Source organism: Corynebacterium sp. LK28 (assembly GCF_014335105.1).
In the GTDB taxonomy this organism is placed as follows: domain Bacteria; phylum Actinomycetota; class Actinomycetes; order Mycobacteriales; family Mycobacteriaceae; genus Corynebacterium; species Corynebacterium macclintockiae.
The window spans coordinates 57,672-115,342 of record NZ_PDGZ01000009.1 but is presented as its reverse complement, the minus strand read 5'-3'; the positions used below and the strand labels follow the sequence as shown (position 1 = coordinate 115,342).

At 59.9% G+C, this 57,671-nt stretch carries 46 protein-coding genes and 2 tRNA genes (2 of these 48 cut by a window edge); 28 read left to right on the top strand and 20 right to left on the bottom strand.

The window, feature by feature from the left end; translation table 11 throughout:
• Positions 1–1,320, bottom strand: the 5' portion of a protein-coding gene (locus CRD15_RS03915; protein ID WP_187401959.1) for a CCA tRNA nucleotidyltransferase. 384 nt of this gene lie to the left of the window's left edge; only the first 1,320 of its 1,704 coding nucleotides appear in the window; the start codon lies at positions 1,318–1,320; the stop codon falls past the left edge of the window.
• A gap of 740 nt (positions 1,321–2,060) precedes the next feature.
• Between CRD15_RS03915 and CRD15_RS03910 the strand changes: the two genes are divergently transcribed.
• The 7 genes from CRD15_RS03910 to CRD15_RS03880 all read left to right on the top strand — a co-directional run bounded on the left by CRD15_RS03910 (position 2,061) and on the right by CRD15_RS03880 (position 13,458).
• Positions 2,061–2,984 carry an NUDIX hydrolase gene (locus tag CRD15_RS03910; RefSeq protein WP_187401958.1) on the top strand — a complete coding sequence of 308 codons (924 nt, stop codon included), beginning with the start codon at positions 2,061–2,063 and terminating at the stop codon, positions 2,982–2,984.
• A gap of 136 nt (positions 2,985–3,120) precedes the next feature.
• Entirely contained in the window at positions 3,121–5,886 is a 2,766-nt protein-coding gene (locus CRD15_RS03905) for a hypothetical protein (RefSeq protein ID WP_187401957.1), read from the top strand.
• Between the two features lie 50 nt (positions 5,887–5,936).
• Positions 5,937–9,833, top strand: a complete 3,897-nt coding sequence (locus tag CRD15_RS03900; RefSeq protein WP_370546798.1) for a murein biosynthesis integral membrane protein MurJ — start codon at positions 5,937–5,939, stop codon at positions 9,831–9,833.
• Between the two features lie 203 nt (positions 9,834–10,036).
• A complete protein-coding gene (locus tag CRD15_RS03895) occupies positions 10,037–10,627 on the top strand; it encodes an RNA polymerase sigma factor (RefSeq protein WP_034966769.1) in 591 nt (196 codons plus the stop codon).
• Between the two features lie 38 nt (positions 10,628–10,665).
• Positions 10,666–11,679, top strand: a complete 1,014-nt coding sequence (trxB, locus tag CRD15_RS03890; protein WP_034975052.1) for a thioredoxin-disulfide reductase — start codon at positions 10,666–10,668, stop codon at positions 11,677–11,679.
• 129 nt (positions 11,680–11,808) lie between these two features.
• Positions 11,809–12,132: a thioredoxin gene (gene trxA, locus CRD15_RS03885; RefSeq protein ID WP_034981362.1), complete on the top strand. Its 324-nt coding sequence runs from the start codon at positions 11,809–11,811 to the stop codon at positions 12,130–12,132.
• 138 nt (positions 12,133–12,270) lie between these two features.
• A complete protein-coding gene (locus tag CRD15_RS03880) occupies positions 12,271–13,458 on the top strand; it encodes an N-acetylmuramoyl-L-alanine amidase (protein WP_034972684.1) in 1,188 nt (395 codons plus the stop codon).
• Here CRD15_RS03880 and CRD15_RS03875 read toward each other — a convergent pair.
• The 9 genes from CRD15_RS03875 to rpmH form a co-directional block, all read right to left on the bottom strand.
• Positions 13,432–14,322, bottom strand: a complete 891-nt coding sequence (locus CRD15_RS03875) for a hypothetical protein (protein WP_051891385.1) — start codon at positions 14,320–14,322, stop codon at positions 13,432–13,434. The two genes, CRD15_RS03880 and CRD15_RS03875, sit on opposite strands and share 27 nt — an antisense overlap.
• Positions 14,323–14,623: 301 nt before the next feature.
• Positions 14,624–15,205 carry a nitroreductase family protein gene (locus CRD15_RS03870; protein WP_034981364.1) on the bottom strand — a complete coding sequence of 194 codons (582 nt, stop codon included), beginning with the start codon at positions 15,203–15,205 and terminating at the stop codon, positions 14,624–14,626.
• Between the two features lie 15 nt (positions 15,206–15,220).
• Positions 15,221–16,444, bottom strand: a complete 1,224-nt coding sequence (locus tag CRD15_RS03865) for a ParB/RepB/Spo0J family partition protein (protein ID WP_187402034.1) — start codon at positions 16,442–16,444, stop codon at positions 15,221–15,223.
• Positions 16,445–16,530: 86 nt separating this feature from the next.
• The gene (locus CRD15_RS03860) at positions 16,531–17,472 is read right to left on the bottom strand and encodes a ParA family protein (protein ID WP_043011782.1); all 942 of its coding nucleotides are present in this window, start codon (positions 17,470–17,472) and stop codon (positions 16,531–16,533) included.
• A gap of 128 nt (positions 17,473–17,600) precedes the next feature.
• Positions 17,601–18,269, bottom strand: coding sequence for a 16S rRNA (guanine(527)-N(7))-methyltransferase RsmG (rsmG, locus tag CRD15_RS03855; RefSeq protein WP_034993777.1), 669 nt, complete (start codon positions 18,267–18,269; stop codon positions 17,601–17,603).
• A gap of 322 nt (positions 18,270–18,591) precedes the next feature.
• A complete protein-coding gene (gene yidC, locus CRD15_RS03850; RefSeq protein WP_187401956.1) occupies positions 18,592–19,566 on the bottom strand; it encodes a membrane protein insertase YidC in 975 nt (324 codons plus the stop codon).
• 29 nt (positions 19,567–19,595) lie between these two features.
• Positions 19,596–19,853 carry a membrane protein insertion efficiency factor YidD gene (gene yidD, locus CRD15_RS03845; RefSeq protein WP_222866421.1) on the bottom strand — a complete coding sequence of 86 codons (258 nt, stop codon included), beginning with the start codon at positions 19,851–19,853 and terminating at the stop codon, positions 19,596–19,598.
• A gap of 31 nt (positions 19,854–19,884) precedes the next feature.
• The gene (rnpA, locus tag CRD15_RS03840) at positions 19,885–20,274 is read right to left on the bottom strand and encodes a ribonuclease P protein component (RefSeq protein WP_034993773.1); all 390 of its coding nucleotides are present in this window, start codon (positions 20,272–20,274) and stop codon (positions 19,885–19,887) included.
• An 80-nt stretch (positions 20,275–20,354) separates the two neighbouring features.
• Positions 20,355–20,498, bottom strand: coding sequence for a 50S ribosomal protein L34 (gene rpmH, locus CRD15_RS03835; RefSeq protein ID WP_005292556.1), 144 nt, complete (start codon positions 20,496–20,498; stop codon positions 20,355–20,357).
• A 760-nt stretch (positions 20,499–21,258) separates the two neighbouring features.
• Here rpmH and dnaA point away from each other — a divergent pair.
• The 6 genes from dnaA to CRD15_RS03805 all read left to right on the top strand — a co-directional run bounded on the left by dnaA (position 21,259) and on the right by CRD15_RS03805 (position 29,782).
• Positions 21,259–22,980: a chromosomal replication initiator protein DnaA gene (dnaA, locus tag CRD15_RS03830; protein WP_034993770.1), complete on the top strand. Its 1,722-nt coding sequence runs from the start codon at positions 21,259–21,261 to the stop codon at positions 22,978–22,980.
• Positions 22,981–23,594: 614 nt separating this feature from the next.
• Positions 23,595–24,779, top strand: a complete 1,185-nt coding sequence (gene dnaN, locus CRD15_RS03825; RefSeq protein WP_034966757.1) for a DNA polymerase III subunit beta — start codon at positions 23,595–23,597, stop codon at positions 24,777–24,779.
• A gap of 34 nt (positions 24,780–24,813) precedes the next feature.
• Positions 24,814–26,118, top strand: a complete 1,305-nt coding sequence (recF, locus tag CRD15_RS03820; protein WP_187401954.1) for a DNA replication/repair protein RecF — start codon at positions 24,814–24,816, stop codon at positions 26,116–26,118.
• The gene (locus CRD15_RS03815) at positions 26,108–26,635 is read left to right on the top strand and encodes a DUF721 domain-containing protein (RefSeq protein WP_034993764.1); all 528 of its coding nucleotides are present in this window, start codon (positions 26,108–26,110) and stop codon (positions 26,633–26,635) included. Before recF ends, CRD15_RS03815 begins: the two co-directional genes overlap by 11 nt.
• Positions 26,636–26,749: 114 nt before the next feature.
• A complete protein-coding gene (gene gyrB, locus CRD15_RS03810) occupies positions 26,750–28,774 on the top strand; it encodes a DNA topoisomerase (ATP-hydrolyzing) subunit B (RefSeq protein WP_043011794.1) in 2,025 nt (674 codons plus the stop codon).
• Between the two features lie 9 nt (positions 28,775–28,783).
• Entirely contained in the window at positions 28,784–29,782 is a 999-nt protein-coding gene (locus CRD15_RS03805) for an alpha/beta fold hydrolase (protein WP_269954926.1), read from the top strand.
• A gap of 107 nt (positions 29,783–29,889) precedes the next feature.
• Here the strand turns inward: CRD15_RS03805 and CRD15_RS03800 are convergent, their stop codons facing one another.
• The gene (locus tag CRD15_RS03800; protein WP_187401953.1) at positions 29,890–30,558 is read right to left on the bottom strand and encodes a cell surface protein; all 669 of its coding nucleotides are present in this window, start codon (positions 30,556–30,558) and stop codon (positions 29,890–29,892) included.
• 413 nt (positions 30,559–30,971) lie between these two features.
• On the opposite strand from CRD15_RS03800, the gene gyrA reads away from it, so the two are divergent.
• The 4 genes from gyrA (at position 30,972) to CRD15_RS03780 (ending at position 34,595) form a co-directional block, all read left to right on the top strand.
• A complete protein-coding gene (gyrA, locus tag CRD15_RS03795) occupies positions 30,972–33,485 on the top strand; it encodes a DNA gyrase subunit A (protein ID WP_187401952.1) in 2,514 nt (837 codons plus the stop codon).
• Between the two features lie 146 nt (positions 33,486–33,631).
• Complete coding sequence (locus CRD15_RS03790) at positions 33,632–34,276, top strand: DUF3566 domain-containing protein (RefSeq protein ID WP_034981389.1); 645 nt, start codon at positions 33,632–33,634, stop codon at positions 34,274–34,276.
• 104 nt (positions 34,277–34,380) lie between these two features.
• Positions 34,381–34,457, top strand: a tRNA-Ile gene (locus tag CRD15_RS03785).
• A 65-nt stretch (positions 34,458–34,522) separates the two neighbouring features.
• Positions 34,523–34,595, top strand: a tRNA-Ala gene (locus CRD15_RS03780).
• Between the two features lie 564 nt (positions 34,596–35,159).
• On the opposite strand, the gene CRD15_RS03775 is transcribed toward CRD15_RS03780, so the two are convergent.
• Positions 35,160–37,061 (bottom strand): hypothetical protein, encoded by a 1,902-nt coding sequence (locus tag CRD15_RS03775; RefSeq protein WP_034981392.1) that lies wholly within the window; start codon positions 37,059–37,061, stop codon positions 35,160–35,162.
• Between the two features lie 351 nt (positions 37,062–37,412).
• Between CRD15_RS03775 and CRD15_RS03770 the strand changes: the two genes are divergently transcribed.
• A complete protein-coding gene (locus CRD15_RS03770) occupies positions 37,413–39,143 on the top strand; it encodes an RNA-binding domain-containing protein (RefSeq protein WP_034977998.1) in 1,731 nt (576 codons plus the stop codon).
• A 251-nt stretch (positions 39,144–39,394) separates the two neighbouring features.
• Here CRD15_RS03770 and CRD15_RS10210 read toward each other — a convergent pair whose 3' ends face one another.
• Together CRD15_RS10210 and CRD15_RS03760 are read right to left on the bottom strand one after the other, a co-directional pair.
• A complete protein-coding gene (locus CRD15_RS10210; RefSeq protein WP_034981397.1) occupies positions 39,395–39,643 on the bottom strand; it encodes a hypothetical protein in 249 nt (82 codons plus the stop codon).
• Between the two features lie 148 nt (positions 39,644–39,791).
• Entirely contained in the window at positions 39,792–41,504 is a 1,713-nt protein-coding gene (locus CRD15_RS03760; protein WP_187401951.1) for a cytochrome c biogenesis protein CcdA, read from the bottom strand.
• A gap of 256 nt (positions 41,505–41,760) precedes the next feature.
• On the opposite strand from CRD15_RS03760, the gene CRD15_RS10100 reads away from it, so the two are divergent.
• The 6 genes from CRD15_RS10100 to CRD15_RS03730 all read left to right on the top strand — a co-directional run bounded on the left by CRD15_RS10100 (position 41,761) and on the right by CRD15_RS03730 (position 46,443).
• On the top strand, positions 41,761–42,180 hold the full coding sequence (locus CRD15_RS10100) for a hypothetical protein (protein ID WP_237743935.1): 420 nt from the start codon (positions 41,761–41,763) through the stop codon (positions 42,178–42,180).
• 46 nt (positions 42,181–42,226) lie between these two features.
• The gene (locus CRD15_RS03750; protein WP_034966575.1) at positions 42,227–42,823 is read left to right on the top strand and encodes a sigma-70 family RNA polymerase sigma factor; all 597 of its coding nucleotides are present in this window, start codon (positions 42,227–42,229) and stop codon (positions 42,821–42,823) included.
• The gene (locus CRD15_RS03745) at positions 42,820–43,629 is read left to right on the top strand and encodes an anti-sigma factor (protein WP_187401950.1); all 810 of its coding nucleotides are present in this window, start codon (positions 42,820–42,822) and stop codon (positions 43,627–43,629) included. The genes CRD15_RS03750 and CRD15_RS03745 overlap by 4 nt, the downstream gene beginning before the upstream one ends.
• Before the next feature lie 46 nt (positions 43,630–43,675).
• Positions 43,676–44,209, top strand: coding sequence for an MmpS family transport accessory protein (locus CRD15_RS03740; RefSeq protein WP_187401949.1), 534 nt, complete (start codon positions 43,676–43,678; stop codon positions 44,207–44,209).
• Positions 44,210–44,254: 45 nt separating this feature from the next.
• Positions 44,255–44,509, top strand: a complete 255-nt coding sequence (locus tag CRD15_RS03735; RefSeq protein ID WP_034966572.1) for a hypothetical protein — start codon at positions 44,255–44,257, stop codon at positions 44,507–44,509.
• Positions 44,510–44,598: 89 nt separating this feature from the next.
• Positions 44,599–46,443, top strand: coding sequence for an alpha/beta-hydrolase family protein (locus tag CRD15_RS03730; protein ID WP_255463727.1), 1,845 nt, complete (start codon positions 44,599–44,601; stop codon positions 46,441–46,443).
• Positions 46,444–46,488: 45 nt separating this feature from the next.
• Here the strand turns inward: CRD15_RS03730 and CRD15_RS03725 are convergent, their stop codons facing one another.
• Complete coding sequence (locus CRD15_RS03725) at positions 46,489–47,172, bottom strand: TetR/AcrR family transcriptional regulator (RefSeq protein ID WP_370546770.1); 684 nt, start codon at positions 47,170–47,172, stop codon at positions 46,489–46,491.
• 254 nt (positions 47,173–47,426) lie between these two features.
• Between CRD15_RS03725 and CRD15_RS03720 the strand changes: the two genes are divergently transcribed.
• Positions 47,427–48,818 (top strand): ATP-binding protein, encoded by a 1,392-nt coding sequence (locus CRD15_RS03720; protein WP_043011810.1) that lies wholly within the window; start codon positions 47,427–47,429, stop codon positions 48,816–48,818.
• Between the two features lie 101 nt (positions 48,819–48,919).
• On the opposite strand, the gene CRD15_RS03715 is transcribed toward CRD15_RS03720, so the two are convergent.
• Together CRD15_RS03715 and CRD15_RS03710 are read right to left on the bottom strand one after the other, a co-directional pair.
• Positions 48,920–50,464 carry an anthranilate synthase component I family protein gene (locus tag CRD15_RS03715; RefSeq protein ID WP_255463726.1) on the bottom strand — a complete coding sequence of 515 codons (1,545 nt, stop codon included), beginning with the start codon at positions 50,462–50,464 and terminating at the stop codon, positions 48,920–48,922.
• 49 nt (positions 50,465–50,513) lie between these two features.
• Positions 50,514–51,905, bottom strand: coding sequence for a hypothetical protein (locus CRD15_RS03710; protein WP_187401946.1), 1,392 nt, complete (start codon positions 51,903–51,905; stop codon positions 50,514–50,516).
• Positions 51,906–52,069: 164 nt separating this feature from the next.
• Between CRD15_RS03710 and CRD15_RS03705 the strand changes: the two genes are divergently transcribed.
• Both CRD15_RS03705 and CRD15_RS03700 read left to right on the top strand, forming a co-directional pair.
• The gene (locus CRD15_RS03705) at positions 52,070–52,594 is read left to right on the top strand and encodes a peptidylprolyl isomerase (protein WP_034966561.1); all 525 of its coding nucleotides are present in this window, start codon (positions 52,070–52,072) and stop codon (positions 52,592–52,594) included.
• Positions 52,591–53,301: a rhomboid family intramembrane serine protease gene (locus tag CRD15_RS03700; protein ID WP_187401945.1), complete on the top strand. Its 711-nt coding sequence runs from the start codon at positions 52,591–52,593 to the stop codon at positions 53,299–53,301. The genes CRD15_RS03705 and CRD15_RS03700 overlap by 4 nt, the downstream gene beginning before the upstream one ends.
• Before the next feature lie 8 nt (positions 53,302–53,309).
• Here CRD15_RS03700 and crgA read toward each other — a convergent pair whose 3' ends face one another.
• The gene (crgA, locus tag CRD15_RS03695) at positions 53,310–53,582 is read right to left on the bottom strand and encodes a cell division protein CrgA (RefSeq protein ID WP_034973599.1); all 273 of its coding nucleotides are present in this window, start codon (positions 53,580–53,582) and stop codon (positions 53,310–53,312) included.
• A gap of 183 nt (positions 53,583–53,765) precedes the next feature.
• Here crgA and CRD15_RS03690 point away from each other — a divergent pair, with 183 nt between their 5' ends.
• Entirely contained in the window at positions 53,766–54,467 is a 702-nt protein-coding gene (locus CRD15_RS03690; protein ID WP_187401944.1) for an aminodeoxychorismate/anthranilate synthase component II, read from the top strand.
• Positions 54,468–54,525: 58 nt separating this feature from the next.
• Here CRD15_RS03690 and pknB read toward each other — a convergent pair whose 3' ends face one another.
• Positions 54,526–56,724 (bottom strand): Stk1 family PASTA domain-containing Ser/Thr kinase, encoded by a 2,199-nt coding sequence (pknB, locus tag CRD15_RS03685; RefSeq protein WP_187401943.1) that lies wholly within the window; start codon positions 56,722–56,724, stop codon positions 54,526–54,528.
• A 189-nt stretch (positions 56,725–56,913) separates the two neighbouring features.
• Positions 56,914–57,671: the 3' portion of a serine/threonine-protein kinase gene (locus CRD15_RS03680; protein WP_187401942.1), read on the bottom strand. 901 nt of this gene lie beyond the right edge of the window; the window shows 758 of its 1,659 coding nt (coding positions 902–1,659); its start codon lies beyond the right edge, outside the window; it ends in the stop codon at positions 56,914–56,916.

Sequence of the window (57,671 nt, the reverse complement as noted above, 5' to 3'; positions counted from 1 at the left end):
GTCCTTCTCGCCGGCGCCGCGCGGAGCATCCTGCCTCGGGCCTCTGCCCTGAGTGTCCGCGTAGCCGTGGAAGCGCATGTGCAAGAACACCAGCTGGCCAATGTCTTGGACGTGCTGCTTGGAGTACTTGAGCTTCCGCAGGCGGCGGCGGGTAATGCGCGCGCCGACGACCTCGTGCTGGTGGAAGGTCACCGCGCCGGATTCGGTAAAAGCCCTGGTGTCGGGCTTTCCGATGTCGTGCAGCAGCGCGGCCATGCGCAGTTCCAGCGAGGGCTCCAGGCCGCGTTCGGCCTCCAGGTTCACGGCGTTGCGCAGCACCATCAGCGAGTGCCAGTACACGTCCTTGTGCTGTCGGTGCTCGTCCTGCGTGAGTTTCAGCGCCGGCAGCTCCGGCAGCACGTGGTCGGCCAGCCCGGTCTCGACCATCAGGTCCAGCCCCACCCACGGCGCCGCGCCGAGCATCAGCTTGTTCAGCTCAACGGCCACGCGCTCGACGGTGATGCGGCTGATCTGCTCGCTCATCGCCGCCATTGCTTCCTTGACTCTTTTTGTGACGCCGAACTCCAGCTGCGAAACGAACCGGCAAGCGCGGAGCATGCGCAGCGGATCGTCGTTGAAGCTGATCTGCGGGCTGTCCGGGGTATCGAGCACTCCGGCCTGCAGGTCTTCGAGGCCGTTAAGGGGGTCGCGGAGCTGGTGGTTTCCGTCAGGGGACAGTTCCAGCGCGATGGCGTTGGCGCGGAAGTCGCGGCGGATGAGGTCCCCGTCGAGGCTGTCGCCGAAGGAGACCTCGGGGTTGCGGGACTGGCCGTCATATTGGTCGGCGCGGAAGGTGGTGATCTCCAGGATCTGACCCTTGACCAGGGCAGATACGGTACCGTATTCAATGCCCGTGTCCCACACTGTTTCTGCCAGGGGCGTGACGATGTCGACGATGGCCTGCGGCCGGGCGTCGGTAGTGAAGTCCAGGTCGTGGGAGAGGCGCCCGAGCAGGGCGTCGCGCACAGACCCGCCGACGAGGTAGAGGCTGTGCCCAGCGTCGTGGAAGGCCTGCGTGAGCGGCAGAAGGTCGCGGTCGAGCGCGCGCAGGGAGGTGAAGGCCTCCTGCAGCATGCCGTCGATGGTGCGCGGCTGTTCCGGGGCTTGGGCCTGCTGTGCTTGGGTGGCAGGCGCGGCCTGCTTAGCCTGCACGGCTTGCGCCTTGAGCTTCTGTGCGGCCTGCGCCTCGGGCTGCGCGGCCTGCGCCTTGAGCTTCTGTGCCTTGGGCTTCTGTGCCTTGGCGGATTCCTGGTTTGCGGGGGAGTGGGCGGCGTTTGTCACGCTGCCAGATTCTACTAGCCCGGGGTTTCGAGCCAACCAGCCCCATCTGTCCCGCTCCTACTCACCCAGATTCTCACCCGCCCCACTTGCCCCGCTCCTACTCACCCAGATTCTCACCCGCCCCACCATTAACATCCATCTCTTGAGTATTGGATGAGCAGTGCAACAAGAACGATAGATGTCGGAAAAGTTGCAGTTTGTAATTCTGAGCCTCCCAACGACTGCGCCAAAAACTCTCTGACCTGCACGTTTACATACTTGCAAATTGTGTTCATTAACGTTTTGCAGTTTTTCCGACATTTAGCCCTGCCGAGTCCCCCCAAGCCTGCTCGACCCCTCCCTCAACCCCACCCTAGAACCTGCCCCAGACCCTGCCCAAACCCCTCTCCCCGCCCGAAATGTCGTTAGATCGGGAATGTGGCCCCGCAACAACTCCCGATCCAACCGCAAATGTCGCTAGATCGGGAATCTGCAGAGCGAATCCTAAAGGACCGCAATTCCACAACGCTCTGACCAGGCATTTTGCAAAATCGACATTAATTGTCAACAACCAATTCCCGTTCTAACGACATTTGGGACAGCTGGGAGGGGTGCAGAGGGGAAGAGGTTGCTATATCGAGGCTCTCTTCCGCACTCACAGCTCCATCGGCACCTAACGTCCCGGCCGAAACGTCGGCCGCACACTGGTTAGTTACAAATTCAGTTCCACATTGTGCAAGGAACCGGCTATCGTTATCAGAATGAATGGAAACGACAGCACCGGAAACGGCACGCCCCGCCGCCGGCGCCGCCGTCCCAGAAGAAGGCACCGCTCTGGCCACAATCAGCAGCAAAAAAATAGCCAGAACAACAGCCAAAATGGTAGCCAGAGCAGCGATAACCAGGGTAATAGTCAGGGCAAAAGCCAGTCCCGCCGCGGCAAGGGCGGAAATGAAAGCAGCAACGGAAACCACAACAACAAAAACCACAACAGTGGAAACCGTGGCAAGGGAGCCAAGGGAGCCAACGGCGGCAAGAGCTCCGACTCTGGCAACCGCCAAAACCCCCGCAACCAAAACTCCCGAAACCAAAACCCTCGCAACCAGCGCAGCCGCAACCAGCGGAATCGGAACCGCAACCGCCAGAACCCGCGCCGCAACTCCTTCGACGAGCACTCGAACCTCCCGACCTCCGTGGAGACTTCCGCGGGCGGCCTTGTGCTATCTGGCCTGGCGGAGGCCGTGCAACCCAACGGCGACGTGGACTTTTCCTCGATTTACGTGGCGCTGATCGGCCGCCTGGACCGCCGCGGCAGGCTGCTGTGGTCCATGCCGAAGGGTCACATCGAACCGGATGAATCCCAGCATGCCACCGCCGAGCGTGAGGTGTGGGAGGAAACGGGCGTGGCCGGCGAAGTCATCGCAGACCTCGGCACCATTGACTATTGGTTTGTCTCGGAGGGCATCCGCATCCACAAAACCGTCCACCACCACCTGCTTCGCTATGTCGATGGCGATCTGAACGACGAAGATCCAGAGGTCACCGAGGTCCGCTGGCTGCCCGTCAACCGCTTAATCGAGCATCTTGCCTACGCCGACGAGCGCCGCCTTGCCCGCCAGGCGTTCGACAGTCTCGCGGATCTGGCTCGCGCGGAGGCCGATGCAGGCCGAGCCACGCCACGCTAGGGATCGCTAACCGATCGTCAGGTCGGGCTGCTAAAACTAGTAGGGCTGTCAAGCTGCCAGCACGGCCAGCAGTTCTAGTACTGCTAGAACTAGTAGAACTTAGGTAAGCATGTAGTTGTGCATAAAGGTGAGCGCCATGTCTAGATTCCCCCGCGCCTTCGCGGCGTTTGGTGTGTCTACTGCGCTCTGCGCTCTTTCTGCCCTTCCAGTCGCTCCGGTTGTTGCTGCTCCTCTTTCGGACGCCAACTCAACCCCCGCCGCCCAAGCGGAGAAGTCGCGGCCAATCACAACGCCTGACCCCTCCGGACCCGATGCGCACGAGGATTCCACCTGGGCGAACCCTCTGGCCCGCTCGACGGATCCGAAGCAGGATGTCCGCCTGGAGATCACCGACATCGCGCCCGCCGAAGCGCCCGCCGAAGCCCACGGCGCACAGGTTCAAGACCCCGCAGCGTCCCAGACCTATACCCTCCGCATCCGCAACGATCGCCCGCGCGCGCTGAGCAACCTCTCTCTCACTCTGTACTATCGCACCGCCGCAACGTCGGCCGAGGTGCGTGTCGCGCAGATCGCTAACCAGGGGGAGTACGCCCTCCGCAGCGAGCCTTTGCAGCTCGACGGCATCCTCGGCCCAGGCGAATCGCGCGAGGTGCAGGTCACGCTCCCGCTCGGTGCGGACTCTCATGACGCCCCTTCGGCTCAATCCCTAACCATTCCCGCCAATGCCTTTAAAGAACCCGGCGCTTATCCCCTGTTGTTTAGCCTGAGCGGCCAGGATACGAACCCGGAGGATGCGGGGCAGTCCGGCGTGCAGTACCTGGCGGTAACGCGAACTACGTTGACCGTGGGGGCGTCCGAAAGAAAAGAAGAACAACCCAGCACCCCAGTAACGGTGCTTTATCCGCTGGCTGGGCAGACCTATATGGCTCCTGGGCAGACGGGCGATGCGCCCAAGCGGCGACCCGCCTTCCTGACGAAGGACCAGCTGGCGAAAGAAGTTGCCGACGGCGGCAGGCTGCGCGGACTGCTGGACGCGTACCGCGAGGCCAAATCGAAGAAGCTGAAGCAGGCAACGTGCATTGCGATCGACCCAGAGCTGCTGGATACCGTCAATAGGCTGGCCGAGGGCTACTTCGTGGGGGACAAGGCCCCCGACCCGGTCGAGGAACCCAAACGGCTGCGCGACTCGTGGGACGAGATCCTCGGTGGCAAGGAACCCGACGCGCAGCACAAGCCGGGCAACGCGGACGCCAAGCGATGGGTCGATGACCTGCGGGAAGTCGTGCAGAACAACTGCTCGGTGGCGCTGCCGTACGCGGGTGCGGATATCAACGCGCTGGCGCAAGTCGACTCTGATTGGCTGCGGGTGCGCGCGCTGGGGATGGGACCCAGCGTGATCCAACGGATCCTCGGCGTGGTGCCGATGCAGAACGTCGTGGTGCCCGATTCCGGCTATGTTTCCCCGGAGGCGCAGAAGGTTCTGGCGGCGGGGATCACCAAATCTCCGGACAAGGTGCAGCCGGTGGAAGCCGACGCATCGCAGCGCTTCGAGCAGACTGTGCAGGGCGAACCGGCGATTCCGCAGGCTGGACATGTGACGGCTCTGGTGGCGGACAACACCGTGACCGTAGAACGCCCGGCCGCTTCCCCGACCGACGCGCAGCACGGCGCGACCCCCAACCCCAGCCCCAGCCCGAGCGATGAAGAGTGGAACCAGCGCCTGGTGAACCTGCCGACCTCACCCGGCGCACAGGGCACCACCGCGACAGCACTGCAGTATTCCGCGGACCTCGGCACCGTGCTCAAGGCTACCGGTGAGGACCCGGAAGTGTCCGCATATTCCAACCCTGAGCTGCGCTTTAACCTCGAAGAGGATAGTTCGGCAGCGCGTATGGCCACCGCGCAGGCAGTGCTGAACCTAGAGCTCGATTCCGGCCGACCCACCCTGGCCGTCCCGCCCGCGGCGTGGTCTGTCAACAAGTCCCAGGCCGCCAGCTTCCTGCAGACCATCAGCCAGCGCCTGGATGACAGCTCTGCCCGGCCCGCCCCACTGTCCGAGGCTGTGCAGCCCCGCGGGATCGACCTCCCCGACGCGGCTGCCGGCACCACCCAGTTGCCATATTCAGACCCTGGGGCGTATTCCACCCCGTACCTCGGCGCACTGACCGACACTGCGCGTGACCTGCGGCAACTCACCTTGTTCATGCACAACGATGCCACCATCGCGCTGACCCGCGAGGGCTTCACTAGCCCTTTGTTCGCCGACCTCCTGCGTGGCGTATCGTCCTATCGCAAGCGCGACCACGGCCATTCCAGCATCCTTCGTGAGGAACTCCGCAACAGGGTCTCCCGGGTGGAGCAGGTCACCACGCAACTGCGCCGCTCTATCAGTCTGTTGCCGCCCGGCAATGTCTTCACGCGCACCTCCGATTCTTCGCCGTTGTTGGTCGTCGCCCGCAACGGTCTCCCCCTGCCGGTGACTGCGGTTGTTGGTTATTCTTCTGACGCCGACACCGACGTCACCGTCCACACGGACTCCGCGGACTCGTCGACGATCCCGGCGAAGGGCTCCATCACCTGGTCTTTGACTACAGACATCGCGGATACGTCTAAGCAGGTCAACCTGTCTTTGTGGTTGGCCACCGCCAACCACGATGGTGCGGGGGATCTGCAGGACGGAACTCGCATCTCCGACCCCGTGGAGCTGCGCGTGCAGTCCGTACCGGGACTGTCGGCGCGAGGGTTGGCGATCATCGCGGCGGTCCTGCTGGGCATCGGCGCGGCGGGCAAGATGTTGTGGGATCGCCGCGGTGGGCGTAGCTCGCAGAGCGCCAAGGCTAAGCCCCTGAAGGCCGAGCCCCTGAAGGCCGTTCCACGGCCAGTGGACGAGGATCAAAACTAGACACGCCCGGTTCTCCGTTAGGCAATGCACGCCTGGTGAACAAAGATGGAGTGGTGACTTCTGAGCAAGAGAGGGAAGACCTACCGGCTAGCCCTTCGGTCGGGCAGCGCGGACGTTTCCGCGCCACCCAACCGCCCGCGCTAGCGCCGAAGAAAGACCGCGCCACGGCTGGAATGCCGACGGACGGGGACGGGGCGTCCCAAAGCTCTCCGGAGGTACCCCCGACCTCCCGCGACGGTGTGCACGGCGCTGCAGCGCCCGGCACGGCCAACGCGACAGCAGCCAGCACAGCGGTGGCCAACAGTGCGAGCGCCGACACGAGCGGCGCCGGCAACTCCAACAACAACAGCGCCAACGAGAGCAACGACGGCAAGCAGAGCGACGAGCAGATCGTGCGCGCCGGCGGCTCCATGGCGATTGCCACCCTGATCAGCCGCATCACGGGCTTCCTGCGCACGGTGTTCATCGCCTCCGCGCTGGGTGGCGCGGTGGCCAGTGCGTTCAACACTGCCAATACACTGCCGAACCTGGTGACGGAGCTGGTGCTCGGCGCCGTGCTGACCTCCCTGGTGGTGCCCGTGCTGGTGCGCGCCGAGAAGGAAGACGCGGACCGGGGCGAGGCCTTCATACGAAGACTTTTGACGCTCACGTTCTCGCTGACCGTCGTCATCACCCTGGTCTCCGTGGCGTGTGCCCCGCTGCTGGTGCGCATGAGCCTGGATTCCGAGGGTCACGTGAACATCGGCATGTCCACGGCCTTCGCCTACCTGGTGCTGCCGCAGATCATGTTCTACGCGATGTTTGCGGTGTTCATGGCGATCCTCAACACCAAGGGAGTGTTCAAGCCCGGCGCGTGGGCGCCCGTGGCCAACAACGTGGTCACGCTCGGAGTGTTGGGGCTGTACATGTTCCTGCCACGGGATACGAAGCTGCAGCCCACCGACAACGTGACGATCACCGACCCGCACGTGCTGCTGCTTGGCCTGGGCACCACCGCGGGCGTGGTGATGCAGGCGTTGATCATGGTTCCCTACCTGCGCAAGGCCGGCATTAACCTGCGCCCGCTGTGGGGTATCGACGAGCGCCTGAAATCCTTCGGCGGCATGGCCATCGCCATCGTCGTGTACGTGGCTATCTCCCAGGTCGGTTGGCTGCTGAACAACCGCATCGCCTCCGACACGTGGGAGGTCGCGCCGACTATCTACATGCAGGCCTGGCAGTTGCTGCAGATGCCTTATGGCGTGATCGGCGTGACGTTGCTGACGGCCGTCATGCCCCGCCTGTCCCGCAACGCCGCGGAGGGCGACGACAAGGCTGTGGTGCGCGACCTGACCGTCGCCTCGAAGCTGACGATGCTGGCGATGGTGCCGATCATCGTGTTCTTCACCTGCTTCGGCACCCTGATTTCCGCTGCACTGTTTGCCTACAAGGAGTTCTCCCTGGAGGACGCGAACGTGCTGGGCTGGACCATCAGCTTCTCCGCGTTCACCCTGATTCCCTATGCACTGGTTCTGCTGCACCTGCGCGTGTTCTACGCCCGCGAGGAAGTCTGGACCCCCACCTTCATCATTGCCGGCATTACCGCCACGAAGCTGACCTTCGCCTACATCGCCCCGCTGATCGCCACCGAGCCGCGCCTGGTTGTGGTGCTGCTGGGTGCGGCGAATGGTCTGGGTTTTATGGCTGGCGCGATTATCGGCGACCGGCTGCTGCGGCGTTCCCTGGGTGACCTGCAGTTCCGCAAGGTGACGATGACGGTGCTGTGGGCGCTGGGTTCTTCGCTGATCGGCGCGCTGATCGCGTGGCGAGTGGATGTGCTGCTGGTGAAGTTCGCTTTCCAGACCCCTGCCAACCCGTGGTTCGTCGTTCGCCTGTTGATCTCCGGTGTACTGTTCCTGGCTGTCACGGGGCTGATTCTGGTGCGCGCACCGTTGCCGGAGATCCAGACCTTGGTGGGCGCCCTGTCGCGCATTCCGGGTCTGTCGCGGGTTCTTCCTTCTCGACGCCCACTTCCCAGCGACGAACTTCCCAGCGAAGACGACCAGCCCCGTCGCCTGTCCGCCCAGGAGCTGGCTGCCCGCGAGGCAATTGCTCTGGACCACATGATGGCTGGTGTGGCGCTGCCGCCTTTGGCGGCGGGCGGGGTGCGCGGTCCGCGCTTGGTGCCGGGAGCTCCGCTGCTGGAAGGCCGCTATCGCCTGTTGGCCGACCACGGCGGTTGGTCCGCTGCCCGCTTCTGGCAGGGCCGCGAGCTGGCCACGGGCGACATTGTGGGTCTGACCATTATGGATCCGGTGGCCTACGCCCGCTCGCAGGTCGATCCGGGAGTTTCGGTACCCGTGAATGGTGCGTTGGTGGCGCGTGCGAAGGACGAGATGCTGCGCCGCTCGGCGAAGCTGAAGCAATTTGATATCGCCGGTATGGCGCAGGTCAACCGCGTGATTGATTACGGCAACCTGGTCATCATCGTCTCCCGCTGGGTGCAAGGTTCGCCGCTGACGAAGGTCGCGGAGGGGCAGCCGGAGCCGTTGGCTGCGGCGTTTGCCGTGGCTTCCCTGGCAGACGCTGCCGCGACGGCGGAGGATAACGGCACCGCGCTGGGTCTGGATCACCGCGACCGTGTGCGCATCGGCACTGATGGCGCGGCCGTGCTGGCGTTCCCGGGCGTGCTGCCCAGCGATAGTACGGCCAAGGACGCGCGCGGCGTGGCCGTCGCGCTGCGACTGCTGCTGGAACACGTCCCCTACGAGGAGGTCCCGGAGGACCTCACCCGGATCTACAAGAAGATTCACGAGCTGGATGGCGAGAAGGTCGAGCCGGAGGGCCTGCGACTGGCAGCCCAGCGCCTGCGCGAGCTGAAGTCCGGCAAGCTGTCGATCCAGGAGGACGATACTCCGGATCCGAGCGCACGCTCCGGCTTTGGTGCCCAGGGCAACCGTCCGATCGGCATGGCGGCTGCGGCAGCAATCGCTTTCATCTCTGTCGTGATCGTGGCGGCACTTGTGGCGGCTGTGATCAGTGTGGTCGGCGGCGACCGGAAGGATTCTCCTCTGTCCCCGGATTCGCTGCGTCAGGGTGCCCAGGCGGTGCGCGGGGTGGATCCGGCGAACGTGCCGATGGTCAAGCCTGCCGAGTGGCTGCCCGCGGACGTGGACTGGCCGCTGGATAGGCCGGATCTTGCACGGCTAATTACCGATGGGGATCCGCAGACCTTCTGGCAATCCAACCCGACAGAGGTTCAGCTGGGTGGCGAGCCCGGCACCACGAAGCCCGGCATTGGCCTTTTGATGACGCTGCCTCAAGGCACCGCCCTGTCGCAGGTTCAGCTCCGCGGTCTGACCCGTGGAACCACCCTGGAACTGCGCTTGGCGAAGGCCGATAACAACGGCCGACTGACCTCACTGGACCAGACTCAGCTGCTGAAGGAGGTCAAGGCAGATTCCGAGGACATGACCGTGGATCTTGCGGGCACCGGAAACTCTGGCTGGGGTGCTCCGGCGGCGCCCCGTGGTGGGGAAGCGGGCTCTGCTAACCCGGAGGCCAACGGGGAGGATGCAGAAAGCGCCAGGGAAAAGGGCATTTACGATACCGACAAGGTCAGCGCTGCCAAGGGCGATCGACTTCTGATCTGGATCACCGGTTTGCCGGTGCCCAAGTCCGCCACGCTGGCTGAGGTCTCCGCAACCGGCAACTGGGCCTCCCGGGTGGATAGTGGTGAAGGAAGCACGGATGCCACCGACACCGACGCCCCAGACACGAATGCCCCAGACACGAATGCCACCGGCTCAAACACCACCACGAAACCGGAAAATTCCAGCAACGCTCCGTCCCCGCAGCGCAACCAGCCGGGCCAACCTGGCCAGCGCATTCAGCCGGGCCAGCCCGCGCAACCCGCACAGCCTGCACAACCCGGCCAGCCGGGCCAGCAGCTGCAGCCCATCCGCTAGCTCCCGGAGCTCATAGCGCATCACGGCGCCTGCCTCAACTGTGAAGTTCACATTGAGGCAGGCGCCGTTGCCAGTTATCCACAGCCTCAGACTTTCGAACCCCCAAGTCACCCCGCAGTGAATAGAGTGTTGGACACGGGGGCGCAACCGCCCCGGCTGAAAGATTTTGGGGGAAGAGGATGCAGGGGGCGTCAAGAACAAAAATGGGTAAGACACCAGCAACAATGCAGTCGGACCACGAGCTACTCCAGGGCCACAACGAGGGGCAACCCGGCGCGTTTCGGGAGCTGATCGATAGGCACCAGCGGACTCTGTGGTGGGCCCTGCGGCGCGTGAATGTGCCGGAGGCGCACCAGATGGATGTCTACCAAGAAGGTTTGCTGCGGGTGCATCGCTTCGCCGCGCGCTTCAACGGCGATCGCTCAGCCAGCGTGGGCACGTGGATGGCGGTGATTATGCGCAACGCCGCGATCTCTTACATGCAGCGCTATAGCCGCGAAGCGCAGCCGGGGCGCGAGGATTTCAGCGAACGCACTCGCACCCTGCCGGCCGTGGGGATGCGCGAGGAGGCAACGGTCGCGCGGCTCGATGTGCACCGTAGCCTGCGGCAACTTACGCCCGAGATGCGGGACGTGATGGTGCTGACCGAGATCCGAGGGATGAGCGAGGCCGCGGTCGCCGAACAGTTGGGCATTCCAGTGGGCACCGTGAAGTCACGGAAGAACCGAGCCAGGCGAATCATGTGCCAGCATCTCGGCGGGGCAGAGGAATACGGCGTGGCCGTAGCCGGTTAGACTGGGGTGAACTACATCCTCGACCTCAAAGGACAGACATGAACCAACCATTCCTGCAGGCCAGTGGCATTCTCAATAGCAATTCGGAGAATTCTCCCGGTGCGGAGGGCAACCAGGGCAATAGCGAAGCTGGCAAGGTTCACGATGTCATCATCATCGGCTCTGGCCCGGCCGGCTACACCGCTGCCGTCTACGCGGCACGCGCCGAGCTAAACCCGCTGGTCTTTGAGGGTATCGAATATGGCGGACTGCTGATGCAGACCACCGAGGTAGAGAACTTCCCCGGTTTCCAAAAGGGCATCATGGGCCCGGACCTGATGGAGGAGATGCGGGCCCAGGCAGAGCGCTTTGGCGCTGACCTGCGCCAGGAGGAAGTGGAAAAGGTCGACCTCTCCGGCGAGATCAAGAAGGTGTGGGTTTACGGTGAGGAATACCAGGCCCGGGCAGTGATCCTGGCCACCGGTGCTGCCCCCCGTTATCTGCACGTCCCCGGCGAGCAGGAGATGCTGGGCCGCGGCGTATCCGCCTGTGCGACGTGTGATGGGTTCTTCTTCAAGGAGAAGCAGATCGCCGTCGTCGGTGGTGGCGATTCCGCGATGGAGGAGGCCGACTTCCTAACGAAGTTCGGCGAGACCGTCACCATCATTCACCGTCGCGACGAATTCCGCGCCTCCAAGATCATGGAGGAGCGCGCCCGTAACAACCCGAAGATCAAGTTCCTGACCAACGCAAAGGTCGTCGAGGTCAAGGGCGACAAGTCCGTGGAGACCCTGGTGGTCGAAGACACGCAGACCGGCGAGCGCAAAGATGTCCCGATGGATGCAATGTTCGTAGCCATCGGCCATGACCCGCGCACTGCCATCTTTGAGGGGCAGGTTGAACTACAGGACAATGGGTATGTGAAGGTCGACGAGCCCTCCACCCGCACCAGCCTGCCCGGCGTATTTGCCGCGGGCGACCTGGTTGACTCTCACTACCAGCAGGCCATCACCGCCGCCGGCTCTGGCTGCCGCGCTGCGCTGGACGCCGAGGCTTACCTCGCCGCCCTGTAGCTGGTCGCGCTGCGCCCATTTGATCACCTTTAGGTAACTTTCGCCGTTCGGTCATAAGATATCTACCTGTTGCAGGGTAACCTCCAACCTAAGGAAAATAGCGCTCTAACCAGGAGGTTTATCTCCATCATGTCCGAGATCCTAAACGTTACCGAGGCAACCTTTAAGTCCGATGTCGTGGAATCCGCGCAGCCGGTTCTTGTCGACTTTTGGGCCGACTGGTGCCGCCCTTGCCTAGCTATGACGCCCATTCTCGACGAACTGGCAGCGGAATTCGATGGCAAGGCGACAATCGCCAAAGTGAACATCGATGACGAGCGCGTGCTGGGCGCCATGTTCCAAGTGATGTCTATCCCCGCCCTTATGGTTTTCAAGGACGGTAAGAAGGTCGCGGAGTTTAGCGGTGCACATAGTAAGGACACGCTGAAGGCGGCCATCGAGCAGCAGCTGTAGAACACGCTTGACCAGCATCTAAAGCGGATTGGCGCAATTATCCCTAGAATTGCACCTATGGTTGACCCCCGTTGGCGTTAAGGGCGCCGGCGGTTCTGTGTCACCGCAAGACTTTGAAGAATTGGAGTGTTGAACCCAGTGGATCGTTTGTTTCTCCACGCCGGCGACCGTAGCCCGCGCGTCGCTGAGGTCCGCGGCACCTTGGCGCGCCTCGGGCTGCTCGAAGGGTACGAGGGAGACACCACCGGCAGTAAAGCGCAACGCTGGACCAGCGCCGAGGAGTTCTTCGATGACGAGCTGGTCGAGGCGCTGAAAGCTTTTCAGCAGCAGCGTGGCATCATCGCCGACGGAACCATCACTCCGGGCACGCTGCGAGCGCTGCGAGAGGCCTCCTACACGCTGGGGGCCCGTGTGTTGTCGCTGCAGAGCAATCAGTTCGTGGGGGATGACGTCGCGCAGCTGCAGACTCAGCTACACGACCTTGGCTTCTACACCAGCCGCGTGGACGGCCACTTCGGTCCCCGTACACACTCCGCTGTCGTTAACTACCAGCTGAACTACGGGCTGACGAACGACGGAGTTGTGGGTCCAGATACTCTGCGGGCGCTTTCTTACCTCGGTCGTCGGATTACTGGGGGATCCCCACAATCTATTCGTGAGAAGGAACAGATCCGTTCCGCGGGCCCACAGCTCACGGGTAAGCGAGTTGTCATCGACCCCGGCCTTGGCGGTTCGAGCAAGGGATACATCGTTGATGGACCCTACGGTCAAATCTCCGAGGAGGAGATTCTCTGGGATTTGGCTGGTCGCGTAGAGGGTCGCATGATTTCCGCGGGAATGGAAACTATCCTTTCCCGCCCACGATCGGCAAACCCCACTAATCAGGATCGCGCGAATATTGCGAATGCTTTCGGCGCAGACGTGATGATCTCCCTGCGCACTGACATTTATCCGAACGCGAAAGCCAATGGCGCGGCCACCTTCTACTTCGGTTCTTTGACGGGGTACTCGTCCATGGTGGGTGAGAAGCTGTCCGGCTTCATTCAGCGTGAAATCGTCGCCCGAACCCCGCTACAGAACTGCTATAACCACGGCCAAACCTGGGATATTCTGCGGCTAACGAGCATGCCGACCGTCCAGGTTGTACCGGGTTACCTCACCAGCCCAAAGGATGTGCAGATCCTCAGCGATCCTGCGATGCGTGACACCATCGCCGAAGCGATCGTCGTAGCTGTGAAGCGCCTCTACCTGCTGGATAAGGATGTCCACGCGACCGGCACATTCAGCTTTGTGGAGCTGCTACAGGAAGAGCTTCCGCATAAGTAGGTTCCCAACAGGTCTGGAGGCCTGCTTTCCACCGATTACCGTGGATAGGCGCTCTGGACCATTAACCTGGACGTGGTCTTCCTCCGCAAAATCTCCAAAGAGGGAATGCGAGCCGCCGATTTCCAAGCGGTAACGGGGGAACGTGCTGTGATTCCTGACTACCTTGAATCCCTCCGCCTCGAGGATGTCCTCCGAGAGCATCGGGGCGTAATCTAGAACATCCTCATCTGGATCGGGCGTCTCCGTACCTGCTTCCCATCCCCGGTAAGACTCGGGTACGTACTTCAGCGACTCCAAGGCGCTGTACTCTTTGGGAGCCTTTTCTACTGCAGTATCGTCCACGGGATTGCTGGCGCTTAGGTCACGCGCCTCAAACGCGCCCGCGCCCTCCAGCTGGTGCATCAGTTCCTCATCAAGCTCCTCAACCCGCGCAAAGGACTCGATCGCCTTGATTCCGCGACGATGCGCCTCCGTAATTACCGTATCGATGAGCTGATGCTCCAGGTAGAGACCCATATACGGCAGCGCCACGTGAACGGTACTGAGAAGGATCGCGTCTGGCGAGATAGGAGCCGTCGGCAACTTCTCGATTCCCTGCATATATCTAGCGGGTGCAAAGAATACCGTCGCGGCCGGCACTTGGCGCGTACCTGCATCTCCAGTCCCAACAAAAGCGGTGTAGCCACAAATACCCCACTCCATGAGGACCTTCTGCAACCAAATCTGCTTATCGAAACTTGGATCATCGCAACTTTGGTGCCCATTCCCGTATCCCGCCGGAAACTCCCAGAATGTCGAAGTAGAGGCGCTGGCTTCAATGTCCGCGGAGCACTGTGGGGTAATAGCCCGAATGCTTATATCCATAGTGCTCCTTTCTCTTTGTCTTCCTCGGTGAGTTAGTGGTGCTCTTCCTAGAGGGCCGCATCGCGGAACCGTTTACAAGCAGGAAACACCCTGTTCAACGGCGAGTCGTCACGGTGCGTCACCACTGGGCAGGGGAAAAGCTATTAGCGAAGTGGTATACGAGGTCAATGGTTCTGAAGCGGGCTCATCTACGGAAATCCTATAGGGCGGCGCTGTGCTCCGTGGCAAAACGGAGTAGTTCGAAAAAACAGACCCGATGTTTCACGTGAAACATCGGGCTCTTTAGCAGGTTCAGGGGACTCTAGTACTTGTCATCCACTCGACGGCTAATTGCACGGCCCGGGTGCTCCGGATCTTCGTCGGCGTAACCAGCAGCAATTACTAGCGCAATCGAGCGGTCGTCACGCCCCTCCAAGCCGATTGCTTTCTTAACCCCGTCCTCGTTCCAACCCGTGGTTGGGGAGGTAGAGAGCCCTTGCTCCTGGGCAGCGAGAAGAAGGAAGCCCGCCACCAACATCGCATCGCGGATGCCGATTTCTCGTAGCTTCGCAGCAGACGCCGAACCATTAAAGCCACGTACCTTCTCCGTTAGTTCAGCACCGAGGATTTCCTCTGCATCCTCGGGTACCACCTCCGAACGGCCGACAACGACGAAGACTACCGGCGCATCGAGGAACTGTTGCTGTCCGGAAGCATCGAAGATTGCCTGTTTAACGGCTTGATCACGTACAACGACCAGGTCGCGCATCTGCGCATTGAATGCACTCGGAGCCTCTAATGCGTTGTTCACTATAAGATCCAGAGTTTCATCTGGGATCGGGGCATCTTTGTACTGGCGCGTGGCGCGTCGCTGGGCAATAGCCTCACTTACCGTCAAAGCCATGCTGGGTTATCTCCTCTATTTCTTCTTGACCTTTAGTAGCTCAATGATTCTGTCGAAATCATCGGGCCCGCCAAACTCAACAACGATCTTGCCCTTCTTCTTCCCCATCTGGACAGTTACCTTGGTATCCAGAGCGTCCGAAACCTTATCGACCCAGGTATTGACTTCGTCCGAAAGGGGATTGGAACCACGTTTAGGTGTTCTAGCAGCTGCGGAAGCTTCCTCACCGCGGTTCAAAAGGGTGACAGCTTCCTCCGTCGCACGAACGCTAAGCCCTTCGCTTACGATGCGCTGTGCCAATTTCTCCTGCGTGTCAGCTCCAAGCCTCAAGCCAAGAAGCGCACGAGCGTGGCCGGCGCTCAGCACACCTGCGCCGACCCTACGCTGTACGGAAACAGGCAGCTGAAGCAAGCGAATCATGTTGGTGATTAGAGGGCGAGAACGGCCGATCTTCTTCGCCAGCTGTTCCTGGGTAACACCGAATTCCTCCATCAACTGCTGGTAGGCAGCAGCTTCTTCCAAAGGATTCAGCTGAACTCGGTGGATATTCTCCAGCAATGCATCCCGCAACATTTCATCATCTGCTGTTTCGCGGACGATGGCAGGAATAGCCTCGAACCCAGCGCGGCCGGCCGCACGTAGACGCCTTTCACCCATGATGAGCTCGAAGGTAGATTCCTCATTCGGAGCACGACGCACAACGATAGGTTGCATGAGGCCGAACTCCTTGATGGAGTGAACCAGCTCTTCCAGGGCTTCCTCGTCAAACACTTCACGCGGCTGCTTAGCGTTTGTGCGAATGGCCTTGAGCGGGATCTCTTGATACGAAGCTCCGAAATCCGCGCCGTATGTTTCACGTGAAACATTCGAGTCAGTACTAGCATCAACGGGTTCGCGTCCGGCACTCTCGACAGATGACTCAGTTGCCGCCGAGAATTTCGAATCAGAATCTGAAACGTCACTGTGACGTTTCGCGCCTATACCTGAGGTACCCCCCAAATTTTCGGATGTAACGCTATTTTTCGATTCCGCGGCCACTTTGACGCTGTCGCGAGAGGAACCTACGCCACCGACTGTCGATCGGCTACCGAGAACTATGTCGGCTGCACCATCGCCGAGCGACGGACGAGCCGGCCCCGTAGGAATCAGTGAAGCTAAGCCACGTCCCAAGCCTCCACGGCGCGCATTACCCACCGCGCTAGGGGAGGGCATCTGTGGCTTTCGCGTTGTGGTGGGCATTCGGGTGGGACTCAGAGCCTTTTGAGCGTCAGAGGACTTATCAATCTTCTCCGACGTCTTGCTGCGATTTTTGTTTGCCTTACCCACTATGAGGCACCTCCATTGTGTAACTCAGGGGCGATTCCAATAGGTGCTGTTTCGGCGCTTGGCAGATAGTCCCCGCGCGCGGCGAACTCCTTAGCCGCGTCGTAGTACGCCAGGGCACCAGGGGCACCACCGTCGTATTGCAGAACCGTCATGTTATAGCTCGGGGCCTCGGATACCTTCACGTTGCGGGGGATGTGATTATCCAGCACGACAGAACCGAAGTGAGTGCGAACGTCATCACTCACATTCTGGGAAAGACGGGTGCGACCGTCGTACATGGTGAGCAGCACGCCGGAGATATGCAGATTCGGGTTCAAGTTCTCGCGGATCATTGCAATGTTGTCGATTAGCTGACTCACGCCTTCTAGTGCGTAATACTCACACTGGATAGGGATGAGGACCTCGTCCACTGCCGCCATGGCATTGATCGTGAGCAGTCCCAGCGACGGCGGACAATCAATAAAGATGTAGTCGAAACCGTGTTCCTCAATCCATTCATCGCTAATGGCTTGTGATAGTCGGTACTCGCGACGAACTTCGCTGACCAGGTTGATCTCAGCCCCAGCAAGATCGATCGTCGCAGGGACGCAGAAGATATTGTCGTTCTTGTCGTTTGGTTGCATGACTTCATCCACGGTCATCTCCTTGAGTAAAACCTCGTAGGAGGATGGGGTACCCGCATGATGAACCGCGTTAAGCGCCGTCGATGCGTTACCTTGCGGATCCAGGTCGATGACTAGAACCTTCATGCCCAGCAACGACAGCGACCAAGCCAGGTTGACGGTAGAAGTCGTCTTACCTACGCCGCCCTTTTGGTTGGCAATAGTGATCTTCCTGCACTTTTTCGGCTTTGGAAGCTTGTCCCGGTTGGGGTTTTGCAAGCGGGCGGCCTGCTGTGCTGCACGGGCAATCGGTGTATCATCCATGTCGAATTTCGACATCTAAGTCCAATCTTGAGGTCGAAGTCCGATGTTTCACGTGAAACATCGGGGTGTACGTAAAGAATAATGCAGCGGGTCAGTGCCCACAACGAGAGCCAGAGTCACCCCTAACACCCGCGTAAGACCACTCACTTAATGCGCGGAATGATAATGACGTGGGTTGGCTCTGCCACCTTAGACTCACCGACCATCTCGATGGTTCCATTCCCACCGCCGGCCTTTCGAATCTCCCTAGCATCCCGCTCGAGCTCTTCGGCCACAGAACCGCCCTTGAGCGCCTTCATCGAACCACCTACGCGCACGAGTGGAAGTGACCACTTCGCAAGCTTTCCCAGCGGCGCAACTGCACGGGAGGTAACCACATCAGCTCCACCCAATTGCTTAACGACTGCCGGTTCCTCAGCCCGTCCCCGTACCACCTCACAACCGAGTTCTAGTTGGTCATTGATCTCCGCCAAGAAGTTAGAGCGACGGAGGAGGGGCTCCAATAGTTGGACATGCAAGTCAGGACGGGCTATTGCCAAAGGAATGCCCGGCAAACCTGCGCCGGAACCCACGTCGATCACTCGAGCGCCATCCTCGATCACTTCCCCAAGTACTGCAGAATTGAGTACGTGGCGCTCCCAAATGCGTGGCACTTCGCGCGGACCAAGGAGACCCCTTTCGATACCGGCAGTGGCTAGGAACTCTGCATATGCTCGCGCTAGTGGAAGACGGTCACCAAAGACTGCCTCGGCAGCAGCTGGCGGTTCACCCAGTTCGGAGCTCTGAAGGTTTGCATCATCCTGATCTGGCATCTAGAAACTCCTCCAATAGCCTCGGAATCAAGCAATGTTTCACGTGAAACATTCGTAACCGTTTCACGTGAAACATCCAACGCTTATTACTCGACCCATTCTATAGGCACCGCAGCGGAACCCCGTACCCAGGAGCTCTCTTCTAGCACCTGCGAACATGGAGGCTCTAGACCGCTGCGGCATCCGAAGAAAAACGACGATAGAAGATATAGGTACCGGGGGAGGGGAGGGCGTCAATAAAACAAAAAGACCGCCACCACAACGGTGACGGTCCTTGGAATGCAAGACAGCTATTCGCCTGAGACGGCTAATGCTGCTACTGCTACTTCCGTTTCTTGCCCTTCTTCTTAGGGTTGTCCGGGCGGGCACCAACCTTCGGTGCCGAAGTGCGCTTGGACGCGGCGATTGCTTCCTTGTCGGCCTCTTCCTCAGCGTCCATCTTCTTGTACAGGAAGTACTGCTGGAGGTAGGACCAGGTCATGTTAGTGACCATGTATAGCGCCAGACCAACCTGCCAAGCGAAGCCACCCAGCAGGTACAGAACAGGCATGAACCACAGCATCAGCTTTTGCATCATGTCCATCTGCATCTGCATCTGCTGGGCCTTCGGATCGTTCGCCTTAGCCGGGTTCGCCTTACGGCGCTGCGCCGCGCGATCCATCGACATGCGAGCAGAGAAGTGCATCAGAACAGATGCGACAAGCATCATCGGCACGACGACCAGGATGATGTTCGTACGCGTGAAATCAACAGATCCATCGGCGGAGAACGCGCGATAGTTGTTCGGATCCATAGAAATGAAGCCGGAAAGGGGAGTGCCGAAGATACGGGCGTCCAGGAAAGACTGAACCTCGTGCACCCCGAAGAAGTAGTTCGGGGTGTTTCGAGTCTCCTCAACCGACATCCCCAGCTGGCCGATGCCTTCACCAGTGCGGTTGAAGGAACGCAACACGTGGAACAGGCCCAGGAAGATCGGCATCTGGACCAACATCGGCAAGCAGGAAGCCAGTGGGTTTACACCCATCTCCTTCTGCAGCTTGCGCATCTCGATGGCCAGCGTTTGGCGATCATTCTTGTATTTGCGTTGCAGCTCCTGCATCTTCGGCTGCATTTCTTGCATCTTGCGGCTGGAACGCAGCTGATTAGCCATCGGCTTCACCAACAGAATACGGATGGTGAACACGAGGAACATGATCGCTAGCGCCCACGTGATACCCGAATCCGGGCTAAGGACGTAGCTGAACAGCTTATGCCAGAACCACAAAACGCCCGACACTGGATAATAAATAAAATCCATGGCGACTCGAGGTTTCTCCTGAACTTGGTCTATATAAGCCAGCGAGACAGGCATTGCCTGACCCACAAGCGTAGGGAACGACGAGGCGGGACAGGATCCCAACCTCCCGGATGCCACGGCCCACAGCGGGCCAATCGACCCAACGTAAGCACTGTGCCCTTCACCAGACCATGGCGGCCCAGCGCGATAAGGGCATAGTTGCTGCACGTAGGTTCAAAACGGCACGTTGGCCCCATTTTAAGGGGTGACAGATAACTTTGGTAACCAAGGACTGCACGGCGCGCCAGCTGAGTTCCCCAACCCCCCTGAGATTCATCTTTAGCGGAGTGCTCGTCGGATGCAGCTTCGCACATCAGCGACCAACTCCTCGTTACTTGCGCGGGCGATGGCTGGCAGGGCACGGATCACCACGCAGGTGCCCGCGGGGAACTCGATTTCCCCTTCGTCCAGCACCGTGCGAAACGCATTCCGCAGCTTTCGAGATGTATCGTGCCTGGTCACAGCATTTCCCACAGCCTTCGAGACGACCAGCCCCATACGTGGTCCCGCTGTTGAAGCTTCTTGTAGCGGCAACGGCAACTCTTCCGCCCGCGCGCCCCCGCCCACAAAAATATGAACCACCACAGTGCGGCTGCCCTTTTTCCGACCTTTCCGAATCGTTCGCCCGAACAGGGCGGTTGATCGAAGCCGGTGCTGGGGAGCTAGCACTGTGGTGGCACTTTCTTTATGACGCCTCTACGCCCCCGCCCCTTAAAAGAATGGGGAAAGGAAAGGCGCCGCTGCCTTAGTTAGGCAGTCAGGGACTTGCGACCCTTGTTGCGGCGTGCGGAAACGATGGCACGGCCGGCGCGGGTACGCATGCGGGTACGGAAACCGTGTACGCGTGCACGACGACGGTTGTTGGGCTGGAAAGTACGCTTGCCCTTGGCCACGGTACTTCACTCCTTAACGTTTTAGGCGTAAGCGCACTACAGGCATAACAGCAAACATCCCAGCACGTAGAGGCCGGGATCATCGCTATGCCAGCGGTACGCCCACGAATTTAAGTGGACAGTTGTACCAACAACATCCGAGAGGACTTTCGTCGGTACCAGAGGCACCCGATAGGCAGCGTGGTGATCCACTGCCATGTATGAGTTGCCATAGACGTTTCAAGGATACGTGGCGTTATGGAAGTTAGCCAAATTTTCGGGATTCTATCTCTTGTTATGTGGTGCCCACCTCGGGGTTGGGTGGCTTGTACGAGGGAAAATGAGCTGGTCACGGTGGGGTCAAGTGCGGGTGTGTAGAGAAGATTCTCTGGTTCGTCAAATATTTCCATAACTTGTGGAAAACTCCTCCACCCCCAAAGGTTAAACCTTTACTTTACACCTAGTTATGCCAGGTCAGACCGCTTTTTTGATTTCAATTAGAGTTATCCACAAGGAGCCTGTACCTTGGGGATAACATGTGGAAAGAAGTTATCCACAGGTGTGCATAACTGTGTGGAAACGCAGGACAGAGGATATTTCCTTCTGTGTACTAGGCAGTGAACAGAACGATCTTCGAGCCCGGGTTCAATCACGCTTTTGTTCGCCACCCGAACACCCCCATATTCTTTTGGATAGCCCAAAAGTTAACTCCTGCTATCCGATAGTGATAACCACGCACGCACAATCACACCCACGACAGAACAACTGAGCCGGAAACCTTATGAGTAATTCGAACTTCTCCATCGAGGAGCACTTCCCCGACATGTGGGATGCCATCATGCACGACTGGCTTGCTGATAGCTCCTCGGAATCCCCCGACCCGGATCTACCAGCGATTTCACCAAAGCAGCGTTCGCTGTTGCGCAAGGTTAAACCGGTGGGGCTCATGGGTCGCATTGTTGTTCTGGAGACCCCCAATAGGTGGACCAAGGAATCGATCGAGCAAGACCTCATCGATCCCATCAAACACGTCCTAAAAACCCGGCTAGATCTGTCCGTCAGCCTTGCCATCACCAGCACCAATGGTGATTCTGCGGACAGCGATGCAGAGGAAACTACCCACGGCACTGGTGAAACTGGGCGCGGTACCCACGAAGGGGCGTCCACACCACAGTCCGTAGCAACCGCAGAGGACCTTTCGAATACAGAGGTCGAACAACTCGTCACACAGGCCGAGGAAAAGAACAAGACAACCACGGAGGAAGCACAACAGCGCCGCGAGCACGACGCGGATGAGTTAGCGGGGCAGTACTCGGCGAGCGAGAACCGAATCGACCCCAACCCTTCGCCCACGCCGCGGCATTGGACACACAAAGAGCAGGCAACCTCGGAGCAAACCTACAGGTCAGCTGCGCGCCACAGTTCGCCGACGCAACCTTCGTCGAACTTCAATGACGGCCTTGATGGCGACTCCCTGCTGAACAAGAACTACACGTTCGACAGTTTCGTCGTCGGCTCCTCCAACAACTTCGCCGCCGCCGCCTGCCGCGCAGTCGCTGAAGCTCCGGCCAAGGCGTATAACCCGCTGTTTATCTGGGGCGAATCCGGATTGGGCAAAACGCACTTGTTGCACGCCATCGGGCACTACGCCAAAGAGCTACAGCCAAACATGCGGGTGCAGTATGTGAGCTCGGAGGAACTGACCAACGACTTCATTAACTCCATTGCGAATGACACCCGCGAATCCTTCAAACGCCGCTACCGCAACCTGGATATGTTGATCGTCGACGACATCCAGTTCCTGCAGAACAAGGAATCCACGCAGGAGGAGTTCTTCCACACCTTCAACGCATTGCACCAAGCCAACAAGCAGATTGTGCTGAGCTCCGACCGGCCGCCGCGGCAGCTGACCACCCTGGAGGATCGCCTGCGCACCCGCTTCGAAGGCGGGTTGATTACAGATGTTCAGACCCCGGATCTGGAGACGCGCATTGCGATTCTGACGAAGAAGGCGGAATCGGACAATGTGCAGCTTCCGGAAGACGTGAAGGTCCTCATTGCCAGCCGCTACGAGAAATCTATTCGTGAGCTGGACGGTGCTCTTATCCGCGTGACTGCTTATTGCGCCCTGAGCCACGAACCGCTGACCGTGGAGACGGCCGAGATTGCGCTGCGTGACATTTCGCCGGCGGATCAGGACGTGGAGATCGTGCCTCAGCACGTTATCGAAGTTGTGGCGAACTACTTCAACCTCACCACCGACGAACTTGTCGGTAAGGGAAGAGCCAAGAAGTTCGTGCAGGCCCGGCAGATCGCCATGTACCTGTGCCGCGAATTGACGGATCTGTCGCTGCCGAAGCTGGGAAGTTCCTTCGGTGGGCGCGACCACACCACCGTCATGTATGCCGAGCGACGGGTGCGGGAATCCCTGTCGGAGAACAAGAAGGTATTCGATCAGGTGCAAGAGCTCACCCAAAAGATCAAGTCTCATGCCCGGGATTAATCCCACAATGTGGCTTTGTACCCCCTAGCCGCTGTTGCTATCCGGGTGTGAGCCCCAAGTTACTCACAGTTATCCCCAGTTTTGCTTAGTTATCCACAGCCAGGCTGGGGATTACTCGTTGTGCCCTGACCTTGGACAGCACCCGACTCGGGCGAGTTATCCACAATTCCACAGGGTTTTCCACAGGTGTAATTTCAATTTTGTAATTTAGGGGGTAAGGCGAACATGGCTTCGCAGCGAACCGGAAAAGCAGTGAAGGTTAGACACGTCACAAGACGTTCCCTGAACCGTTGGGGAAAACCGCACCTAAACTGGGGATATAGCAGTGGATGACATGTGTACAACCCGCCTGCCTTCCAAGTTATCCACAGGCGAGAAGCGTTATTCACAGTTTGTCCACCGAGACATCAACATCCCGACACGGCCTGCGAACTGCATGGATTAGGCTTTGTGCACAGGATCCACAACACCTACTACGACTGCTATCTCTTTAAATAAAAGGGAATAAACAGAAATAGAGCTTGTGGGTTAATCTTGATCAGACGAACCTCAACATGCGCTTCGCGCGTATGAGCAACGAGAGCAGCCACGAAAGCACGGGAGTTAAATTGAGCATGGATAGCCAGACAGTGAGTTTCATTGTTCCCAAGGATGACTTCGCATCCGCCCTTGGTTGGGTAGCCCGCTCCCTGCCCAGCAAGCCGACCCAGCCCATCCTTCGCGGTGTGATGATCGTTGCGGATGACGATGGATTGGAACTATCCGGATTCGATCGCGAAGTCTCCACCCGCGTACGCATCAATGCAGAGGTCAACGAACCAGGCAAGATTCTCGTCGCCGGCAAGCTGGCCTCCGATATCGTCGGTTCCCTTCCGAATAAACCGATCAATATCGAGTTCGACGGCACCACCGTGACCCTCAAGACTGGCAAGTCTAAGTTCGAACTCCCAGCAATGACGATCGAGGACTACCCGGTTCTACCTGAACTCCCGGACGTCACTGGCACCATCGATCCAAACCTGTTTGCAGAATCGATTGCGCAGGTCGCAGTGGCTGCAGGTCGTGACGATACCCTGCCGATGCTCACCGGCGTTCATGTCGAAATCGACGGCGAAAATGTCATTATGGTCGCCACCGACCGCTTCCGTCTGGCAGTCCGCAGCTTCCAGTGGAATCCTGCGCAGGCTGATGCGCAGGCGAAGCTCCTCATCCCGGCCCGTACCTTGGCTGACACAGCGCGTTCCATGGATCCCGCAAACACCGATCCGATCGAGATCGCTGTGGGTACGGGCGAGGACATCGGTGCGGACGGCCTGCTCGGCATCTCCACGGAATCCCGCCACACCACCACCCGCCTGCTCGACGCGGAATTCCCGAAGTTCCGCCCCCTGCTGCCGAAGACCCACACGGCTCTAGCCAGCGTAGAAATCGCCCCACTGCAAGAGGCCATCAAGCGCGTATCCATCGTCGCCGAGCGCAATTCGCAGATCCGCATGGACTTCAAGGACAACACCGTCACCCTGTCCGCGGGCGGTAGCGATGTTGGTTCCGCGACGGAAACCCTGGACTGCGCTTTTGCCGGCGAACCGCTGGTCATTGCCTTCAACCCGAGTTACCTCAAGGAAGGCCTGGCGGCTATCCACACGCCGCGCGTTGTTTTTGGCTTCACCATGGCCTCCCGCCCGGCGATTCTGCTGCCAGATCCGGGTGACCTGCCGGAAGCCGATGCAGAAGGCAACTTCGCTACCCCGGAAACCGACTTCACTTACCTGCTGATGCCGGTTCGCCTTCCGGGCTAAACGACGTTAAACGACGCGTTACCGTTGACTCACCGTGTATGTCTCGAATCTTCGTCTGAGTAATTACAGGTCGTGGAAGGAACTCGACCTGCAACTGAAGCCTGGCATCACGATCTTTTCCGGCCCCAACGGCCACGGTAAAACCAATATTGTCGAGGCTCTCGGATATCTGGCCCACCTCAGCTCCCATCGCGTCAACACTGATGCGGCCCTGGTGCGGCGTGGCGCGGATCTAGCCAACGTATCCGCCACTGCTGTCAACAACGGTCGCGAACTCACTGCTCATCTGGCTATTCGGGCGCGGGGGGCCAACCGTGCGCACATCAATCGGGCAGCCATGAACTCTCCGCGCGAAATCCTTGGCGTGGTTCGTACAACGTTGTTCTCCCCGGAAGACCTCGCTTTGATCCGGGGTGAGCCGGAGCAGCGCCGCCATTTCCTGGATACGATCATGATCGCCCGCTACCCGCGCCTAGCTGCGGTGAAAGCGGACTACGACAAGGCCCTGCGCCAGCGCAACGCCCTGCTTCGTCAGTCGGCCTTTGCCCTGCGCCTTGTTGTCGGCGCGCCGAAGGGGGCTAGCCACAACCTCTCGGAGGAAATCAAAACTGATGCCGAGTCGGCTCTTGCCACCCTCGACGTGTGGGATACGCAATTGGCCGCGCTCGGCGCGCAGATCATGTCAGCCCGTGTGCAGATCGTCCATGATCTGGCTCCTCATCTGCAGCAGACCTACCAGTCGTTGGCTCCGCAGTCGCGTCCGGCGCACATGGCTTACACCTCGACCATTGATCCGGAACTGGCTGATCTGGGCATTTACCTTGGCACCAGCGAACCCGACCAGCCAACGGCACTGCTCAGCCCCGAGATCGCTGAGGCCACGCTCTTGCAGGCCTTCGCCGCTAAGCGCTCCCAGGAGGTCGAACGCGGAACTACGCTGCTCGGCCCCCACCGCGATGATCTGAAATTGATGCTCGGTCAGCAACCCGCCAAGGGTTATGCCTCCCACGGCGAGTCTTGGTCTTTCGCCCTGTCGCTGCGCCTCGCTGCCTTCTTTATGCAGCGCGGGGACGGGGTTGAGCCCGTCGTTATCCTCGACGATGTCTTCGCGGAGCTTGATTCTTCTCGACGCCACCACCTCATCGACCTCATCTCCAGCGCCGAGCAAGTCCTCATCACGGCTGCGGTGGACGAAGACATCCCAGAGGCACTGCGGGATGCGGCGAAGATTTACACTATTGACGAGCTCAAGGCTTCTGCCACCGACGGCACGGGAGCTACTGAGGTTGAGGATGTCGCGGAGCGCAGCGTGAAGGGTGGCGAGAACGATGGCGATTGATCCGGTAGCCCAGGCCCTCGCCGCTATGAAGAAGGCTGGCGGTTTCCCGCAGGCCGAGTTGCCGACGGTGGCGTCACCAAGAAAGGACAAGAAGAAAACACCTGGTAGATCCACCAGATACAAGACACGTTTGGATGGGCGCCTTGACCGCAGCTATCGCGATCCGAAGCGTTTCGGTGCGCTAATCGGGCGGGAGATCAAGCGCCAGGGCTGGCAGCAGCGCGTCAGTGTCGCCCGGATCATGAACGCCTGGCCGGAGCTGGTGGGCGACAAGATTGCTGAACACACCCGGCCGGTGCGTTACGAGGAAGAGGCGCAGATTCTGGTGGTGGAGTGCGATTCCACTCCGTGGACTACGCAACTGCGGTACATGCAGACCGTGATTCTGCAGGCCATCGCCAAGCGTGCCGGGGAGGACGTGGTGGCGCAGTTGCGGATCGAGGGACCGAACATCCGGCGACCGAAGTATGGCAAGCTCCGCGTGAAGGGTCGTGGCCCACGGGATGACTTCGGATAAAGGTTTCCAGCACATCGATCGGCCCAAACGGCCTGTCCAATGGCGCCTTTAGGGCTCCGACGCGGTAGAATGGGGTGGTTATTTACGCGCGCGAGAAAAGGAGTTTGACCCACCGTGGCTGAACCACAGAAGCAAAGCAACTACGGCGCGAGCTCGATTACAATCCTGGAAGGCCTGGAGGCTGTCCGCAAGCGTCCAGGTATGTACATCGGATCCACCGGTGAGCGCGGCCTGCACCACCTGGTGTGGGAAGTTGTGGACAACTCGATTGATGAGGCTATGGCGGGCTACGCCAAGGAGGTCAGCGTTACGCTGCTGGCCGACGGTGGCGTGCAGGTTGTCGATGACGGTCGTGGCATCCCGGTGGAGGATCACCCGACTGGCCCGCCGACCGTGCAGGTTGTCATGACGCAGCTGCACGCCGGCGGTAAGTTCGACTCGGACTCCTACGCAGTATCCGGTGGTCTGCACGGTGTGGGTATTTCGGTGGTTAACGCCCTGTCCACCCGCATGGAAACTGAGATTAAGCGCGATGGGTACCTGTGGCGTCAAAACTTCGAGATGGCGGTGCCCGAGGAGCTGCAGCAGGTCAAGAAGGCCCGTGGCACCGGCACGACACAGCGTTTTTGGCCGGACCCGGAGATCTTTGAGACCGTCGAGTTTAACTTCGACACGGTGGCAAAGCGCCTGCAAGAGATGGCTTTCCTGAACAAGGGTCTGACCATCAAGCTGATCGATGAGCGCGAGCACCTCGAGGACGACGAGGAGCTGGAGAGCGCAGCCGAGGATGCGGCAGCTCCGAAGTCCGCGGAGGAAAAGGCCGCTGAGGCGGAGAAGAAAAAGGGCCCGCGCACGCGCGTATTCCACTACCCGGAGGGCCTCAAGGATTACGTCGCCTACATCAACCGCAAGCGCACCGCGATCCACCCGACCATCGTCTCCTTCGACGTGGCCGAGGAAGATCACGAGGTAGAGGTTGCCCTGCAATGGAACAGTGGCTTTAGCCAGTCCGTTCACACCTTTGCGAACACCATTAATACCTTCGAAGGTGGCACGCACGAGGAAGGCTTCCGTGCGGCGCTGACCTCCCTGATGAACCGCTACGCCCGCGACCACAAGCTGCTGAAGGCCAAGGATCCAAAGCTCAGCGGCGATGACGTGCGTGAGGGCCTGGCGGCCGTCATTTCCGTGCGCGTCGGTGATCCGCAGTTCGAGGGTCAGACGAAGACCAAGCTCGGAAACACCGAGATCAAGGGCTTCGTGCAAAGGGCAGTGAATGAACACCTGGCGGATTGGCTGGATGCCAACCCGGCCGAGGCGAAGGCCATCGTCGAAAAGGCAGTGGCCTCCGCGCACGCACGCGATGCTGCCCGAAAGGCGCGCGACATGGTGCGCCGCAAATCGGCCTCCGACATCGGTGGCCTGCCGGGTAAGTTGGCGGACTGCCGTTCCCGCGACCCGAAGCTCAGCGAACTGTACATCGTGGAGGGTGACTCCGCAGGTGGCTCCGCAAAGTCCGGTCGCGATTCCATGTACCAGGCCATCCTGCCGCTGCGTGGCAAGATCCTGAACGTCGAGAAGGCGCGCATGGATAAGGTGCTGAAGAATAACGAGGTCCAGGCAATCATTACTGCCCTGGGCACCGGCATCCACGACGAGTTTGACATTAAGAAGCTGCGTTACCACAAGATCGTGCTGATGGCCGACGCTGATGTTGACGGCCAGCACATCGCCACGCTGCTGCTGACCCTGCTGTTCCGCTTCATGCGCCCACTGGTGGAGGAAGGCTATGTCTACCTGGCCCAACCGCCGCTGTACAAGCTGAAGTGGGCCAAGGGCGAGCCGGGCTTTGCCTTCAGCGACCGCGAGCGCGACCAGCAGCTGGAAGAGGGCCTGGCGCAGGGCCGCAAGATCAACAAGGACGACGGCATCCAGCGCTACAAGGGTCTGGGCGAGATGAACGCCAAGGAGTTGTGGGAGACCACCATGGATCCGACGGTGCGCACCCTGCGCCGCGTGGACCTGGAGGATGCGGCCGCTGCCGATGAGATCTTCAGCGTCCTCATGGGCGACGACGTTGTGGCCCGCCGCAGCTTCATCACCAAGAACGCCCGCGACGTTCGCTTCCTTGATGTTTAATCAAGTGTTGTGAGCGATTCGAAACACCAAGCGAAAACCACTCGAACTCCGCAGCGCCGCGAGCCTGCTTTGCTGCCGGTCACGATGGCGGACGGCACCACCTCGCAGGTGCGCCTGTTTCTACCCGGTACGCCGAAGGTAGGGGAGGGTAGTGACGCCACCGCCCCCGGCCACGCCACAATCCCAGCACACAGCCCAGTGGATGCTGCGTGGGATCATGCGCGACCCGTGATTGTGGTGTGGCCCGGCTTTGGAATGGGTGCCCGCTATTATGACCCCATTGCATGGGAGTTGGCCGACCGCGGATTCCCGGTGATTACCGGCGAATTGCGTGGCCAGGGTTCGTCCACGGCGCGAGCCAGCCGAAAGCACAAGTGGGGTTACCACCATCTGGCTTCTGGGGATTATCCGCGAACGATTCGGGCGGCGAAGGAGGCGTTGGGCGTCAATAGAAATCACCCCACGTTAATGCTGTGCCATTCGATGGGCGGACAGATCGGCTCGCTATTTCTTGCCCGACCCGAGGCCGAGGAGCTGGGCATTCGCGGAATGATGGGCGTGGGTTCCGGCACGCCATACTACAAGGGGTTTAAGGGGAAGCAGCGCATGCGGTTGCAATGGGGTACTTACCAGATCATGCTGAATATTCTGTTGTTCGGATATCAACCCGCCGGTGCGCTGGATTTGGCGGGGTATGGCCGGCAATCGGGGGTTCAACTTCGAGAGTGGTTCCGCTACGGGCAGACGAACCGGCTGCATAAGCTGCGGGATCAGGACATGGACTACGAAGAGGCGAAGAAGTCCGTGCGTTTGCCGGTGCTGTTTACGCGTTGTGCCAATGATGAGGATTGTCCCTTGGCTTCGGCGCAGCACTTGGCGGACGAGCTTCCGGCGGCGCAGGTGAAGGTGGAGGAGCTGGATTCGCAGCTAGGCCACAACCGGTGGGCGCGGGAGCCGAAGCTGGTTTCCGATCGGCTGGAGGAATTCTGGCGAGAGATCGCCAAGTAGCCAGGGTGGCGGCTAAAGAACGCAAATACCCGCGCCCCTTCGGGTTGTGAAGGGGCGCGGGTTAGTGCTTAAGCGAACGTTGTCGCTGGTGCCTTGAGAAGCGTGCCTTATGCTTCGCGGCGAGCGAACATCATCCAAGCGCCGGCGATCATGGAGATCAGAGCCAGGCCAGCCAGGATGGAGATCTCCGGCTTAACGCCGGTGTTAGCCAGCTGAACCTTGCGCTCTGCCGGAGCCTCAGCCTTCGGAGCTGCGGGCATAGCCTCGCCCTTTGCCTCAGCGGCAGGTGCCTCAGGCATAGCCTCGCCCTTAGCGTCAGCCTTCTCGCCGCCCTTTGCGTCAGCCTTCGGAGCCTCAGCCTTGGCATCGTCCTTCTTCTTGTCGTCCTTCTTCTCTTCAGACTTAGCCTTATCCTCAGCCTTGTCGCCGGAGTTACCCAGGACTGCACCCAGAACGCCCAGGGCAGTGATGCCACCTGCAACGCCGGCAGCGATCTTCTTCTGCTTTTCGGTCAGCTCGACTTCCTTCTTGCCCTTGTCCTTGTCCGGTGCCGGGGTGGTGGTGGACGGTGCCGGGGTGGTGGTGGACGGTGCCGGGGTGGTGGTGGACGGTGCCGGGGTGGTGGTGGCGGTGGTCGGCTGGGTGGCGGTGTCGGTCGGCTGGGTGGCGGTGTCGGTGGTGGAGGTCGGCTCGGCGTTAGCGACCGGGGTCAGCAGGGCTGCGGAAGCCAGAGCGGTAGCAGCGGCGGTAGCGGTGATCTTCTTAGACAGCTTCATGTTTTTCTCCTGTGTTCTCGTGTGTAGCCAAACCATTTGGCTTCGAGGTGAAACGTCGGACATTCTTAAAGCTAATCTCTGCTTTTTGGTTTGTCAGCGTTAGAAATTACAAAAACGCCTGTCCAGGGCATTTATTGGGTACTTATTGATAAATCAAGAGGTCAAAGCCATTTTTCAGCTGTGCGCAAGATTCACATCAGCCCCAGAGGGATACCCACATATAGGGGTGCAGCGGTTGTGACCTGCGAATTCATGCGAAGAAAAATGGATCGAGCGGTGCCGAGTTTCGCGTTTCGAATTCCCTTAGAGGGGCGGGAAAGGTGGCGTCCCAAAGCCTTCAAAGCACGGTAAACCCGCAACAAGGGGGTAGAATGGATAGGTCTGAAGGCTAAACAGAAAGGCTTCTCAAAACAGTGAGCGACGACAACAACGGTAGCGACAACCTCTTTGATCGGGTTACCCCCATCGATCTGCAGGAGGAAATGAAGTCCAGCTACATCGATTACGCCATGAGCGTGATCGTCGGACGCGCCCTGCCCGAAGTCCGTGACGGTCTGAAGCCCGTGCACCGGCGCATCCTCTACGCGATGTTCGACAACGGCTACCGCCCCGAGCGCAGCTACGTGAAGTCCGCCAAGCCCGTCGCCGACACGATGGGTAACTACCACCCGCACGGCGACATCGCGATTTACGACACCCTCGTGCGCCTGGCACAGCCATGGTCGATGCGATACCCGCTGGTCGACGGCCAGGGTAACTTCGGTTCCCGTGGCAACGACGGCGCGGCCGCCATGCGTTACACCGAGTGCCGCATGACGCCCCTGGCGATGGAGATGGTGCGCGACATCCGCGAAAACACCGTCGAGTTCCAGCCTAACTATGACGGCAAGACCACCGAGCCGACCGTGCTTCCGTCCCGCGTGCCGAACCTTCTGATGAACGGCTCCGGCGGCATCGCCGTGGGTATGGCCACGAACATCCCGCCGCACAACCTGAACGAGCTGGCGGCGGCCATCTACTGGCTGCTCGACAACCCGGAGGCCGAAGAGGCCGACGCGTTGGAAGCCTGCATGGAGCGCGTGAAGGGACCGGACTTCCCGACCGCCGGCCTGATCGTCGGCGACAAGGGTATTCAGGACACCTACCGCACCGGCCGTGGCTCCATCCGCATGCGTGGCGTGACCAGCATCGAGGAAGAGGGCAACCGCCAGATCATCGTCATCACCGAGCTGCCGTACCAGGTCAACCCGGACAACCTGGTGGCCTCGATCGCAGAGCAGATCCGCGATGGCAAGATCGCCGGCATCTCCAAGATCGACGACGAATCCTCCGACCGCGTGGGTATGCGCATCGTCATTACCCTGAAGCGCGACGCTGTGCCGCGCGTGGTGCTGAACAACCTGTACAAGCATTCCCAGCTGCAGACCAGCTTCGGATCCAACATGCTGTCCATCGTCGACGGCGTGCCGCGCACCCTGCGCCTGGACCAGATGCTGCGCCATTACGTGGACCACCAGATCGACGTAATCGTGCGCCGTACCCAGTACCGCCTGGATGAGGCCGAGAAGCGCGCCCACATCCTGCGTGGCCTGGTGAAGGCACTGGACATGCTGGATGAGGTCATCGCCCTAATCCGCCGTTCCCCGACGGTGGATGAGGCCCGCACCGGCCTGATCGACCTGCTGGATGTCGACGAGGTTCAGGCCGACCATATCCTGGCCATGCAGCTGCGCCGCCTGGCCGCCATGGAGCGCCAGAAGATCATCGACGAGTTGGCAGAGCTGGAGGAGACCATCGCTGATCTGAAGGCGATCCTGGAATCCCCGCAGCGCCAGCGCGACATAGTCCGCGCCGAGCTGGCAGAGATCGTGGATAAGTACGGTGACGAGCGCCGTACCCAGATCATCGCCGCTTCCGGCGACGTATCCGAGGAAGACCTGATCGCCCGCGAGAACGTGGTCGTGACGATCACTTCCACGGGCTACGCGAAGCGCACGAAGGTGGATAGTTACCGCAGCCAGCGCCGTGGCGGCAAGGGCGTGCGCGGCGCCGAGCTGAAGCAGGACGATGTGGTGCGCCACTTCTTCGTCTGCTCTACGCACGACACCATCATGTTCTTCACCAACTTCGGTCGCGTGTACCGCTTGCGTGCCTTCGAGTTGCCGGAGGCCACCCGCACGGCCCGTGGCCAGCACGTGGCTAACCTGCTGGAGTTCCAGCCGGGCGAGCAGATCGCACAGGTCATCCAGATCCAGTCTTACGAGGATGCCCCGTACCTGGTGCTGGCTACCGCGCATGGCCGCGTGAAGAAGTCCCGCCTGACGGATTACGATACGGCCCGTTCCGGTGGCCTGATCGCCATCAACCTCAACGAAGGCGACCGCCTGGTCGGTGCGCAGCTCTGCACCGCCGAGGACGACCTGCTGCTGGTCTCCGAGGAGGGTCAGGCCATGCGCTTCACCGCTGACGATGAAACGCTGCGCCCGATGGGCCGCGCCACCGCTGGTGTGAAGGGCATGCGCTTCCGCGAGGAAGACCAGTTGCTGGCCCTGACGGTCGTGTCGGAAGGTTCGTCCCTGTTCGTGGCTACCTCTGGTGGTTACGGCAAGCGCACCCCGATGGAGGAGTACCCGACGAAGGGGCGCGGTGGCCTGGGAGTGGTTGCGTTCAAGTACGACAAGAAGCGTGGCAAGCTGATCGGCGCGCTGACGGTTAACAACGACGACGAGATCCTGGCCATGACCTCCAACGGCGGTGTGATCCGCACCGAAGTCAGCCAGATCCGAAACAGTGGCCGCGCGACCATGGGCGTGCGTCTGGTGGATCTAGCTAAGGGCAACGAGCTGGTTGCCGTGGACCGCAACGTGGAGGAAGAGGCTGAAGAGTCCGCCGAGGCCACCGCGAAGGCAGAGGCAGATTCCAAGTAGTCCAGGTAGGCCCAGCAGGCGGAACGAGCCGAGTAAGCCTGTTGGGTAATCCCTAACTCTAAGTAGCCTGGCGGTCGATACCGCTAGGCTACTGTCGTATAAGGCACAAAAAAGCACCGACGAGTACGAACAAGTACGGAGATGCGATGACGCACAAAACGCCCCCGCCGACCGGCAAGCCCAATACCGGTAAGAATGGCAATACCAAGAACTCCGGTAACGCCAAGAATGCCGGTAAGCCCGCGGATAAAGCAGCGACCGAGCAGACTGCCAAGGCTCAGCAGGTCGCTCAGCCTGCACAGCCCGCACAGTCTCAGCCCGCGCAACCCCAGCCGTCGCAGCCCCAGGCTGACACCGCCGACACCTCCGGCACCGCAAGCAACGCCGCTAACACAGCGAACGCCGCTCAGGACAAGAGCACCACGGACAAGCCCTCCAAGTCCGGCAACCCGGCCAAGCGAGGCGTACAGCGCACCGTCACGTACATCGAGCCAATCAGTGCCCTCAAGATGGCCCTGATCTTCAATCTGGCGCTGTTTGCGGTGTGGTTTGTGGCGATGGCGTTGATCTACATCATCCTCGGCGCTGCGGGCACGTGGGATCGCCTGGATTCGCTTGTCGGTGACCTCACGAACTCCTCCGGGTTCTCTGCCGGTATGTACTTCGGTGGTGTTGTTGCCTTGGGTCTTTTCGAGGTCGTTCTCTTCACCCTTCTTGCGCCCATTGCCGCGCTGATCTACAACGCGTCGTCCAGCATTCTTGGCGGTGTGCGCATCCAGCTGGATCGCTAGTCTTTCTAGTATTTCTGACGCCCACTTTCCAACCACAAAAACCGCATCTAACCAGGCGATTTGGTGATTGGCTGGAATGGTGGGTAATGTTTCTACTCGTTCGAGGGCCTATAGCTCAGGCGGTTAGAGCGCTTCGCTGATAACGAAGAGGTCGGAGGTTCAAGTCCTCCTAGGCCCACCATCGAACACTTTTCACTAGAGACTTGAGCGTCTGATATAGTTTCGGAAGCTTGGTTCGATAGTCAAGGGGCATTAGCTCAATTGGTAGAGCATCTGCTTTGCAAGCAGAAGGTCAGGAGTTCGATTCTCCTATGCTCCACAACTAAAAACGCAGGTCAGGGTTTTGCCGGGAACAGTCCTAGCAAAGCCCTGACTGTTTTGTTTCACACTGGTTTTACACGGGGATTCTCTTACGCCGCTTTCTCCGGTCTGATTGAAAGACCCGATCTCCTGGTGCTTTGTTCTTCGTCAACTCTCGAAGCTCCGGTACGAGAGTGCTCGGAAAAGGTACAGTACGCCGTTTGTGGTTTTCTTGGAGTGCCGTCCTTGTACTTTCCACCATCGTGTTCATCCGTGCGGTGAATATCGAAGCGGCGAGTATCGAAATCAATGGAATCAATGCGCAAGGCGGTCATTTCGGCCCATCGAATGCCCGACGAGCTACGTGAGGATAATCTTTTTGAGGACCTCACCCACGCCAGGGTCATGCTTGACTGGTGATCGCGTCGGTACAATTCTGAACATCCGCACTCGGTGTTGGGCTATCTCAGCCCGGGCAGGTATGCGGAGAATTGGAAGAAAAAGCAGCAGGCAGTCGCTTAAGCCTACTGAACCTAATTCTCAGACCACCCCAGCATGGGTATCAATCCTCGGGTGATAGCGATCAAGAATTTGGTGCATAGCCGGTGTTGAGGTGTTCAAGCTGAATATATGCAGGCAGGAAACCAGTGACGGGATGGTACCCAGCCGCCGTGACCCATGTTGAAACGTCGGTTATTTGGTTAGCATCGATAACCTCGCACGTGACATGTGGGCCGATAGAGTTTTCGGCAAAAACCGCATTCAGTGCGAGGGTCAATTCCTGATTGACGGCCACTTTGTCTGCGTATTCAGACTCGAACGCGACCGCCACCCTAATCAGATGCCTCTCACTGGCAGAGGTTTTTCTAGCATGAGCTACCCCGATCCATGACAGGCCTTTGGTGCAACAGTGGCGCAGAGCACGGCGAACGGCGGCGAGCGCGAGTGCCTGATTTGTGACAGCTATTGATCGTGCCCCTAACGCACGGGGCCATAAGATGGGGAGTTCCAGCGACGTGGCTTGTGGGGGTGCAGCGTTGGGAGAGGAGGTGCTGACGCCGGCCTCTTTCGGTGGATCGAGCCACAGTAACTCAATCGGGAAGTCCGTAAAGGAATCGATGCCCAGGTCACCGAGAACATCACACACGTCATGTGCCACGGTGCCGAGTGGCGCCTGCTCATCGACCTCAACTGTCAGCAGTGGTTGATGAATGGAACCTTCCACAGCGGAAGTGCTATTGGCACGCACGCTAAGCACGGAACACACTGAACCTGCGGTGCTGTCGGATGCGAGACCCCAAGTGCTGAGAGATTCCCAGATCAGCATCGGTGTTACAGCTGCGGCGAGACAATCAGGATCAGCCATCGCCTTTTCCTGTTGTAATCTAGAAACAAGCTCCGAGGATGCGAGATAGCCGCCGCGGTGAATTGCACGATCGACGATGCTTGTTCCTGGGATGAAGCTGTGTACCCGTATGATGCCGCTATCTGGGAGTCGACGAATACTTAGCAAACTCCGTTGGGGAGGCTCTCTCAGTGCGTTATCGGCTGTGCGGGCGGCGCTGTCACCCAACACCTGCGTTAAGGATTGGACAGGGAGAAGCTCAGCGCTGAGCGGGATTCGGTACAGAATGATTGGTGTTTCTTCAGCATCCGGTTCATGGACGGTGCTAGGGAACGCCTGGTGGAAAATGATGTTGTGGAATACCGACTCGCAATGAACGCTACTTCCACATGCGCTAGCGAAAGCCTGTGCCCGGTCAACGATGTGCCTCAACACAGATGCTGTGAAAAGAGGATCATCTTCCTGAACGTGCAGGGTGATCACCGGAGCGGTGGTTGCAGAGTCATCATTAACTTTAAACGCCACACTATAGGCGAGGCGGCCACAACCGAGAACTTCCTGGGTGTTCAGAGAATCCGAACGAAGATCCTTTACATATTTCCGAGTAAGTTTCCGTACTACCGCGCCCGTGAAGTATTCACGAACAGCAAGAGCTAGCAGCCCTAATGACTCGGCCAAATTCCAGGCAGGAATATGTTCTGAAAGAGCCGATCCTATCGCGGAGTTGCTGAGGCGTTGAGCTGCAGCTAATGCTTCCTTGGGACTGTAGTCGGGGCGGCGATCAGCTGCAGACGACTGCCTGAAGGAGTAGTTTTTGCTCCCGCACGCGCTATCGCTGACATCCAGGATGGCGAAGTCATGGTCGATGAGGCCATAATGCGTTAAACAGAGCTGCTGGTGGTTCACATAATCCAGCACAGATTCATCACTAGGAGCTCCAGCTAGCAACCACTGGATATGTGTGTACTCACGCTCAATGTCCTCGAATGTTGTGGCGCGTCCCCCGGCGCTCTGGATTAAGATTCTTCTGGGAGAATCCCCCGGAAGAACAGCCAACGCCTGGCAGTTTCGTGGGATGGCTAAACCACTGGTCCACGCTGCAATTCCAATCCAGCGCACATAGTCAATTGACATGGTCATTTCGCCAGTTTAACCTTTTGGTTTGCAGTGGAGTGTTTTAATATTCTCTTGCTTTCCAGGCCAGTCTCGTTCGTCAATAACATCTACATCGACTAGATTCCGCCAGCTCACGGGATGAGCAGATTTATGGCAATATGTACGTGCTGTAACCCTCCGTCCGCATCCCTTTTTGTCTATTAACCCTTCTTGTATCTGTGGTGTCCAGAGCGCTTTCGGGTTAAGGGTTAAAGTCCAAACTCATAAATCAAAGTGTGAAACTGCTAGTTGTTTAACACTTTGATTCGCACTTTGAGGTTCAAACTGTGAATGAGCAGGTAGTGAAAGTGTGAAAAGTGATCTAGACTGATCATCATGAGCTGGAATGCCGAACGTCTTGCAGAAATGATCAGGGAGCTCCGTGCCTTCGGGGATGACACGACTCTTGTTGAATGTAAAACCGCGGCAGGAGGTGTTCCGGAGAACATCGGCGAGACGCTATGCGCATTTGCCAATATGCCGCAAGCTGGCGCGATCATTCTTGGCGTTAGCGAGCGAAAAGGTTTTGAAGTCACGGGTATTGAAAACCCAGCGGAAATGCAGAAGGCGATCGCATCGGTCAGCCGGTCTTCAGTGAAGCCGGCCCCGCAGCTTGAGTTCTTTCACCACATTATTGACGGAAAACACGTTTTGGTGGTGGAAGTCACACCGTTGACACCGACAGAGAAACCGGCAAGGTTCAAGAACAAGGCGTACCTGCGTCAAGCTGACGGCGATTATCAGATGAACTCTAACGATCTAAAGATGCTAGAGCTCTCTGCGCTAACGGCTAGCCAACAAACGCACTTCGATTTTCAGATTGTTCATGGAACCGATACTGGTGTGCTCGATGGCGAGGTGCTAAGGAGCTTTATCGAATCGGTGCGCCAGTCTAGAACTCGCCTATCCAGGATTGACGATGACTCACAGTTGCTCCAAATTTCTAACGTAACTGATAACCAGGGCAATCTTCGTTTGGGAGGTCTGTATGCGCTCGGTTATCTGCCTCAGTCAGTTGAACCTGCTCTTGGCGCAACTGTCGCGGTGAGGTTGGCTCGAGGTGATGGAATGGGGCGCCATAAAAATCTCAAGGAGATTGAAGGTCCACTGCCGGTGATGCTTGTGGAGATTATGAACTGGATTAGGCAAAACTCGGACACGGTGAGCAGGTATACGGAAATTGGCCATCTTGTCGATGAACCGGAGTTTCCGCCTTCGGCTATCCGAGAGGTGCTGGCGAATGCCCTGGTTCACCGGGATCTGGGGCCATCCGTGGAGGTGGGCAATAAAGTAGAGGTTCGAATTACGGAGAAGATGCTTGTAGTGGTCAGCCCGGGTGGTTTGCGTGGATTATCCGCATCCCAGCTGGAAAGCCCGGAGCTGACCAAAGCCCCTGTAAACAAGCGGCTTTATGAGATTGCACGCTATCTAAGGACGCCGGATGGTGAGCGCGTCATCGAGGGTGAAGGTGGTGGAATTCAAGAGATTCTCACTGCTACGAGGGAGGCTCGTTTGCCAAAGCCGCAGTTCATCGATACCGGTGTCACGTTTAAAGTGTTATTTCCCCGCGGTTCACGTTTCAGTGAGATCGAGGATAAATGGCTCGAGGATCTGCAACGACAAGGAAAGCGGCGTCTCGTTCCGATTGAAGAAGATCTACTGGTGAATCTACGTAGTCAGGGCGGGGCGACGCGGCAGCGCATCGTGCAGATGTACGCCCCGTTGGGCGAGAGAGCATGTCGACGGATGCTTGATCAGCTCTCGGATAATGGGTTCCTTAATTACGAAGACGGCGTCTATTACGCCGTCGGAGAGGAGACCGGTTCTGGCGATAAGGCGCGTCGTAAGAGCACGGACGAGCAGATTCTACGATCCTTGGGAAAAAACGTTCCTAAAGTTTATGAAGCCATTGGCTTGAACGGATCAGCGACAATGAAGGAGTTGCAGGATAGGACGAGTCTGTCTCCTGCGCAGGTCCGCTACGCACTTGATCCACTCCTCGCACAGGGATACGTGTCCATGGTCGGGGGTCAGGGACGAAAAGCGACGGTTTACAGCCGCGAGTAGCGGTTGGAGTCTAAGTGTGAATGAAACTATGAAACGATTCGTTGAAAGTCGCACTTTCGTTCAGAGTTTGACACTTTGATTCTCAGTTTGATGCAAAGTCGGAATCCTTGAGGAGACGGCTAGGCACTTGGCACGCTCGCGGTCACCGTAGCCGCTGGATTCGATAACTTCTAGCGCAGCCTCGTCGCCGGTGATTTCGCATGGTGTTGCCTTTTGAATTCGACAGTGATGTCATCTAGATCAGACAGAAGTCATTCGGATTTTGTAGATTCTTTCGCAGCCTCCATGCAGTCCTGAATGGTTAATTCGGGTCGCTTTCCAGCTGCCTGGTCGGCGAGCGCTTGGACATCTTCGGCAGTAGGCTTCCACCCCTCATGAACTCCGAGCGCTAGGGCTTCCGCAAGGTCGGCGCGCTGAGCAGAATCAAGTGGTTGGAGTTGCTCAGGGAAGGCATCAACCCACTGATCGACGCCTCGGATGGTGTTGAAATTGACGGCCACGTCCTAGTCCTCCATTCCGGTGGGTGTAGAGCTCAGTTTAGTGACGGGGTGCGACATCCCAGTTGGTATGCCATTCGATAATCGAACGCTTGTCTGCCGGACTGCCTTGTAGCGAAAGGTCTGTGGGATACCGCAAATTCCGCCAGCACTACCCAAACGTCAGCGAGTAGAGCTCCACGCCCTTACCAGCGCGCACGCTCAGCTCGCCCTGTTGCTGCTCGGGTTTGCGCAGGATGTCCACCGTGCCATCCGAGTTGATGGGGAAGCGGCGGGTAGTGCCGTCGCCGTAGGCCACGGAGATTTCACCCCGGCCAGAGACCACCAGCTGCACGCGCTTGGCCTGGTAGTTCAGGTGCAACACCGCTGGTTCATCTACCGGGCGGATGGACTGTTCCGCCAACTTCCACTTGCCCTCCAAGCTGTAGTGCAGAGCCTCCGGCTGCACCTTCGCAAACTCGTGAGTCCCGTTCTTGTACTCACCCGCGGGATTAGAAAAATACTCCGCGCGCCGCGTGCCCAAGTACGTTTCGGGGTTCCGCTGGCGGGAACTGGTGGCGTCATGAGAAGAATCCCCACCTTCCTCTACCGGCGAAGGCAGCTCGATGCCCGGATTGGCCGCCGACAACAGCTCGCGAACCAGGCGTTCGGTCTCTGCATAAGAGCCTTCGCCCTCGTGGATCTGGCGAACCTTGCCCGTGTGATCCACCAGGTAATGCGCAGGCCAGTAGCGGTTATTGAAGGCACGCCAGGTGGCGAAGTTATTGTCCTGCGCGACGGGGTAGTGGATGCCCTGGTCGCGGATGGCGGCGGCGACGTTGGAGGCCTCGTGTTCGAAGGCGTACTCCGGGGCGTGCACGCCCACCACCTGCAGTCCACTATCCCGGTATCGGTCGAAAAGCTTGGTTATGTGCTCGTTGGCGCGCTGGCAGTTGATGCAGGCATAAGCCCAGAAGTCCACCAGGGTGATGCTCTGCTTGCCGTTCACCTTCGCCGGATGGCGCGGGTCCACAGGCGTTTCGGTATTCTGCCAACCCTCCAGGCCGGCGAAAGCCGGCACCGGTCCGCAGTCCTGCAACCTATCGGGTGCGGCGGTCCGGCAAGATTCCAGACTGCCCGCTCCACCGCCGTTGGCCTGCTGCAACGCGTTCCGGGTGCGGTCGGAAGCGTTGAACTTCTCCTGGGCACTTGAAGTCCAATCCGGCAGCGCCCGCTGCAGTGCCGCCGGAGCGTTGAACGCAATAGCCACTGCTAGCACGATCACCAGCGCGCCCGCGCCATAAGAGATGCCCTTGCGGTGGGAACGCACGAAGTCCGCCCGTGTGCCGATCTGCTTGCCAGCCAGGGCGAAGAAGAACAGTGGAGTACACGCGCCGACCGCGAAGCTGACCGCCAGCACCACGTTGCCCCAGCTGATCTGCCCCGTAGCGCCCGCCACGGTCACCGCCGCCAGCACCGGCCCTGCGCAGGGCGAATACACCGCACCCAGCGCCAAACCGATGCCGAACCCGGAGCCGCCGCCCGTCGTAATCCGCTGGATCCACCCTGGAATCCGGATCCGCGCGAAGGGCCGTTCCAGCTGGTCACCCAGCGCGGGCCACAGCATGCTCAGACCCACGAGCACCAGCAGCACCACGCCCGCCCAGCGCAGCAGGTCCTTCGGCAACCCCAGTGCGCTGAGGATCAGTGTTCCCAGCAGCGTGACCAGCGTAAAGCTCAGTCCAATACCTGTCGCCACCAGCCACGGCTTACGTCGCGTATCCGCGCTGATCGCCAGCACGATCGGCAGCACCGGCAGGATGCACGGCGAAATGCCCGTCACCAACCCGCCGATCAACCCAATCAGGACGATGTCCCATCCCATGTTCTTGTGCTCCTTCTTCTTCTTTCTTATTGACGCCCACCGCGTGCATCGCCGGGGCGCTCCTACAAACGAGTTATGTGAATGACTACGGAGCACATGCGGGAAATGGATTGGAGAAAAATTTCTTTAGAAACTTCCAATCCGATGTTGGTGTTGGCTTCGTATGTACTCATGAAGCTGCCTTAGAAAGGGGCAGCGTGAACCATGCACGTTGCATAGAAAGTGCACTCTGACCATTCCGAAGGAGTAATTAAGAATGAACACTCGCAAGACCAACCGTGGAAACAACACCCGTGCAACCGGACTCTCCGTCGGGCGCGCTGCCGTTGCAGTGGCTTTGACCGGTGTGATGGGCCTGGGTCTGGTTGCGTGCAACGAGGACAACAAGGATGCCGATAAGTCCGAAACGTCTTCCTCTTCCGAGATGACCAGCGAAAGCAAGATGACTGAAGAGAAGATGAGCGACGACAAGATGACCGGCGAAAATATGACTGAGGAAAAGATGGGCGGGGACAAGATGGAAGAGTCCGGCGCCATGATGTCCGAGAAGATGGATCACAAGATGGACGAGAAGATGTCCGACAAGATGGACGGCAAAATGGAAGACAAGGTGGAAAACATGATGGAGACCGACGAAAGCATGATGCCGGACCTGCAGGGTAAGCACAATCACTAGGTCTAATCACTGGACGGAACAAAAGTAGTCTGCGCGACGCACTACGATGAGACCGGTGGCAGTAGTCGATAGAGAAACACTCGAGAGCTTGATGCTGCTCACCCAACAGGGTGATGCGGCAGCTTTCGCGCGTCTCTACGACGACATTGCCCCGCAGGTACTAGGCCTCGCGGTACACATCCTCAAGGACCAAGCCCAGGCGGAGGAAGTCGCCCAAGAGGTATTCATCGAAGTGTGGCAACACGCGGGCGACTTCGACCCAGAAAAAGGGTCGGCGAAAGCCTGGATTCTGCGCCGGACGAGGCTCCGCGCCATTGATCGCGTTCGAAGTGCCATTTCCACGCTGAAAAGGGATGACCGAGAGGCGTTCCTGGTGGCGTCCATAAAGAAAGAAAGCGTGGAAGACGAAGCGTTACGGAACGTGCAGCGCCACGCCGTGCGGACCGCGCTGGAGATCATGGGCGAGCCGCACAAAACCGCGATTCTGCTGGCGTATTTCGGCGATATGACGCACGCGGAACTGGCGGAAACCACCGGCGTACCGCTGGGAACTGCGAAGACGCGCGTGCGCGATGGGCTTCGGAAGCTAGAGAAGATCCTTAAAGAACAACGCGACGCACTGGCGGAAGGGGGTGCCTCATGAAAGACGAAAAGCCGGACTTTGGCGAACTAGAAGCCGACCTGGCCGGGCTGGCGGAACCCGTAGAGCCTTCGCCGAAGCTGAAATCAGACATTATGGATGCGATCGCCTCGGGCAAGTTTCCGCAGTTCGCGCCGGGTGAAGGTAGCGCTGAAAAGAGCGAAGAAAACAACGAGGAAAGCAACGTTGTGCCGTTGGCCAAGGCGGCTGCGGATTCCAGCGCCGCCGAGGACGAGTCGATCAAGCCCCGCGGCGGATTTGCGCGCGTTGGGTTCGCCGCAGCCGCAGCGGTCGTGCTGCTGGCCGGAGTAGGAATCGTAGGCACCACCACTGGATTGTGGGGGAGCTCCGGCGAGGATTCCAGCTTGGCGGAGAACGGTGCGAAGCAGCCTGCCGAAGGCGGCGAGGGAGACTCCCCGGAGGCATTGTCGGACGGCAGGGGCGCCGAAACGTTCATGCAGGGCGCGGAAGCGGAAGACCACATGCACTCCATCATGGCGATGGGGGATGTGCGCAGCATTTCGCTGAAGGCGGATGGATCCACGCTGGACGTGGTGATATCTGAGCAGATGGATTCCGGCGGCGCGATGGTTAACGGTGCGCCAGTGCTAAAGAACGGCATGGGCGCTCAGGTCTGGTCGATCGACAAACACGGTGCCGCCCGGTCGGCCGGCGTGATCGACCAGGACCCGCACGACAACGTGTGGATGCCGCTGCCAGCGGACACGATGATGGTGCGCGTCACCGAGGAACCAATGGCGGGCAGCAAGTCGCCGGGCGGGACGGTCTTGGCCGAGGGGAAGCTCTAGCGACGCACCGTGAACAGGCACGGAGCACTCTAGGGAGGCAGGAACAGTGCGACTTTTTCGTGTGGAGTTCTGGCAACAGCATTTAAAAGTGTTACCCCTGCTCATCCTTGGCGTGCTGGTATTAATGGTTAGCGGTGTTGCCTGGATGGTTATTCAAGACCCTCTGGAGGAGCCCTCGTACCTAGGGGAGAAGGAAGAACGTGGCTACATTACTTATGTGGTGGAAGGGGACGTAACCAACGCCTCGGTCAGCTACTTGGATACGCAAGAGGACCGCATCCAGGTTGATGGCGTTTCCGCTGGATGGAAACAACAAGTGTATCTGAATGAAGGTTTCTTAAGGGCGGATCTTACTGCCACCAACGGGCCTCAAGTTCGTGGGGCCATCACCTGCAAGCTCATGCAGGATGGGAAAATCGTGATACAGAAGACCTCGACTGGCGTGGGCGTCAGCGTCAGGTGCGCGACGACCTGGTACCCCCTTCATAGAACCAACACTGATGACCCAGAAATTCTTTATGCTCCGCGTGGTAGCACCCTGTCCGCTGCAAGTACTGTGGATTCAAGAAATCTGATTTAGCCTCGTCGATGAACCCACACCCCAACCAATGGAGCGCCACGACTCATGAGCAGCATGACTACCACGTATCGCTACACCGACCCCTTCACTGGCACGCCGCAGACAATCGACGGCCCTGACGGTAAGGCGTACCTGCTAGTGGAACGTGGCGAGGAAGTTCGCGTCGGCGACCCACTGGAGTTCTACAACGACCACGACAGCGCCCGCGAGGCCGTGATGGCTCGTCTCACCGAGAAAGCCCGTTCGTTACAGGACTACGAAGAGTACTACGTCACCCACGCCACCCTGCGCGGTGCGTAATACTAGAAATCTTCATGCGAAAAACACGGCAAAGGATTATCCCGGTTATACGGCGCCGGGCGAAGTGGGCTTCTTTAACAGCGCTTTCCTTGTCCTTTAATGCGGCCGCGAATGCGGTCGAGCTTTATGCGAATCTTTTCCCCGGTGTGCGCCTGAACAGGCGCCATGCCCTGGATCCCCGCCGTGGCTTCGCCATCATCGGCGCGGAAATTGGCATGTGGAACGCCTTTTCACCTTCGCTTCTACCGCACCCGTGGTGGGCCGTCGCCGGCAACGCAGCAACGTCCCAGGCAGTGGGGCACCTCAACGGAACCATCGTCGCCAGCGCAGCCCTGCCGGCCTTCCGCGCCTTCGGCCTGGATCTAAGGGAACTGGTGAACAAGCCCGGCTACCGCGAGGCCTACCGCGGTGTCCACGGAGCCTTCACCCTGGCCACCGCCGCTGCGGCCTATCGCTTCTACAAGCGCCAAGGTGAATCTGCGGCACTGGTGAAAAGCCAGCGCCTCGGCGCACCCTCCGCCTTCGTCGGGGTCGCCGTCAGTACGCTTGGCTACGGCGCATTCCTGCTGCTCGGCGAGTTGCTGCAGTCCAGCTTCGACCTCACCAGGCATTCGCTTCGCCGGTTCGTCCCCGCCCCCGTGGCTGTGCCTGTGGCTGCTGTGGCGGTGGGCGTCATCACCTACCTCATCTCCGAAAAAATCCTGCTACGGCAGTTCCTAGAAAGATTTAACGAGAAGGCCGAGCTTGTAAACCGGCGCGTTTACTGGGGTTATCAGCAACCATGGGAGCCTGAGCGGTCGGGTTCCGTCTGGTCCCATGAACGGTGGATCGCGCTGGGTGCGCAGGGGCGCGTGCTGGTCGGCGGCGGTCCGCGGGCGCGCGACATCACCGAGGTCACGGGCCTGGATGACGTGCATGAGCCGATCCGTATCTACGGCGGCCTGGCCCCCGGACGCACCCTCGAAAGTATTGTTGACCTGGTTAAAAGCGAGCTGCTGCGGACGGGCGCGCTGCACCGTTCGACGATCGTCATTCACACGTCTACCGGCACGGGTTGGGTGCCGGACTGGCAGCTGGATACCGTCGAGTTCCTCACCGGCGGTAACTGCGCGAATGTGACGATGCAGTACTCCTATGTGCAGTCGCCCGTCGCCTATGCGCTCGACCGCGATACCCCGGTGCGCGCTGCGAAGTTACTTATTGACGCCGTGTTTGAGCTGCTAGAAGGCATGCCCAACCCACCAAAGGTGTTTGTGACCGGCGAATCCCTGGGGGCATATGGCACGGCCGCAGCTTTCGACGGGCTGGAGGACATGCTGGCGAAAGTAGACGGGGCGGTGCTGTCCGGCGCGCCACGCTTCACCACAATTGTCCGCGACCTCACAGAGAAGCGCAGCGAGGGTTCGCCGGAACGGCTTCCGCTGTACGACCAGGGGCGCCACGTGCGCTTTATCAGCCATGCCGACCACCTGGACCGGGACTGGCGCGGCCAAGAATACGGCCAACCCTGGCAACACCCGCGGGTGGCGGTGGTGCAGCACGCGTCCGACGCGATCGTGTGGTGGGATGCCGAACTGTTCTGGAAGGAACCCGACTGGCTGCGCGAACCTGGCGCCCGGGGAGTGCCCGCGCCACCGACGCAACACAGCGATGTGGTGGATAAGCTGCGCTGGATTCCCTTCACCACTGGCTGGCAGGTCGCCATGGACATGCTGAACTCGAAGCGCGCGCCGGAAGGCCATGGCCATAACTACCGTGGGATCATGGTGCCGACCTGGGAGAGGATCCTCGGACCCGACCTGGTGCGCGTGCCGCTGACCCCAGAGCTGCAGGAGCAAATCACCGCTTGGATCACCAAGCACTCGCGGGACACGCGCCGGGAGGAAGACCGTTTCCTCGACCGCTTCGGCTTCGGCGTGGCGCGGGAGGACTAGCTGCCTCGGGGCCGCGACAAGCTTCCGGGGCTTGCTGCCAGAATCCTATTGCGGCGGGATGAGGTAATCGTCGATCGGCCGCGCAATCGCCTGCTTGGCGCGCTGCTCCGGAACCCCCAGCATGCGCAGCAGATCCAGCGCGAGATCATCCCCGGCGATCCGGCTATTCAACTCAGGGTCCTCGTGCAGGCGCTGACCCAGCATGGCGGAGGCGCCGAAAATGACGGCCGCTGCGGATTCGGTGCTGGCAACGTGGAAAGAGCCGTCTTCCACGCCCGCACTGATTCGCTCGCGCAGCTGCCGCACCAGCTCGTTCGGCATTGTGTAGAAATTGGGGGAGCGCCGCACGATGGATTTCGACAGGGTCGGTACCAGTCGGTGCGCGAAGGCTAGGATGCGGATGTTCGTCGCCGCCGCGTCGATGGAGTCCAGGTCTGGGGCATCGGCCAGGTCAAAGATGATTGCCAGGTGGTTCACCGCGTATTCGGCCACCGCGTCGAAGAACTGGTTGCGGTCTTTGAAGAAGTTGTAGAAGCTGCCGTTGGAAACCCCGGCCTTTTGGGTGATCGCCAGGATGGAAAGGTCGGTTCGCTCTTCGGCGATCAGCTCGATTCCTGCGCGCAGCAGCGCTAGCCGCGTGCGTTCCCTCCGCGTGCCGCCCTGTTCGCTGCGGTTGAAGATGGCCTGCATCCACGCGGCGGTATCGATGTGCTGTTCGCTTGTTCGCACGCGCGGATTCACCCCGTTTTTTCTTATTGACGCCTATCGTTCCACCCACGCCCCGTACCAGCGCCGATGCCGTTATGGGGTGTGCATAGCTTCCTTTCAGATTAACTTACCGCCACTGTCGGCTACCCGAAACGTGCTCGAAAGCTACTCGAAACGTACTCGAAACGTACTCGAAACGTACTCGAAACAAATTTCGAGCCTCTGACCTGCGATAAACAACGTACTCGAAAATCTTTCAAGTAGAATGTCGAGTTGTGACTGTGCAGCGAAACTTCCACAAGGAACCAAGCCAGCTTCTGGAACTCCCGGAAGATCAGTGGTTCGAGCGTAAATCGTTCCGCATTAAGCCCAAGGACTTGGCTAAAACAATTGTCGGCATGGCCAATGCCGAAGGTGGGGTTATCGCAGTTGGAATCACGGATCGTCGATTCGACGGAAGACCAACTGCCGGCCAAGATAATGCTCTGCGGCAGACTTCGCTGGATCATACCGATCCGACGGTTCGCGTCCAGATCGAGTTGTGCGATGTGGATGACCGTGCGCAGGTGTATCTTTTCCGCGTCTTGCCCAGTGAACGGGTCCATTACCTGAAGTCGGGGGACTGCTTCCTGCGGGTCGGTGATGAAACAAAGCAGTTAAGAGCCGATGACATCCTGGAGCTTCGCTACACCAAGGGTGAGCAGCAATACGATGCGACAGTGCCGATGGGCTCCAATCCGAGTGACCTGGATATGGAATTGGTTGTGGCTTATGCCAAAGCTATTGGATCCTCTAGCGCCGACGATGCCTTAAAGGCGCGAAACCTGGTTGATCGAGAAGGCAATCCACGCGCAGCTGCGATCTTGCTTTTTGGCAAGAATCCCCAGGAGTTCTTTCCCAATGCACACATCAGGGTCCTGCGCTTCGGTGAGGATGAACGGTTGCCGGGAGAATTGCAGCAACTAATGGAAGACCAGCGTTTTGGTGGTCCGATTCCGCAACAGATTCAAGCAGCGCAGGATGCAATTGGTGAAATGCTGCCCAACGCTCGAAGGCTTACAAATGCCGGGCTTTTCGAGGACGAGAATCTGATCCCGCACGACGTTTGGCTAGAGGGTCTGGTCAATGCAGTGGTGCATCGCTCGTACAGCATGATCGGCGACCACATTCGCTTCGAGATCTATCCGAGCCGTATTGAGGTCTCTAGCCCGGGTCGATTCCCCGGCCTTGTAGATCCGACGAGGCCAGAATCCATTGCCCGGTTCGCACGTAATCCTCTGGTCGCACGCGTGACAGCAGAGCTTCGCATTGGTCAGGAGTTAGGTGAGGGGATTCGTCGTATGTTCGCAAGCATGCGTCGGGTTGGATTTGCCGACCCGGTTTACGCGCAAACCAGCGGAAGCGTAGTACTGACTTTGAATGCAATGCAGCGCTTGGATGCCCACGTTCTGGGTGATCTTCCTCGTCACTCCGCAGACGTGTTAACTGCTTTGGAAACGGGGGGTCGCCCTATGTCCACGGGAGAGGTGGCGGAAGCGTTGGGATTGTCGGCTCCTCCCGTGCGCCGCTCTTTGCAGGCTATGCGGGACGCGGGGCTAGTCCGATGGCGGGGGAATGGCCCACGGGATCCTCGCGCGGTGTGGTCTGTAACGGGGCCGCTGAGGTAGCTTCATGGCGTACTCGAAAGCTACTCGAAACGTACTCGAAACAAATTTCGAGCCTCTGACCTGCGATAAACAACGTACTCGAAAATGTTTCGAGTAGAATGCTAGGCGATGTGGCCCCCGAGTGTATCGAGTAGCGCGGCGGCTTTCACGAGCGTTTCCTCGTACTCCGCCAGCGGATCCGAGTCCGCGACGATCGCGCCGCCGACCCCGAAGGAACACTCCGCACCGTCGTCAATGAGCGTGCGGATCGTGATGTTTAGCTCCGCCGCGGAATGAGGAGAGATCCAGCCGATCGCCCCGGAATAGAACCCGCGCGGCTGCGGCTCCAGCTCCTCGATGATCTGCATCGTCCGGATCTTCGGCGCGCCCGTCATCGAACCGCCGGGGTAGCTGGCCTCAATCGCGTCGACGGCGCCGAGCCCCGCGCGGAGCCGGCCGGTAATCGTGCTAACCAGCTGGTGGACGTGCGAGAAGCTCTCCACCGAAAAGATTTTTGGGACCTCCACACTGCCCGGATCGCACACCCGTCCAAGGTCGTTGCGCAGCAGGTCGACAATCATCAGGTTCTCCGCCCGGTCCTTCGGGTTGCTCTGTAATTCTTGACGCCCCCTGGCGTCAGCCGCTTGATCCTTCCCACGGGGGCGGGTGCCCTTGATCGGCTTGGCGGAGACTGCACCGGCCGGTGAGATTTTCAGGAACCTTTCCGGTGAGGCGCTGAGGATGTGCAGCGGTGCCTGGCCAGGGCGGTCGAAGCGCAGGAATGCGCCATAGGGAACCGGGCTGACCTCGCGGAGGCGAAGGTAGGCCTGCAATTCTGGGGAGGCGGAGCCGGTGGCGGCCGCAGGGGACTGCCGGGAGGAGTGTTCGCTGACCCCAAGGGCAGCGAGGTTACGCAGAGCCGGCCCGCGGGCAGTGTTCGTCAGGCAGACCTCGTAGCTATCGCCCGCGGCGATGTAATCCAGGCAGCGTTGAATGCTCGCCAAGTACTGCTGCTTCGGTTGGTCGAAGTGGAAGGTTGCTGCGTAGTCGGTGGGCGCGCAGTCGGTTGAAAGAGTGCCGCCCAGAGTAGCGACTGGGGCAGAGCCCAGGACAGGCCCGGAGACTTCATTCGCGATGTCCTGAACCGCCACGACGGTGGCATCCAGCCATTCCAGCTGCTTGGCGTGCACCTCGCGAGCCTTCTGCGGGGGCCCGTCAACACCCGGAAGTAGCGCCATCGCGTGGGCCACCGCGCGCTCGTGGTCGACAACAACCGCCCGGTCGGCGAAGAGCAATGCTGCATCAGGGTGGTCTTCCCGAGAACGGGCAATGTCCTCGATCCCGTAGCCCAGCGCACCCACCCAGCCGAGGGCGAAGTCGCATGGCCATTCCGCGGGGATCTCCACCGGCTCGGCGAAAGCGCTTCTGAGCTGCGCGAAGAACTCAGCCGAGCTAGCAACCTGCGGTAGCCACGTCCGCGCGAGGGGGCCAGCGCTGTTCGCCAGCACGCTGATCCTGCCGCCGTTACCGGAAGAGTCCAGCCAGGTGGCGGTGGGGGCGTCATTAAATAAAGACAAAAAGACCCGCGACGCGACACTTCCGGTGATGTCCCGAGAGTCTGCCGACGGCAGCGGGATCGTGCGGAAAGTGAGGCGGCGCGGGGTCATGTACGCCATTATCGCGCGCCGGGTTCAGCGCGCGAGCGGAGGGCTGGGGTTAGAGGCGGTGCTTGCCGCCCTCGTCCGGATCCTCGCCCGGCCCCTCGGCCAGCGGGAAGTCGGCCTCGGCAGCGTCGGCGGCCTCTGTTGCCTCCTCGACGTCGGCGGCACCCTGGGCGCTACCTGTCTGCGGGGCAGCCGGTGCGCCCGGAACAGCTACGCCAGCACCCGGGGCGCCAGGAGCGCTCGGAGCACCCGGAGCCTTGTTTTCAGCCTTAGCGTCGGCCTTCTGCTCGGCCTTCTCCTTCACCTCGGCGGCCTTTGCCTTTGCCTGATCGGCAGTGTCAGCGGCCTTCGCCTTGGCCTTCTCGGCAGCGCCGGTGGCCTTGTCGGCGAAGTCCTGCACTTTCGGGGTGTTCTTCGGCGCGGCCTGATCGCCGCGCAGGAACTTGAATGCAGCGGCACCAGCGGCTACGAGCACGGCCAGCAGCAGGAACTTGCCGAACAGGCCGCCCTTCTTCTCGCTCTTCGCGCGCTTCGCAGCGGCCTTGCGCTCGGCCTTCGCCAGAGCCTTGCTCTGCGCCTTGTTGGTGGTACGGGCGACCTTCTTGTCCAGCTTCGCTGCACGCTTCCGGGCATCCTTCTCTGCGCCCTTGGCCTGCTTCTTCGCGCGCTTGGCGGCCTTCTTCTTGGTGGCCTCCAGCTTCTTGCTCAGCTGCTTGCGGTTCTTCTCGGTGGTTTTCGCCAGCTCCTCACCGCGTGCGACGGCATCCTCGCGCAGCTTGGAGGTGGCCTCTAGGCCGCGTTCCTGCAGATCCTGAGCGTTATCCTTCAGCGCTGCGGACAGCTGCGCGATCTTCTTCTCGCGCTTGGCAGCCTGCTTGCCCGCCTTCTTCGTAGCCTTTTCCTGTGCATTGTCGAAACGGTCGCGCAGCTTCTGAGTGCGCTTCTCTATCTTCTTGCGCAGCTTCTCGGCATCCACGCCGAGCTTGTCGTTCAGGTCAATGTTGTTCAAGTCTTTGCCCTTCTTCTTTAGTGACGCCACCAGGCCAGCAGCCTTGGCCTGTGCCTTCTCTGACTTATCTGCAGCCTTGTCAGCAGCTTTGTCGGCGGTGTTGTTGAAACCGGTGGAAGCCATGTCAGCCACATCCTCGACGGTGGCATCCGGCGAATTGTGCACGCGGTGGCGCTTACGAGCAGCGGCGGCCGCCCGAGCCTGCTCCAAAGCAGCCGCGGCGCCCTCTTCCTTGCGCATGAGCTCCGCTACAGCCTTGACGTGGGCGGGGGAACCGGCGATGATGCCCTCGCGCTCGCCCTCGGAAGCGAGGTTCTCGCGGAGCTGCTGCAGCGCGTCGAACTCCTGACGGCGCTTGAACTCCTTGCGGTTATTGAGCATCGTGCGGCCTTGCTTAGCGCCGCGCAGCGCCAACTTCAGCGTGGTGGGATTCATCGTGGGGAAGGCTCCTTGGGGATCTTCTGAGTGTTTTTGTGTATGTATTTAATTCGGACTGCTACCCATCCTAAAGAAAAATTCTCACCGGGGATGGGCAATACCTCATTATTAAGAACCCGGGTATCCGATGTGTTTTTCAGTTTCCAGTACAATGGAGCACCGTGACTAACAAGACTGCAACCGCAATTCTGCACACCAACCATGGCGACATTGCCATCGACCTGTTCGGCAATCACGCGCCGGAGACCGTGGCTAACTTCGTCGGCCTGGCTAAGGGCACCAAGGAGTACTTCAAGCCCAACGCCTCCGGCACCAACGAAGGCCCGTTCTATGACGGTGCGATCTTCCACCGCATCATCGATGGCTTCATGATCCAGGGCGGCGACCCGGAGGGTAGCGGCAAGGGCGGCCCGGGCTACCAGTTCGGCGACGAGTTCCACCCGGAGCTCCAGTTCGATCGCCCGTTCCTGCTGGCCATGGCCAACGCTGGCCCCGGCACCAACGGCTCCCAGTTCTTCATCACCGTGACCGCCACCCCGCACCTGAACAACCGCCACACCATCTTCGGCGAGGTCACGGACAAGGAGTCCCAGAAGGTCGTCGCTAAGATCTCCCGCGTGGTTACCGACCGCATGGATCGCCCGAAGGACGATGTCGTCATCGAATCTGTAGAGATCCAGGAGTGATCACTCGGCGCCCTTACCGGCGCTATACCGTCACCAACGTCTTCCTCGCAGCGTGCTGCGTGGTTTACGGGGTGACGGTTTTTCAGTCTGGCAACATTGCCAGCCCACTCGACGGCCAATCGACCTTCGCCTTCGGCGGCGAAAACCTGGGGCTGAAGATGATCTTCAGCGCCGCCAACGTCTCTTTCTACGGCGAATGGTGGCGCATCCTAACCGCCGCGCTGGTGCACCTAAGCCCGGTGCACCTGGGCTTCAATACCCTGCTGATCTTCCTGATCGGCAGGGAGGTCGAGCGCCACTACGGGGCGATCGTCATGCTCTGCCTCATCGTCGCCAGCGCCGCCGGTGGTGCCTTGGCTTGCATGTATTTCCAACCCGAGGTGCCAGTCGGAGGGGCCTCCACCGTCGGCTATGGTCTCCTCGCCATGCTCATCGCCCTCTCCCGCGTAGAGCACCGCGACCTGCGCGGACCCATCGCCCTGCTGCTGGTGAACCTCGGATACTCCATGCTGCTCTCCAACGTCTCCTTGTGGGGACACATCGGCGGGCTCGTGGGAGGCACCGTCATTGCGTTCGCTACCACGTCCACTGAGGCGGGCAGTAGCGGGGGCGAAGGGGCGTCCATAAGAAAAAAGACCATCGCAGCAACAGCCGCGACGGTCATTCTGGCCTTCACAATATGGACAGGCCTGGGGTGGCACTACTAGCTAGGCAGCTACTTCCAACCCATCGTCATCAACAGACCCACGATAAGCAGAGCGAAGCCGATCAGGTAGTTCCACGCGTTCAGGTCGCGCATGAACGGGATCTGCGGACCAGCGATGTAGTTAACAACCAGCCACGCCAGACCCAGGATCATCAGCGCGAGCATCAGAACGATGTACCAGCGCGGAGTACCGGTGGAATTCAGCTTCACGGGCGTGCGACGATCCGTGGAAGAGGAACTAGAGAAGTTCTCCTCAGCGGAATTGACCTTGGACTTTGGCATTTTAAGAAACCTCGAAAGGGTTGACTGCGAAGCGGACGGTTGGCGGGCAACGAGCAGCACATCACAAGCACAGCCCGGGTGTGTGAGCGCCAGCCGAACGCCCATGGGCAAAAATTACGTACCCAACGATACTAGCAGCACATATCGCTAAAGCAGCATACTCAGCGCGCTAGACTCATTGCTATGCGGATTCTGGTGATCGACAACTACGACAGCTTCGTCTACAACCTCGTGCAATACATCGGGCAGTTGGGGTTCAGCGGGGATGACTGCGTGGTGCTGCGTAATGACGCCCCAGAGCTGCAGGGCAATGGGCTGGCCACAACGCTGCAGGACTTCGACGCGATCCTGGTCTCCCCAGGACCGGGCGAACCCAGCGCAGCCGGGCGCACCCTGGACGTCCTGAAGATCGCGGTTGATCAGCAGATTCCCCTGTTGGGCGTGTGCCTGGGGCACCAGGCGATCGGTATGCACTTTGGGGCACACGTCGTGCGGGCGGACGAGCTTTTCCACGGCAAGACCTCGCCCGTGACCCACGACGGGACGGGCGTGCTGGCCGGGGTGCCAAGCCCATTCCGCGTGACGCGCTACCACTCCCTGACCGTCGACCCGGCAAGCGTGCCGGAAGAACTGCTGGTTACGGCAACGTCGGATTCCGGGATGATTATGGCGATGCGCCACCGGAGCCTGCCGATCCACTCTGTGCAGTTCCACCCGGAGTCCGTGATGACTCAATACGGCCACCTGATGTTGGCCAACTGGCTGAACGAGGCCGGGCAGAGTGCTGGCTTGGGGGAGGTTGTGCCCGGCGAGCTGGTCGATCGCTTAGTGCAGGAGCAGCTGGAGGTCACAGGCGCGATCAGCGCCGAGGCGTCGATGCTTTAGTTTGCACCGGGCGTGCTGGGGCGGAGGCGAACTTGCGCCGAACCAGCTTGCGTCGAACCTAGGGCAGCAGGTTGAAGACGTAGACGGTCACCGTGATGTCTTCGTCGCGCTTGACAACCTCGCCCGCGCGGATGGACTGCTGCGCCACCTCGTCGACGCGGCCCAGATCCGGGGTGTTCTTGTTATCCCGGTGCAGCTGATCAGGGTTGCCACGCCAGCCGGCGGCCTGTAGCTCCCGGAAGACATCGCCGAACTTCTTGCCTTGCAGGGAAGGCATCTCGAACTGGTTGCCCAGGGAGACCTCCAGGGTGATCTCGCTACCCTTCGGCAGCTTCTCGCCCTCGCTCGATGCGGACAGCACCTTGCCCTTCGGCTCGGTCGAATCGACCTGCTCCACGACTACCTTGAAGCCGGAGGATTCAAGGTTCTCGCGTGCATCCTCCACCTGCTGGCCGGTGACCACAGGCACGCGCACGTCCTCGGGGCCAGTGGAGACGGTAATCGTCACCTTGGTGCCGACCGAAACCTGCGAGCCCTGGGGCGGCGTCTGCGTGATGATCTTGCCCTTGGGTACGTCGTTGCTGGCTTCTTCCTTCACCTCATTGTTGAGGGCCAGCTTCGCTTGCTTCAGTAGCTTCGAGGCTTCTTCGGTGGTCTTGCCCGTCAGGTCGGGCACGTCGGTGATCTCGCGACCGCTGGAAACCAGCAGCTTAATCTCGGTACCTCGCGCCACGGAGGCATTGGCCGCGGGGTCGGTGCCGATAGCCTTGCCACGCGCGATCTTGTCGTGGGTTTGTTCCGCTACGCTGACCTTAAAGCCCGCTTCCTCCAGCTGCTTCTGCGCCTCAGCACGGTCCTTGTTCTGGACGTTAGGAATCTTCACTTGTTCAGCTTCGACGGGCTTGTCGCCACCGTCGTCGGTTACCGCCTGGTACGCGAAGTAACCACCCGCCAGGACCGCGGCGATGCCCGCCACCCAGGCAATTGGCGCCCACCAGCGGCGTTTCGGCTTGTCCTCGTAGTAATCCTCGCCGTAGTACGCGCCGTCATCGTAGTCGTCGCCGTACTCGTCATCGCCGTAATATTCGCCGTCGAGGTCTTCGTCGTAGTTGTAGGACGCCCCGTTGTCCGCCCCGGCAGCGCCAGCCGCACTCGCCGCACCCGCCGCTCCGGCGGCACCGGCAGCACCCGGGAAGTTGGCATTCTGGCTGGCGGGGATAACGGAAGTCTGAGGATCGTCGTCCCAGTGGGAACCGGATCCCGCAGCTCCAGCCCCGGCGGCACCTGCCGCTACGCCGGCGGCGCCCGCGGCCAACGTTCCAGCACCGGAGCCTGCCTGGTGGGAACCCGCTGCTTCCGAATCGGCGTCATTGGTATAAGCCTGCGCAACCAGGGGCAGCTGATCCTTCGAAAGGCGCTTAAGATCTGTCGCCATCTCCTGCGCATCGTCGTAACGATCGGACGGCGATTTAGCCATCGCGGTCAGGGTGATGGAATCCAGGCTCAGCGCCTCGCGCTTCGAAAGGTGCATGCCGGGCACCTGGGACGGGGGCTCCGGGTTCTCCTGCACGTGCTGGAAGGCAACGGACAGCGGCGATTCGCCGTGGAAGGGCGCCTGGCCGGTCGCCAGTTCGTAGAAGACACAGCCGGCGGCGTAGATATCAGAACGGGCGTCGGCGGACTGTCCGCGCGCCTGCTCTGGCGAGAGGTACTGGGCAGTGCCAATGACGGCGGCGGTCTGCGTCATCGCCGACGAGCTATCGCTCAGCGCGCGGGCGATACCGAAGTCCATGACCTTCACCGCGCCGGTATTCGTGATCATCACGTTCGCCGGCTTGATATCGCGGTGAATAATGCCCGCTTCGTGGGAAAAGTACAGGGCATCGCATACCTGCGACATCACCGCGGCGGCGTCGTTAAGGCTCATCTTGCCGGAGTGCTGGACGATGTCGCGCAGCGTCTCTCCGTGTACGCGCTCCATCACGATGTACGGCACGGCGCCTTCCTCGTCGGGAGTTTGGCCAGTGTCGTACACAGCAACGATCGCCGGGTGGTTCAGCTTCGCTGCGTTCTGCGCCTCGCGGCGGAAGCGCTCCAGGAAGGTCTTGTCGCGCGCCAGGTCGGGGCGCATCATCTTCACAGCGACATCGCGACCTAGCAGCTCATCGGTAGCAGCGTAGACGTCGGACATACCGCCGGTGCCGATGGTGGCGCCAAGGCGGTATCGGCCGCCTAGGGTTGTGCCATTTCGGTCCACGCCGTTGCTCCTTTGTCTTTATTCTCTACGCTACTTGTTACTTGTTGGTGCTTGCCGATGGTTGTCTTTGCCCAGCTATCTAGGCCTCAAATTGGCTCTCTTGTCACTTTGATTAACAAATCCTAGTCGAACTTGTTGTAGGGACATAGTTGTATGGGCTGTGTTCCTGGTTCCTCGGCCTTAGTTTTCCTACAGAATCGGCTGGTTGTTGGTCTCTAGATTCGGTTCGCGGAGCTCCCCGGGCAGGTCGTTATCCGCCGACGTGGCGTTGTCGTTGGTGTTCGGGCGGTTAGGGTTATTTGGTCGGTTGGGGTTATTCGGCCCATTCTGCTCGTCCGGCGAATTAGGTGCGGCGGTGGGCTCGCCGCCGCCCCGGCCGTTGGGGAAGGTCGGGAATGTCGGGAAAGAGGGGCTGGACGACTCGGACGTCTCCGTACTTTCTTCAGAGGTCTCGGGTCGGCGGGTCTCCCGGCTATTAGCTGTGTTCGTCGGGCCAGGGTTAACTGTTGCTCGTGGCACCGTTCCACCCTGACCTGTCGTTCCTTCTTCTTCGGTCGGGCTCGTCGTGACCTCGTTGGTCACGGTCATGGTTTCGGGGTTGGGAGCTTCGTCGTCGCCGCCCTTGGTCAGCAGGTACGCTGCAACCAGCAGCGCGGCGATGCTGACCAGCGCTAACACGGCGATGATCAAGCCGTTCTTTTTTTGTGACGCCCCCTGTGTCCCCCTAGCCCCTTGCGCCAGTGCGGGGTTGCCGGTTCCCGTGGCGGGCGCGTGCGAGGACGGGTATGCCGCGTTGGAGTAACCCGAGCTGGGGTAGTTCGAGCTGGTGTGGTTCGAGCTGGGGTAAGGCGAACCAGGGCGCCCGGTGCCTTCCGTGGAAGGCACGCGGGTCCCCGGACCGGTGGCTACGTTCCCCAATTGCTCGGTCAGCGGGTGCGGTTCCGTGC

Bases quoted from the DNA above. Each gene is read 5' to 3' on its own strand.
- CRD15_RS03910 (WP_187401958.1), top strand. From the start codon at position 2,061: ATGAATGGAAACGACAGCACCGGAAACGGCACGCCCCGCCGCCGGCGC.
- CRD15_RS03905 (WP_187401957.1), top strand. From the start codon at position 3,121: ATGTCTAGATTCCCCCGCGCCTTCGCGGCGTTTGGTGTGTCTACTGCG.
- CRD15_RS03895 (WP_034966769.1), top strand. From the start codon at position 10,037: ATGGGTAAGACACCAGCAACAATGCAGTCGGACCACGAGCTACTCCAG.
- trxB (WP_034975052.1), top strand. From the start codon at position 10,666: ATGAACCAACCATTCCTGCAGGCCAGTGGCATTCTCAATAGCAATTCG.
- trxA (WP_034981362.1), top strand. From the start codon at position 11,809: ATGTCCGAGATCCTAAACGTTACCGAGGCAACCTTTAAGTCCGATGTC.
- CRD15_RS03875 (WP_051891385.1), bottom strand. From the start codon at position 14,322: ATGGATATAAGCATTCGGGCTATTACCCCACAGTGCTCCGCGGACATT.
- CRD15_RS03870 (WP_034981364.1), bottom strand. From the start codon at position 15,205: ATGGCTTTGACGGTAAGTGAGGCTATTGCCCAGCGACGCGCCACGCGC.
- CRD15_RS03865 (WP_187402034.1), bottom strand. From the start codon at position 16,444: ATGCCCACCACAACGCGAAAGCCACAGATGCCCTCCCCTAGCGCGGTG.
- CRD15_RS03860 (WP_043011782.1), bottom strand. From the start codon at position 17,472: ATGTCGAAATTCGACATGGATGATACACCGATTGCCCGTGCAGCACAG.
- rsmG (WP_034993777.1), bottom strand. From the start codon at position 18,269: ATGCCAGATCAGGATGATGCAAACCTTCAGAGCTCCGAACTGGGTGAA.
- yidC (WP_187401956.1), bottom strand. From the start codon at position 19,566: ATGGATTTTATTTATTATCCAGTGTCGGGCGTTTTGTGGTTCTGGCAT.
- dnaA (WP_034993770.1), top strand. From the start codon at position 21,259: ATGAGTAATTCGAACTTCTCCATCGAGGAGCACTTCCCCGACATGTGG.
- dnaN (WP_034966757.1), top strand. From the start codon at position 23,595: ATGGATAGCCAGACAGTGAGTTTCATTGTTCCCAAGGATGACTTCGCA.
- CRD15_RS03815 (WP_034993764.1), top strand. From the start codon at position 26,108: ATGGCGATTGATCCGGTAGCCCAGGCCCTCGCCGCTATGAAGAAGGCT.
- CRD15_RS03800 (WP_187401953.1), bottom strand. From the start codon at position 30,558: ATGAAGCTGTCTAAGAAGATCACCGCTACCGCCGCTGCTACCGCTCTG.
- CRD15_RS03790 (WP_034981389.1), top strand. From the start codon at position 33,632: ATGACGCACAAAACGCCCCCGCCGACCGGCAAGCCCAATACCGGTAAG.
- CRD15_RS03775 (WP_034981392.1), bottom strand. From the start codon at position 37,061: ATGACCATGTCAATTGACTATGTGCGCTGGATTGGAATTGCAGCGTGG.
- CRD15_RS03770 (WP_034977998.1), top strand. From the start codon at position 37,413: ATGAGCTGGAATGCCGAACGTCTTGCAGAAATGATCAGGGAGCTCCGT.
- CRD15_RS03760 (WP_187401951.1), bottom strand. From the start codon at position 41,504: ATGGGATGGGACATCGTCCTGATTGGGTTGATCGGCGGGTTGGTGACG.
- CRD15_RS10100 (WP_237743935.1), top strand. From the start codon at position 41,761: ATGAACACTCGCAAGACCAACCGTGGAAACAACACCCGTGCAACCGGA.
- CRD15_RS03750 (WP_034966575.1), top strand. From the start codon at position 42,227: ATGAGACCGGTGGCAGTAGTCGATAGAGAAACACTCGAGAGCTTGATG.
- CRD15_RS03745 (WP_187401950.1), top strand. From the start codon at position 42,820: ATGAAAGACGAAAAGCCGGACTTTGGCGAACTAGAAGCCGACCTGGCC.
- CRD15_RS03735 (WP_034966572.1), top strand. From the start codon at position 44,255: ATGAGCAGCATGACTACCACGTATCGCTACACCGACCCCTTCACTGGC.
- CRD15_RS03715 (WP_255463726.1), bottom strand. From the start codon at position 50,464: ATGACCCCGCGCCGCCTCACTTTCCGCACGATCCCGCTGCCGTCGGCA.
- CRD15_RS03710 (WP_187401946.1), bottom strand. From the start codon at position 51,905: ATGAATCCCACCACGCTGAAGTTGGCGCTGCGCGGCGCTAAGCAAGGC.
- crgA (WP_034973599.1), bottom strand. From the start codon at position 53,582: ATGCCAAAGTCCAAGGTCAATTCCGCTGAGGAGAACTTCTCTAGTTCC.
- CRD15_RS03690 (WP_187401944.1), top strand. From the start codon at position 53,766: ATGCGGATTCTGGTGATCGACAACTACGACAGCTTCGTCTACAACCTC.